Here is a 57,671-nt window from a genome sequence, read left to right as displayed (position 1 = left end):
CCACTCCACGGCTTCTTCGCCGCCGGTTTCGAAGATCAGCCACAGGCTGTCCTCTTCTGCGATGATCCGCACCCAGTGTTCGATGTGCCCCGTGGCCGACAGGATGAGCGTTTCGGTGTTCGCACCCGCCGGAAGGTTCTCCAGCGACTGTGTTGTCAGGGAGTGCAGCCAGCGCAGGCGGTCTTCGCCGGTGAGCGTGTAGACGCGGAAGCTGGAGAGGTCGGCAACGGCACGGCCTGCTGCGAGGTCGCGCTGCTCTTTGAGCGGCATGCCGAAGTGCTGGACTTCGTCTGCGCGTTCGTCGATGCCGTAGACGGCGGCAGAGCGGGGGTAGCGAAGCGAGTTCACGGATCTCCTGACTGTTCGACGAGGGAATATTCGACGAGAAATCTTGCGAGGTGGTCTGTTCTGCCGTCAACCGCACGGCGAACAGAGCTGCTAGGAGGTGGTAAACGACACAGCGGAATCGAAAGTGTCGTAGGCGTCGCCCAGCACTTTCTGCGACTCGTGCAGTGACGAGCGCACCGGGCTCCACGCACCGGAGTCGTCGACGGCATTGAGCGTATCCCGCGCGCTTTTGAGCTTCCGCATGGCCTCCGGCGTTTCGGCTGCGGCCGGACCGAAGTCCTTCAGCGCGCCGAGCCGCTCAGTCAGCGACTGGCCGTCCTCGCCTTTGAAAACTGAGGTTGACTGAGCGAGCGTGACTGCGGTGGGTGCGGCCTCGTCTACGACGATGATGAACTGGTCGAGAATTGTGGCGACGATGCTGACGTTCTTTTCGACGTCGGTGGCCTTGCGCAGAACCGGCATGGGGAACATGTCGATTTCCTCCCGTGCCGCGTGCAGTTCCTCTGAGGCCTTCTGCCGCGAGGAATCGGCGTTCTGCGGGTCCTCGCGCAGGTCTTCGGCGAACTGTTGGGCCGCTTCGATCGCACTGTCCGCGTGGGTGCGCAGATTCTGATAGCGCACAGTGGCCATTGCCCCGATTGCCACGAGGAATCCGGCAATGATCGCAAGCACTGTGAACACCGAAGCAAATGCGGCCAAGCGCCGCCGTCGGCACTGCCTGCGCTCTTCGCGGATCGGATCTTCTGCCCTGCGCACGGGGTACGCAGCGGTGGGTTCGATCGTCATGGACTGACCGGTCAGGCGACCTTCTTCAGCCGCGCCGAAGCGTGGCTGCCCAGCGGGTTGCCGAGTGCGGCCATGTCCCACGCCCACAGAAGATCACCTTCGACCAGCCCGTACATGCGGGTGGAAGACTTGTATTCCTTCGATGTGGTGGTGCGGGCAACGAGGTCGGTCGCCAGGTCGATGCGCGGGCCTTTGACGCGGCCGGTGTAGAGCTCCATGATTCCGTGCGGCTGCACGATCGAGACTTCGAGTTCGAAGGCGTCGTCGTCTCCGCGCAGCTTTTCTACGGATTCGGCCGTGGTGTACGGGCTCTGCGCGGTGGGCACCATGAGTCCGGGGCCCGCATCGTGGGCTTCGCGCTTGCGCACCAGCTGCCAGATGCCGGTTTCCATGGTCAGCGTTTTGTCGATCTTGCCGTCAGCGTCAAGCGTGTACGCCTGCGCCGTGTAGTGCAGGAACGGAGCGCCGACAGGTGCGACGAAGTCGATGCGCTGGCCGAACTGGGTGTCGGGAGCGTCAGCGTAGCCGACGACTCCCACACCCTCCCAGGACCCGATGACCCATGCCAGCGGCACGAGCTCAGGAGCGAGGTCCGTAGGGATTTCGGTGACCATCAGCGGCGGCTCTTGAACAGGTTGGTGATGACCTTGGCTGCTATGCCGAAGGTGGCGAGGCCCGCGAGGGCAACGAGAACGGTGAAGAAGGTTTCGAGAACCACTAAGTTATCCATGACTTCAGTGTACCCAGGACGGCTGAGGACAGAAGACGCGCCCGCCGCTTCTCAGAAGGCCCGGCCCTGCCCCGGTCAGATCATGGGGAAGAGCAGCGGAATCTGGTCGAAGATGTACACGACCACCCCGCCGAGTGCGATCGGCGTTCCGCCCAGGGTGAGGTTGACGCCGACTTCGCGGACTTTGCTTCGATTGGGGCTGCGGCGGGGGCTGCGCGCGTGGAAGCGACCTGCGGCAATCGGGGCGAGCGCGCGGTCGACGGCCGCGACAAGACCGCCCAGAAGGACGCCCATGATGGCCGCCGAGGCGAGGGTCTGGGTGGGATACCACCAGGCGGAGTAGCCGATGAGCGCTCCGACCAGTCCGGCGATGATCGCCAACGGCGAGGTGAAGCGGGCGGGAAACGGCAGGATCGAGGCGCACTGGGCCAAGAAGATGGCGGCCAGCCCGATGATGATTGCCGATTTGTCACCGGGCAGTCGGAAACTGGCCGCCCAGGAGCACGCGGCAAGGGTCACGACGACTCCGGCCACCTGCGCTGAGACATTGGCCACTGCGTTTGAGGCTTCAATGCCGCGAGCCAGGTTCTGCACAAACGCCCACAGCAGCGCCAAACCGGTCAGCAGCGGCAGCCATTCCAGGTGCGGCGGGTAGATGCTCATCCACGTGGTGCCCATGCCCGCTATGCCGAACACGAACAGCATGATCGACGTCAACCAGCGCTGTGGGGAGTCCGTCAGGCGCGGCCAGCCGAAGGCGAGGACGCCCACGAGCGCGGCTGTTGCCAGGGCCACGGGGATGACGGCAACGGCCTCGCCGGCCAGCGGGTAGCTTCCCAGGAGGGATGTTGCCCCCAAAGCGAGCGCTCCGAACAAGGCCACGAGGGCGCGAAACCATCTGTACACGGCCCTATCGTCTCAGAGGGGGTTGCGTCTGCCTAATGGCGGTGTGACCGCGGCGCGTCTGCAGGCGTCCGCGCCGATATACTGTGTGCCGCGAAGACGGAAACCCGATCGCCGCGAAAGGTGGCTGCTGCTGTGTCTTGGGATATTCACTCTCCCGCCCGCGTCGACGGAAGCGTCCGCGAGCTCCTCGCGCAAGCGCAGCGGGCAGACGGTGTTCCCCCGCTGTCAGACGGCGTTCTCGATGCGGCCGATGCCACCGACACGACCGCCGTCGCGCTGGCTGACGGTTCGACCGTCGTCGGCTTCGGCATTGCCACGGGGCTGGGTTCCCGAGGTGCCGTCGAGTTCACCATCCACCCCGACTTCCGGGGCCGGGGGCTGGGCAAGAGGCTGTGGACTGAGCTGCTGGAGCGCCTGCGGGCTGAGGGCAGTCCGCACACCACGTGGGCGTGGTCGCACGGAAACCACCCGGCGGCCGCAGCACTTGCCGCCGAATACGGTTACACGCCGCAGCGCACCCTTCTGCAGCTGCAGACCCCGCGCACTGAAGATCTCGAACTGCCGCCGCTGGATCTGCCGCCGGGTGTTTCGCTGCGCACTTTTGAAACCGCTGACGAACAGCCGTGGCGGGACATCAACAATGCCGCGTTCTCCTGGCACCCGGAGCAGGCCGACCAGACCCTTGACGACATCCGCAAGCGCACCCGCAGCGCCGATTTCGACCCGCGGGATGTCATCATCGCCGAACAGGACGGCCGCGTCATCGGCTTCCACGACACCAAAATGCACCACAATCACGCCTCGGGCCTGATTGTGGGCGAGGTCTACGTCATTGCGGTTGACCCGGAGGTGCACGCGAAGGGCATTGGAAATGCGCTCATGGTCGCCGGTATGCGCGACATGATCGACCGACGCGGCGCGCGAATGCTCGAACTGTACGTAGAAGACGACAACGACAAGGCCCTCGGCCTGTACGACCGTTTGGGCTTCACACACCGCATTGAGCACATCAGCTACGCCCCGCCGTCCGCTGAGGACTCTTCCGACAAGACGCAGGGAGAAGGCTGATGTACGACGTCGCCGCCAGCGGGAAGAAGCACGACCTCCCTGAGCCGCGCGATCGCTACCTCGACCGCGAACTGTCCTGGCTGGCGTTCAACGAGCGCGTGCTGAGCATGGCAGACGACGCTGAAACCCCGCTTCTGGAGCGGGTGAACTTCCTGTCGATATTTGCGTCCAACCTCGATGAGTTCTTCATGGTCCGCGTGGCCGGCCTCAAACGCCGCATTGCCACCGGCCTGGCCGTGCCGTCTGTCACCGGCGCCCAGCCGCGGGCTGTTATGCGCTCCGTCAACAAGCACTCACGGGCATTGGCCAAACGCCACACGCGACTTTTTCTCGACGACATCAAACCCAAACTGGCCGGCCAGGGCATTCACTTTGTGTCCATGGACGAACTCAGTGCGCGCGAACGCAAGCACATTGACCGCTTCTACCGCAAGCGGGTCTTCCCCGTCCTCACTCCCCTGGCAGTCGACCCAGCTCACCCATTCCCCTATATTTCGGGGCTGTCGCTCAACCTCGGCATTCTGCTGCGCAACCCCGCCACGGGATCAGAGAGCTTTGCCCGTCTCAAGGTTCCCGGCCTGCTTCCCCGGTTCATCAACGTGTCGGAATCCCCCGACGGCAACCGGCTGGTCTCTCAGGCACACCCCGCCCGCTTCGTCGCGATCGAAGACCTTATCGCCACAAAACTCGACACGCTTTTCGAAGGCATGGAGGTCATCGGCTATTCGCTTTTCCGCGTCACCCGCAACGAAGACATGGAGGTCGAAGAGGACGAAGCCGAAAACCTCCTGAAGGCCCTGGAAAAAGAACTCAGCCGCCGCCGCTTCGGCCCTCCGGTCCGCCTGGAAGTCACCCACGACATCCATCCGCGCGTGCGCGCCCTGCTGCAGGACGAACTCGACCTCGCCGATTCCGAAATCATCGAGCTCGACGGCCCACTCGACCTCACGGGACTGTCGGTCATTGCCGATATCCCCCGCGATGACCTGCACTTCCCCCGGGCAGTCCCGCGCATGAACCGCGACCTCGCACCCACGGAAACCGCCGACCAGGTCGACGTTTTCGAAGCGACCGCCGAACGCGAAATCCTCCTGCACCACCCCTACGATTCGTTTTCCACATCCGTGCAGGCCTTCATCGAACAGGCAGCCGCCGACCCTCACGTGCTGGCGATCAAGCAGACCCTGTACCGCACATCGGGAGACTCCCCGATCGTCGACGCACTCATAGAAGCCGCCCACGCGGGCAAACAGGTTCTGGCAGTCGTTGAGATCAAGGCCCGCTTCGACGAAGAGGCCAATATCTCCTGGGCGCGCAAACTCGAACGCGCCGGAGTGCACGTGGTCTACGGACTCGTGGGGCTGAAGACCCACGCCAAACTGTGCCTGGTGGTGCGGCAGGAATCCGACGGCCTGGTGCGCTACTCACACGTGGGCACAGGAAACTACCACCCCAAAACCGCTCGCGGCTACGAAGACTTCGGCCTGCTTTCACGCGATCCGGCTCTGGGCGAAGACCTCTCGAAGCTGTTCAACAAGCTCTCCGGCTATTCGCCCCGCTCGGACTACCAGCGGCTCGTGGTCGCCCCGCAGTCCGTGCGCACCAGCCTTCTGCACCTGATCAACCGCGAAACCGAAAACGCCCGTGCGGGCAAACCCGCCCGGATCCGCATCAAGGTCAATTCGATCGTCGACGAAGCAATCATCGACGCCCTCTACCTGGCCAGCCGGGCCGGTGTTCAATGCCAGATGTTCGTGCGCGGCATCTGCGCTATCCGACCCGGAATCAAAGGGCTGAGTGAAAACATCGAGGTGCGCTCCGTCCTCGGCCGCTACCTTGAGCACTCCAGGGTATTCTCGTTCCTCAACGAGGGGAACACCGAAATGTGGATCGGCTCGGCTGACCTCATGCACCGCAACCTCGACCGGCGCGTCGAAGCGCTCGTCGAGCTCAAGTCCCCCGAGCACATCAAAAAGATCGACGCCCTGTTCGTCCGGGCTTTCGACCCGGCAACGGAGTGCTTCGTCCTGGGGCCTGCGGGAGTGTGGAGGCACATCGACCGCTCACCCGACGGTGAGAAGCTCTCCAACTACCAGGAACTGACCATCGCCGACTACCGCCGTCGTCCAGGAGAGCGCCCGTGAGTCCCACTCCGGTAGCCAACGCGGGCGAATCCGCCAGGATCAGCGCCGATGTTTTTGCCGCAGGCGCGGTTCTGTGGCGCGACTTCACCGGCCAGCTGGAAGTCCTGCTCATTCACCGGCCCAAGCACAAAGACTGGTCCTTCCCCAAGGGGAAAGTCGACAAGGGCGAAACACTGCCCGAAGCCGCGGTGAGGGAAGTCCGAGAAGAGACAGGCTACATCGTCCATTTGGGCCTGCCGCTGCCAGACGCCCGCTACACGGTGGGCAAAAAGCTCACCAAGCACGTCAAGTACTGGTCCGCTGAAATCACGACCACCCAAATGCCGATGGCCGCCAACCCCAAAGAAGTCGACGAGGGCCGCTGGCTGCCCATAGACCAGGCCATCAAAAAAGTCTCCCGACACGCGGACCGCGAACAGCTCGAAAAGCTCAAACTCGCCTACTCGACCGGTTCGCTGCGAGCCTGGCAGTTCATCATCGTCCGCCACGCAAAGGCATTTCCCCGCTCCAAATGGCACGAAACCGAGGCGCTGCGGCCGCTGCTGGCCATCGGCACCCGTCAGTCGATGGCGCTGACGGGACTTCTGGGCGCTTGGAACATCCCCCGCCTGCTGTCCAGTCCGTGGAAGCGGTGCACCGCATCTCTCAAGCCGTTTTCCGCCGGGCGCGGACTGAAGATCGCAACCAACCGCTGGCTGTCGGAAAAAGCCAACACCCACAAGCCCGAGAAGACCGTCAAGGTGCTCAAGAAAGTGTTTGCGCGCGGCCAGACGACGGCTGTCTGCTCACACAGGCCGGTGCTGCCGACCTTCCTGGAAGTCGTTGCCGAATACTGCGTCCCCGGCCTGGCCGAGAAGCTTCCACAGAAAGACCCGTATCTCAGCCCGGGCGAAATCCTCGTGGCCTACGTGCGGCCGGGATCCATTCCGAAGATTGTCGACTTCGAGCGCTTCCGCCCGATCGACTCCTGAGAACGACTGTCCGACCGACCGGCTCGAACCGACCAAACAGCAGATGCAGACGGGCACAATAGTCGCTTGAAAGCCCTTATGTGGCGGGGAACACCGCGCCCGCACAGAGGTTCACCTTCCGTTAACCTTAAAAGTTCCTGGACGTTACACGAGGTGCCTAACTTTTGAAGAGCACTGAGGGAAAACCTACCCTGTGACCTCGAAAGAAAGGCACTCTTGTGAAGCTCACACGCCTCGCACCTGCCGCAGCCGCATTCGCCGCAGCTGCCATCACCCTGTCCGCCTGCGGCGGAGGCTCCGCCACTGGAGAATCCCAGAACAGCAACGAAGGCGGAGAACAGGTCTCCGGCGAACTCGTCGGCATCGGAGCATCCTCGCAGAAGGCTGCCATCCAGTCTTGGACCACTGACTTCACCGGACAGAACTCCGGCGCAACCGTCAACTACTCGCCCGACGGCTCCGGCGCAGGCCGCAAGCAGTTCCTGGCCGGCAAGGCTGACTTCGCCGGTTCGGACGCCTTCATGGACGACGAAGAAATCAAGCAGGCCGAAAAGGTCTGCGGTGACGGCGGAGCCTTCGAATTCCCCGTCTACATTTCGCCGATCGCCATTGCCTACAACCTCGAAGGCGTTGACGAACTCAACCTCGACGCTTCCACCGCTGCGAAGATCTTCGCAGGCAAGATCACCAAGTGGAACGACAAGGCCATCGCCGACCTCAACCCGGACGCAGACCTGCCTGACACCAAGATCACGGCCGTCCACCGCTCCGACGAATCGGGCACCACCAAGAACTTCACCGACTACCTCAACAAGGCAGCCGGCGATGACTGGAAGGACGAAGCAGCCGAAGAGTTCCCGAAGGAAGCCGGTGGCGAAGCCGCACAGGGCACCGACGGCGTTGTCTCGCTCGTGACTGAAACCGACGGCGCAATCGGCTACGCAGACGCTTCCGCTGTCTCCGACGACCTGGGCACCGCCAAGATCAAGGTCGGCGACGACTTCGTGGAATACACCCCCGAAGCAGCAGCCAAGGTTGTTGACGCATCCCCCGTCGCCGAAGGCCGCGGCGAAGGCGACATCGCCGTTGAACTCGAACGCGACACCGAAGAGGCCGGCGCCTACCCGATCGTCCTCGTGTCGTACCACATCGTGTGCTCGAGCTACGACAGCCAGGAGAAGGTCGACCTCGTCAAGGCGTGGGAAAGCTTCGTCGTCAGCGAAGAAGGCCAGAAGTCGGCAGCCGAGAGCGCAGGTTCGGCACCGATCTCGGCTGACATGCGCGACAAGGTCACCGAAGTCATCGAAAAGATCGAAGTCAAGAAGTGATCTCACGCCGGTCTGAGGCTTTCTCAGACTGAGCATCAGGGCTGTGCGGCTGTTCGGGACGGACTCCGAACAGCCGCACAGTCCCTTGAATTACCTACCCACACCACAGGAGCTCTCTTGTCTACTGCAGCAGACACACAAGCCTCTGCTCCGGAATCGAAGAAATCCCGCACGGTTGTGCGCCCCGGCGACCGCATCTTCTCGGCCGCAGCGCTCAGCGCTGGCGTCTTGATCCTTGCGATTCTCGCCGGAGTTGCGTTCTTCCTGCTTCTTCAGTCAACGGACACCATCAAAGCATCGTTCGACGACCCCTCGCAGATCAGCGGCGGGCGCGGCTTTTTGCCCTACGTCTTCCCGCTCATCATCGGCACACTCATCTCAGCCGTCATCTCGCTGATCCTCGCAACCCCCTTCGCAATCGGCATTGCGCTGTTCACCACGCACATGGCCCCGCGCAAACTCGCACCGTTCCTCGGCTACACGATTGACCTGCTGGCGGCCATTCCCTCCGTCGTCTACGGCCTGTGGGGCCTGGCACTGTCGGGCAACCTCGTAGGCCTCTACACCTGGCTTGCCAAGTACCTCGGATGGATTCCGATCTTCGCCCCCGACGCCGACGGCGCAATTTCCCAGACGGGCCGTACGCTTCTGACCGCAAGCTTCGTTCTGTCGATCATGATTCTTCCGATCATCACCTCGCTGGTCCGCGAAGTGTTCCTCCAGACCCCGCGTCTGCAGGAAGAAGCCGCACTGGCCCTGGGCGCAACCCGTTGGGAAATGATCCGCATGGCAGTTCTGCCCTTCGGCGTATCCGGCATCGTATCCGCCGTCATGCTGGGACTCGGCCGTGCACTCGGCGAAACAATGGCCGTTGCCATGGTCCTGTCGTCCGGTGGGCTGATCGTTTCGCTGCTCCTGTCGGGCAACCAGACGATCGCAGCCGAAATCGCCCACAACTTCCCAGAGGCCGCAGGTCTGCGACTCTCTGAACTCATCTCGATCGGGCTGGTCCTGTTCGCCATCACGCTGGTGGTCAACATGACGGCACGCTGGATCGTCGCTCGCACGACCGTGAAGGGGCAGTGATGAACACGCAAACACGAACCGCTGACAAGACCCGCGGTGCATCGCACCTGGTGACCAAGCGACTGCCCAAGCGCGCACCGCTGTACGTTGCCGCAGGCTCCATCATTCTGGCGATTGTTCTCACACTCGTCATCGCCCACGGCTTCAACATTCCGCTCGCCGCGTTTCTCGCCGGCGTCATCAACCTGGCCGTGATCGTCGGATGGTCGTGGTCGGTTGAAGGCCGCCGCAAAGCTGTAGACCGCGCCGCTACAACACTCGTGACCTCGTCCTTCGCGCTGGCCCTCATTCCGCTCATCTCGCTTCTGTGGATGTCGATTGAAAAAGGCGGACCGGTCATTGTCGAAAACTCCACCCTCCTGTCCCGCTCCATGGAAGGCATGAAGGGCGTCTACGACAAGGACTTCGCCGCAGGACAGGGCGACCTGCTGGGCGGCTTCTACCACGCCATCATCGGCACCCTGCTCATCACGCTGTTTGCGGCACTGATCTCGATTCCGATCGGCATCATGTGCGCCGTCTACCTGGTGGAATACTCAGGCGGCAAAAAGGCCGGTGCACTTGGCCGTTCGATCACGTTCTTCGTCGACGTCATGACGGGCATCCCGTCGATCGTCGCCGGTCTGTTCGCCTTCTCCCTGTTCTCGACCGTCATCGGACTCGTCGCACCCGACAGCCTCACAGCAGCGAAATCGGGTATAGCAGCGTCCGTGGCCCTGTCTGTGCTCATGATCCCGGTCGTCGTGCGCAACACCGAAGAGATCCTTCGCCTGGTCCCCCACGACCTTCGCGAAGCCTCCTACGCGCTCGGCGTTCCCAAGTGGAAGACAATCGTCAAGATCGTCCTGCCCACCGCGATTTCGGGCATCCTCTCCGGCATCACCATCGCCATTGCCCGCGTCATCGGCGAAACAGCACCGATCATGGTGACCGCCGGCTTCGCGGCGAGCGTCAACTGGAACGTGTTCTCCGGCTGGATGTCCACCCTGCCGACGTTCATCTACGACTCCGTGACCCGACCGACCGCACCGGGCAGCGCAGCAATCGCTTCGGTTGACCGCGCATGGGCGGCAGCCCTCGTGCTCATCATCATCGTGATGGTGCTCAACCTCGGCGCGCGCATCATGGCAAAGGTTCTGGCCCCCAAGGCCGGCCGCTGACCGACCAGCACAACAGACAAGACTTAAAGCCGGCTTCCACCTCGTGAGCTCAGTCGGCACCCCGCCTGCCGGGGAAACGGCACAAGCCGAAACAGATTTTTGGAGGAAACGTGTCCAAGCAGATCGACATCGAAGATCTCAACATCTTCTACGGCGACTTCCGCGCTGTCGAAGGCGTGTCCATGACCATCGAACCGAAGTCCGTCACCGCGTTCATCGGGCCTTCGGGCTGCGGTAAGTCCACCGTGCTGCGCACGCTGAACCGCATGCACGAAGTCATCCCCGGCGCCAGCGTGCAGGGCTCTGTCAAAATGGACGGCAAAGACATCTACGGCCCCGGCGTTGACCCCGTCAACGTGCGCCGCGAAGTCGGCATGGTGTTCCAGAAGGCCAACCCCTTCCCCACCATGTCGATCAAAGAAAACGTGCTCGCCGGAGTTCGCCTGAACAACAACAAGCTTTCGAAGTCCGAAGCCGACGACCTCGCCGAACGTGCGCTGCGCGGCTCGAACCTGTGGGAAGAAGTCAAAGACCGTCTGGATAAGCCCGGTTCGGGCCTTTCCGGTGGTCAGCAGCAGCGTCTGTGCATTGCACGCGCAATCGCCGTCGAACCGGAAGTCCTGCTGATGGACGAACCGTGTTCAGCTCTTGACCCGATCTCCACACTGGCCATTGAGGACCTCATCAACACCCTCAAGGACGAATTCACCGTCGTTATCGTCACCCACAACATGCAGCAGGCCGCCCGCGTTTCGGACAAGACCGCGTTCTTCAACATCGCGGGCACCGGCAAGCCCGGCAAGCTCATTGAGTTCAACCAAACATCGGATATCTTCTCCAACCCGGACAAGGAAGAAACGCAGAACTACATCTCCGGTCGGTTCGGATGATCTGCGGCTGAAACAGCCCGCCTGCTCCGCTTGTTGACGGTGCAGGCGGACGGCTTCTAGCAGGCCCACAGGGTCTGAACCACACAGTCTGAGGCGTTCACCGAGGAGTTTCTGGGTAGGTTCTCCCTTTGGACGGCTCATCTCCCGCGGGGGTGGAAGGATCTAGTCCTCCTTCCACCCCCGCATTCTTATTGTCTCCGGGCAGACAACGGGCCTATGCTCGGCCTTCAGGAAGCTGGTCGGGCCCGGAAGCGCGATCATTTCAGGTCGGAGGCGGTGAGCAGAGTTGGCGGCCCTCATTCTGACGCTTGCAGCGGTGTTCGGGCTCGTGATTGCGGCACATGCTGTTGGTGCCGGGACAGCAGTCTTTGCCTGCACTGTAACCCTCTTGGCGTTCGGTCTGGCGCCTTTCGCAGGAGGTTCTCTGCAGCGCCGCATTCCCGAGTCCGTGTGGGCTCGTCTGTCGCTTTCTCGCAGTGCCGCCCGACGCTGCGGGGTCGACGTGTTCAACACCGCTCTGTCTGCAATCCGGTGGAACAAGCACGTCATGGCGATGAGGAGAGGCAGTTCGGGGCTGTCAGCAGAACATCTGAATCCGCGGCACATACAAGCAGCTGCGGTCGGCCACGCGTGGGCCGCCACCGGTGATTTGAGCCTTACCGCCCCGCGGGATAAACTGATGAGGCGCATGTGCGCGGGCCTCTAGCTCAGTTGGTAGAGCAACGGACTTTTAATCCGTGGGTCGTGGGTTCGATCCCCACGGGGCCCACTTTTTTATGCCCGCACCGGGTCAGCACTTCTGCCGTCTAGGGGGATATAGAGCCGAAGACTGCGATTTTGCCTCTATATTCCCCTAGCGGGCAGAGTTCGCTTAAGACAGCGGCCTGCAGAAGGCCCCGGCGGACGGTGTCTTATTTCTTCGATCCCACGACCGCGAGCAGGCCGCCGATAATGGCCGCGTTCTTGTAGAACTGAGTCTTCTGATTGGCCCTCTGGCCTTCGTCTTCTTCCTTCCAGAAGGCGTGGCCTGCAACCGTTGTGGGAATCAGCGAGCCGGCGAGCAGCGCCGCCGAGGTCTTCGGCAAAAGCCCCAGACCCAGCGTCACACCGGCCGCAGCCTGGATACCGCCGTTGATGCGCACAGCAAGCTCATCGTCCTTAGGGATCAGCGGAATGTACTCCCGCATAACGTCGAGAGTCGGCCCTGCCATCTGGGGTCGGGGTCCCGGCTCCTTGACGGCAGCGATGCCGTTGACGACGAACAGCGGAGCGATGGCCAAACGGCCAGCGGTGCGCGCAAGAGCGTTGAACATGCGTCCTCTTTCAGTAGCGTGCAATCTGTTTGCAGCTTCAACCCTACGCTCGCGACGGCAAGTTCTGCCCCGTTTACACAAGCTTCCATTTGATGCGGGTGTTCGCTTTGCGCGGCGGCACGACCTTCACCGGCAGCGGTTTCGCAAGCTCGAACTCATAGCCGCCGTTGTCGATTGCCTGCCCTGCTCGCATTCGAGCCTCGTCATCGTCAATGTTGAAGTTGTTGTCCTCCAGCCACTTCTTCCAGCTGTACACCTGCCCGCGAATGGGGCCTGGCAGGTTCTTGGGACGGACGGGCTGATCCTCGTAGCGCTGCACACCGTGCGGAGTGTCGACATCAATGCACACAGAGTTCAAACGGCTGTCAGCGACATCGCCCACCGTGCGGAATCTGCGTGTATCCCGCCGCACACGAACTACGCGAACCACGCCGTCAACAGCATCGGAGCGCAAGCCGATCGGCGCTCTGCCGGGTGACAGGCGATACACGATGACTGCGCAGAGCACAAGCAGCGCCACAATCGCGAGGAAACCGCCCCCGGCAGACAGCAGGACCTGCATGAGATCACTGCTCATGGTGCTGCCTTCGTGACAGGCGATTCATGCGGTGCGAACGGCGCCTCATGCCGGGCGGAGCACGAAACGCTGCACCAGGTGCACAAGCAGCGCGCCGAGTGCCGCAGCGAGCACGAACACAGCACCGGTCGCAATGTCCATCAGCACTCCCGTCGACAGGTTCCACGGCGTGAACAGCGCGTAGTAGACCGACAGGAGAACGGGCACACCAAGAACGGCGACAGCGTGGCGGATCCACCCGCCTTCACCCGACCACAGGTGCACAGCAGCCGCGGCGACACCGGCTAGGAGGGGGCTGAGAAGGTTGAGGAACATCAGCGACCCGAACGGCAGAATCAAGCCCAAGACGAAGTCAATCGCAATAAAAACAGCTGCGCCGACGACCCACGCGCGGATTATGTCCATGGCTCACTTCCCCGGTTTGAGTTCAACCGAATCGGCAATTTCCTTCAGGAGGTCCTCGTCGAGCGTCTTTTCCTGGCCGGCGATTTCGATGGTCACAACCTTGTAGGTCTGCGGATCAGTCATGAGGATCCAGCGGCCGCGCATTGGCGAATCGCTGTCAGACACATAGGTGAAATCGGCAGTGAAACCTCGGAAGGCCCCGGGGATTTCAGCTTTCTGCCGCTTACCGCCCTTCCAGTCTGACCCATAGAAACCCCCGACCTGTGCGCGCGTGGCCAGCTCGGCCTCGACAACGTCCGGGTGAGGCGAGTCATTGATCTCAGGTGCCATGCGGACGCGGATCGTAGGGCTGTCAGCGGAATCGTCGTAGCCTTCGGTCCAGTCCCCGTCAAAGTCCTCTTCGGGGCTCTTCACCCAGCCTTCGGGAACTTTGAGGCTGACTTGACCGAGCATTACGTCCTGCATGCCGCCCTTATTCTGTCCCTGGATCTGAGAAGCACCGCCCGACTCCTGCTTCCCCTGTGGGGATTCTGAACTGCCGCAGGCGGCCATCGACAGCGTGAGAGCTGCTGCCGCGCAGGTCAGAGCGGTCTTCTTCAGTGCTGGTTTCAAGCCGGGTGTCCTTTCGGTTATTTCAGACAGTCCGCGTTGTCCTGGACATTGCGCTTGCCTTCCCGTATAGCCTCAGCATACTCGGATTTGACCAGGCGGTAGCCGGTTTCCTCGCCGCTGGCCTCTCCGCCGATCACACCGAAATCGAAGGAATCGCCGATGAGCTTCTTATCCACTTCGTAGACGTTCCGCGACAGTTGGCTGTTGTTGTAGATGGCGTTCTCGCCCTTGCCTTCGCCGGGCCCGTTCTTCATCATGTCTGCCAGGTTGACGGGCTTAGGGTTCTTGGTGATGCGGTCAAACGCAGCGTTTCTGTCCTCTTCGGTCATCTGCGAGAAGTCCATGTCCATGTCGTACCACTCTTCGGTGACTGCGTCGCCGCCGAGGCCGAAGCTGAAGTTGTCGTTCTCGTGCGAGTCTGTGGCACCACCTGACTCGTCGCTCTTGCCGTTCACTTTGAACTTGTTTCCACTGGTCTTCGCCTGGCGGACCTTGAGGCCGACCAGTTCGTGGTTCTCGTCGAACTTATAGGTGATGGACTGTTTGCGCTTGAGGTCATTGCGAGCTTCGCCCCCGACTGTCTTAGGCGTCTGGTCGTCCGGGAGCCCGGGCAGCGAGTTCGGTATGTCTGCCTTTACGTCAGCGTTTGCCCCGAATTCACGTCCGTAGCCGGTGTCCAGCGAAATGCTGTAGCTGCCGTCCTGGTTTGTCTCGACGCCGAACTGGCCGTTGAACCCGCTGCCGAACTGGCCGCCGATCTTGGTCTCCAGAGCTTCTGCAATATCAAAGCCCAGGTTCCCACTGACATTGGCATTGCCGCTGATTTCGCCCGTGTAGCTCTTGGAATCAGGATCCCGCGGCGGCGTCGGACCATTGGTCAGTCCGGCAAACAGTCGACCGCCGAAGCCGAACGTCGCGTCGTCAGCCATGTTGTAGTAGACCCAGTCACGCAGCTGCTCTTCCAGATCCCCGGCTTCAGCTTCGTTGTCAACCTCCCAGGTATCGCCCTGTTCGAAGCCGATGTTGATCTTGGCTTCAGCTTCGAGTGCGGCTTCTGCGTCCGTGCCCTTGATTTCCGTGCCGACGTCGACACCCTTGCCGGCACCGCCTTCTACTGCCGAGGTCAAAGTCATGGTGTGTTTGCCCTCGCTGTTGACGTCGTGCTGCAGCGCCCAGCCTCCGCCGAGCTCCCATACGCCGGCTTTGCCGGTAATGCTGCCGGACTGTGATGCACGGGATACCGTGCAGGCGGGCACAGCGTCATTGGGATTCTGCGCTTCAGGAGCTGATTCACCGCCCTCGCCGGAGCCTTCACCGCCGCATTCTCCGCCGAAGATATTGCAGATTCCGTCCTGGAATCCCTTGGTCACTGTCGGCTGCGACGAAACCGGCACAGCAACGAGCACCGAGATGATCGCAGAGGCGATCAGGGCAGTCGCCATGTACTCGACGGAGGCAATGCCGCGCTCGCTCCAGCTCTTCAGAGAACGGCACCGCTCGTCTGAAGAGCGGCGCGACAACGGTGAAAGGACTGTCATGGACGACACAATAGAGCAAGAGTCCCACAAGCAGAACGGCACAGGGGCCCACCGTGAGGCCCAGCTGGCTCACATAGAAGCACCAGCGAGCACGCAGACTAGGAGTGCTGCAACAAGCATCGACGGTCCGAAGGCAATATGCACGTTCTTGAACCTGCGTTTGGCCACCGCGACCACCAGACCGTGCACAACCCCGATTACAAGCGTGAGAACCAAGGTCAGAACCACCACGCGCCACCCGTACCAGCCGACAAGAAGCCCGATGGCCACCGCAAGTTTAACGTCGCCGAAGCCCAAGGACGCTGGCGCAAAAACGAACATTGCGAAGAAAACGGCGCTCAGCAGAACTGCCCCGAGACACGCCTGAATCATCCGGTCGCCCGTACTGTCCATGACCGCAGCGACGCAGCTGGCAGCGAACACCACCAGCGCAAGGGGAATGACAACAACATCGGGCAGTCGACGCTCCACAAGATCCACCCAGATCAAAAGCGGAACAGCCAGAGCGAACAGCACCACGGCCAGCCGGTGCCAGCCGTCGCCCGAGCCCACGCACAGCCACATCACAGCTGAAAGCACTGCTGTTGCGACCGCACACAGCACCCAACCGCGGGGTGTTGAGTGCGCTGGATCGGCAAACAGTCGGCGGGTCGAGAGCCAGCGGCTGAAGGCCCCGGGACGAGATTCGGTCATCGACGTGTCCTCCTGCGCTGATGGAAGCCCGCTGCCCTGCGGTCGAGCCTGTACTCGACCCTAGGCCACACAGCTGCAAGAGCCATGCCGCAGAGCACGGACAGCACCGACCAACCGAACATAAAGGCAGCTTGCACATAGATGGAATGTTCAGCCTCGACCGCCCAGCGCGAACTGGCTGCATAAGCCAGCCCAGTGCCGATGAGCACGATCACCACATGAGCCGCCAAGAGATTGACCGCGCACGTGAGACGCGAAGCTGACAGCCTGCGGATCGCAACTGTGAATGCGCCGTCAATGCACGCGTGCAGAACCAGCGAACAGATGAGCACGAGTGCCGATGCCGCACCAGCCCCCAGCAGGGCAGAGACCGTCGGAACAGTCATGAGGCTGAGGGCAAGAGCCGCGAGCAGGCCGACCAGATGAAAGGCTGCGGCGAAAATGACAATAGACGGAAATAGGCGCAATGCCGTCACTTCGCTTCGTCGACAGACCCGTCGTCGGGCTCACAGTTCACAAAGGGCTCGATGCTGTCTTCGGGGCGCTTCAAATCCATCGCCTGTCCCTTCTTGAGGCGCGGATTGAACTTTTCGGCACCGGCCTGCGTCGGCACTCCCGTGGCCAGCACGAGGGTGTCCTGCACCGTCAGCGGACCTCCCCCCGGGTTGTTGTATTCGGTTTCGACGAGCACGGCCTCTGACCGCAACTGGCGCGCAAGCAGGTCCGTGGCGAAGCGTGGGCGGTCCTTGCGTGCTGACTCAGCCGCACGGTATTCGCGGTTCGGAAGCGCACGGAAACGCTGCCCGCCAACGCTGCGCACGCCCGGCATCGCGGCCTCGAACGCGCGAACATTCTTCTCTACAGTCAGATCGAGCGTGTACGAGCGCATCGCGAATCTGCGCCCGTCAATGCCTTCCGCATTCATCTTGCCCACCGAGGGGCTGGTGCCGGTGAGGACTCGCAGGTCCCATCCTTCCCGGGCAGGCCCGTACAGGGTCAGGCTGACCGGAGCGCCGTCTTCCCCGTAGCCGGTGCTGATGACAACGTGGTGATCGATTCCCACCCACTGGGCGAGCCCAGTCAATCGCGCACCTGCGGCGTGCGGGAATTCGACAGCCTGCACAGCGGTATAGCCGCCGTCGCGCCTTTCGCTGACCACAACGTTTCCGTCATCTGATCGAGCCACGTCCGAGGTGTCGCTCGACTGAGTCTGGGAACCGAGACCCACTTTGTCGAGGGCTTGGAATACTGCATGCGTCGGGCCTGACACACCTGGGCCCCACACGCGGTCCGCAGCCTGTAGTTCAGCCTGATTGCGGCCGACAAGCCAACGCAGAGCACCGCGGGCTGTGGAGAACCGGTGCAGCTGCAGGCCGTCGCCGCTGTCTCCGGTGACCGCCGCAGTGCCGTCGGCAAAATACCGCAGACCCTTGCCGCCGGTCTGCTCGTAGTAGACCGGCGTGCTGGTCTGGCCGCTGACGATGGCGTTCGTGTTAACAGCACACGCGTTCGTCATAGCTTCAGATGTACGACACGAGCCGAGCGTTTCACACGCCGCGGCCTGCGCACCGAAGCCAAGCTGCGGGGCAACAGGGATGATTGCTCCGCTCGCAATTCCGATGACTGCCAGAGCCGCAATCACTGCGGGCTGCAGCCTGCCGAACAGCCTCATTCCTGCTCGCCGCGAAGAATGTCTTCGATCGGCAGCGGCCACGTGCCGCTGTTGGCAATGCGCAGAGTCAGGTTCTTACGGTTGAGAACCTCGGCCGGGAACATTGAATACATCGGCGCAGGCTCCGCGAAGAGTCGATCCACTGTGGCCACACCTTCGGTGCACAGGCAATCGGCATCTCCGCCGGTGACCGGCAGGAACTGCTCACCGGTGTCTTCGTCAATCAAAGACACATTGCTGCCGGAAGGCGCACCACCATAGCCGTAGGCGTTGAGACCGAAATGCAGGGATTTGTTCACCATGCTGTTCCCGATGAACAGAGCGGGCGCGGATTTCGGATCGCCCTCTGCCGGCGCGAAGGCGTAGTCAAGGCGCGCATACCGGCCGTCTGCCTCCAGCCCGCGAACGTCGATGCGCAGGTCAGTGCCCGGGTCCCTGTTCGGCTGCTTCAGAAGCGCCGAGGCTTCAGCGCCATCGGCTGTTTCGGTTTCTTTCATCCTGGGGGCGTTGGGAAGCTTCTGCCCGGCATCGATTTTCGCATCGGCTCCGTCACTTGGCTTGTAGTCAAAGGACACCCGGCGGTTCTGCTTGCGGTTCTCCTCAATCGGATCGCCCTCGGCAGTTCTGTTCGGAACCAGCGGCTGCTTTTCGCCCCGTCCTTCTGTCTTCAAGGTGATGTCCGCACCGTCAAGCTGCTTCCCGATGGCCTTTTCGACTGATTCGGCTCGCTCTTCGGACAGCTTCTGATTGTAGTCTTCTTCGCCTTGGTCATCTGTGTGCCCGACAATCGTCACCGTCTGGCCCGCGGCACTTTCGCGCAGCGTCTTCGCTGCTTCGCCGAGGACCTTGTCGCCCTCTGCGGTGATTTTGCTGGAATCGAAGTCAAACAGAACATCTGAAGTCACGGACAGCTGAAGCTGATCACCTTCGTGCGTCTGCCGAGATCCCGTGACGTTCTTGATGGTCTCCTGCAAAGGCAGCACAGCCCGCTGCGCATCCTCGCTGCCGTACTGCTCAGGTGGAGCTTCTTTGAATTCGGCTTTGTCAGGGACCGGGTTGGCAAAGGGAGTGCCCGAGCTGATCGGAAGGGCTGTTGTCGGCAACGCGTGTTCGCCCATCATCACGCGAACCTCTTTGGACTCGGGGGCGGGAAAATCAACCCAGAACAGTTCGATTGCGTCTTCCCGCGGCTCGAAGTGGGTTCTGCTCATGGTGCGAGAACACAGGCACGCGTCTTTGCGATCGTAGGATCCCGGTTCAACATCGGCTTCCTGCAGCGGCTCGTAGAGCTTGCCGCCTTCTTCATCCACCAGGCGAATCCAGGGCGACTGAATAAAGGGCTTCCGCCCGGCCGCCAGAATCTCAGAACCTGCGGAAGGTCCGTCGGATGACCGCAGCCACGCTCCGACTAGCCGGACAGTGTCCCCGTCTTTGTCGAGGGACAGAATACGGGCGCGCGACTTCGTCATGATATCGCCGTCGGCACCGCCGTGCGGGACTGAGAAGTCAACCGAGGCGATGCCCGCAAGCTGCGGATCGCTGAAATAGCCGCTGTCGTCAACTGGCTGCTGTGAAGACTTCGGCCTGTCGGCCCTGTGCCCGTCTGCACCATCCTCTGAGTCACCCCCGAGTGAGCAGCCTGACAGTACCAGCAGTGATGCCAAACAAACAGAAGCCGCGATCCTCAAACGCATCAGAGACTCTCCTTACCCGCTTCCAGGCCGAACAACAGGCCTTTGCGCAACGGCTCGGACACTCTCAAAGCTACCATCATTTACTCCGCCTGCCGTAGTTGTTCCTGCGCTGCTCACACTCAGCGAGGTCAGATGGACAGCCCTGAACCCCCTGGGACCCCCAGCTCTATTTCAGGCCCATTTGGACTCAAGCGGGACCTGGGCGCCGCAAGTGGACCAGAAGTGCTCACCCAAGCGGGTTTGCCGGGGAAGTCTCACTCTGAGTGAACACCGTCCACTTCCTTCTAACAGCCCGTGAAACCCCGCTTCTGCGCCCGCGGGTCCGGCCCACCGGGTCCAGCCCCCTGGGTCTTGAAGCGCCGAGTACTGCACCTTAGACTCAGGTTCGTGATTTTTCGGTGACTACTGTGTCCCGTATCACCGCTCAACAGCTTTCAGCTAATGTCCTTAACTTCGACATACGTCAGCATTTCAAAAAGAGGGAGATGTTCCGTGACTGATCACCGGGTCCTGCTTCCTGAAAACGTCTGGAGTTTTGACGGGACTATTGAAAGCGCTGCTGCCGCAATCAAGCGCGCAGGCGCAAACCTGCCGCTGTTCATCCTCGACGCCAGTGATCGAAGCGGAGAACTGCTCATCGGCCAGGCGCGTGCAGCCCGCGCCGATTCCGAGCTGATCGCAGTTTCCAGCGGCCTGGGTCCCCTGGGCCGCGCGTGCTTGGCAGATTTCGCGCGTCAGCTGGCACCGGCACACGATCCGGGCCTCATAGTGGCCGTGCTCCGGGAAATTGAGCGCGCCGCTCGGAACTTCGTCATCACGGGCAAACCGGGCGGCCTCAAACGCCCCAACCCCAATATTTGGCAGCATCTCGCGGGGATCCTCCCCTCCCGGACCGCCATCGCAGAGCTGAACGGCAGCGTAAAAACCTTCGGCCGCAAGGGAATCCCCTCAAGCGCAGCAGGCGGCTTCGCCCTGCACAACATGGCACTTCATTCGACGGTGCCGCAGGATGAGGCCGGCGCGTGCCGAACACTTCTCGACGAATTCTGTCGAATCGCGGCACCGGCACAGTACGCGGCCCACCCTCAGCTGACAGAAGCCCAATCGGAATGGTGGGGCCCGCACGACGCTGTCGAAATCGTCGCGGTGCCCGCGGACATCTCACCGGTCATCGCCGCGGTGAAGCAGAAAGCGCGCACCTGCCCCTGGTGTCAGCTTTCGACACTCAGCGATGTCTGCAGCTACTGCTCTGCACCGGGAACCGCCGCCCATCCCATCCCGCGCTCCACCCTCAAAGGACAGTTCGCATGAATCCTCGCCAGCGTCGCGGCGTCATCACCCTCGTCATCGCCGCCATCGGCGCAATCGCTGTTTTCCTCGGCGTAGTCGCCTACGTCGGATCCGTCAACGCCGAGGTCGGGCCCCGCGTAACTGTTTACAAAGCGGCCGCCGACATCGACACCTACCAGACGATCAACCCTGAGGAAGACGTCGAAAAGATCGAGATGCCGGAAAAGTACGTGACCTCGCTCATGGTCACCTCGCTTGACCAGCTGGCGGGACAGAAAGCGCGAACCGACATCACAAAGGGCTCGATCCTGCAGACAGACTCACTGACTCCTGTTTCGGCACTCGAAGACGGGGAGCGCGAAGTCACCATCAGCTTTGACGCCGCAGCCGGCATCAACGGCCGCGTCCAGCCCGGCGATGTCGTCGATGTCGTCGCCGCCTTTGCCCGTGAACGCGACGACGAGCCCGGCGGCCAGGACTACCGCAGGGCCGATATCCCCTACAACGTTGCCGGTGTTCTCGTCTCCAACGCCGAAGTCGTAGCGGTGGGCAAAGCTGCACCCGACATCGACGTCCAGGGCAACCAGGGTGCTGGTGAGGCCGCGATCGAAGGTGTTGCCGAGAAAGTTGCTGTGACCTTTGCCGTGCCCGTCAAGGATGCCGCTCGGCTGTCCTACGGAGAAAGCTTCGCGGTGTCCATGCGACTGCTCCGTTCGGGCAACAACGAGACGGGGTCCAAGACCAAATCCCGCGACAAGTCGTTTGAAGACCCGGATCTGCCGCCGGCTCTTGGATCGACGCGCAGCAAGTGACCGGTGCGGAAGCACACAGGAGGAATCACACAATGACCACCGCGCTCATCGTCAGTGCCGATGAACAGCGAGCCTGGCAGATCCGGGAGGCCCTCAGCGCCGCCGATGTCGAAATCGGCCAGATCTTTGCGACCTCTCACGCTCTGCTTCATCGTCTGGCCCAACCACGCGAGGGCTCTATTGATCTCCTGGTGATCGACGAGAACTCGACCCCCATGAATCAGTGGGACCTCATTCGCGAACTCGGTGTTCGCCAGCCGACAAGCGCGATTCTGGCTGTCGTAACTGATCCCCAGCCCGAGGACTACACGGCGGCGCTGTCCAACGGCGCTCGCGGTGTGGTGCGGTTCCCGCTGTCCTATGAAGAGATTGCCAGTCTTGTCGAAAGCGCTGTCGGGTGGTCGACGGTTCTGCGCGACGTCGTGTCTACCCATACTGACAGCAGCCTGGATCGCGGGGGCCGGATTCTCGTTACCGCCGGTGCCAAGGGCGGCACTGGGACGACGACTCTGGCACTGCACCTTGCACTGCAGGCGGCCGAGCATCGGCCCAACGACCGAATCGTCTTCGTCGACTTGGACCTGCAGAAGCCCGATGCGTCGATTCTGCTCGACGTTCCCCGCAGCCGACAGCTCATTGACCTCTTGGGGGTCATCGAAGAGCTGACTCCCCGCCATCTTGACGATGTTCTCTTCCGGCACCCGAGCGGTCTGCAGATTCTCTTCGGCCCAGAGCGCGGTGAAGAAGGCGAGCTCGTCACCGAATTCGCGGCTCGTCAGATACTCAGCATGCTCGCGGCTCGAACCGACCTCGTCATCATCGACATCGGGTCCGTCATCGGAGAAGCCGGTGCGACTGCACTCGAAATGGCCGACACCATCCTCAGTGTGTCGACCCTCGACGTGCTCAGCCTGCGCGGTGTTCACCGACAGACAGAGCTCTGGGACAGGCTGAACGTCCAAACGGGCGGGACCGTTCGGATTGTTCTGAACAAGGTGACGAAGAACAGCAGCCTCGGGCCCAGTGCCGCAAAGCGGATTCTGAACTACCCACTGCTCAATGCCGTCGTCCACGACGACACCAGAGGCCTCGAATCAGCTGTCAACCAACGCGATCCCGAACTCACGTCGCCGTCATGGAAACAAGACATCGACGGCATACTTCACGAGCTGGGAATCATCGCCCCGCCGTCCATTCAGGACAAACGCCAGCGCCAGCGCTTCGGCGGCCGTGCGGACAAGAAGAAGGCCAGCCACTCCGACGAAGCTGTTCCAGAACCCGTGCGCAACAGCGGTCAAGCTGCGCAAGCCCAGGCTGACAACAACCAGTTTCCGCCTCGACCGAATCACCCTCCGGAAGTCGGCAGCCAGCCCACCGGCGCTTTCCAGCGTGCGGAAGCCCCGCGGCTGCGTTCACTGCCGAGCACAGACGCAGAGACTTCAGCCCAGCATTCTGCACCAAGAAGAGAAGCAGAAGCCCCGAAGGTGCGTTCACTGCAGGGCAAAGCGACGCTGCATTCAGCATCGGTCAGCAGGGCTTCGGAAGCACCGCTGCTGCGTTCGCTGGCAAGCAGAGACGCAAAAGCACCGACCCTGCACCCAACTGCGAGCAGAGATGCAGAAGCTCCGATTCTGCACTCAGCTCCAAGCAGGCAGGCAGAAACGCCCACTCCGCACACACCGCCGAACCGCGATGCGGAAGCCCCGACCGTCCACACACCACCAAACAGGGACACAGAAGCACCGACCGCGCACACTCCCTCCGACAGCGGCTCACAAGCTGCAGCCCTGCAGGCAATGCTGAACAGCAGCAGTGCTGAACCAGAGCTCAAACGGCCACGGCCGCGCAGCCGCTATCGCAGGGCAGCCAGGTCTGATGCTGAACGCGGAGCGGTCAGCATCGAAGCGCTTGCCATCACGGGCCTTTTCGGCCTGTTCACCGCAATCGCATTCCAGATGGTGCTGGTCGGCCTCACGTTCGTGTTCGCCTCCCACGCAGCCGACGAAGGTGCGCGCGCCGCCGCAGTCGGAGCCAATCCCACCACGGCGGCTGTCAGCGCAACTCCCGACGGCTGGGCTGACGACATGACCGTCAGCACCTCAGGTGGCCGCGTCACCGTCCGCATGGCCACCCCGACCCTCGTGCCCAAATCTGTTGACTTTGCACTGGAAATTCCTGCCAGCGCTGGAATCGTGAAGGAGCCGTCGTGATCGGTCTTCGCGGAATCAAACAGCGGCTGCGCTCTTCGGCCAACGGCGAGCGCGGCGTCGTCAGCATTGAGTTCCTCGGCAGCGCATCCCTGCTGCTGGTGGCCGGGCTCATCGGCATTCAGATCATGCTCGCAATGCATGCACTGTCTCAGGCCAATCACGCAGCCCGCAACGGCGCTCGGGCCGAAGCGATCGCAGTAGGCACCGGAACGCCGGCCGCCTACGCCGCAGTCAGCGAATCCCTTCGGAGCGGAACCCGCGCGACCTGCGGCGGCTATAAGGAAATCAACTGCACAGTGCAGATCGACATGCCGTACCTCGGAATGTCGTGGGTGTCCGATGTGGTTCCCCCGATGACGGTCACCCGGACTGCACACTTCGTACGGACGGAGCCCCTCTGATGTCGCTTCTCAACCGTGTGCGCAACAAACACAGCGGTGAACTCGAATTCGCCAACTCCGGTCAGCTCAGCGCAGAACAGCAGGCCATCCGCTCATACCGGCAGATGCTGCTGGAAGAAGTCGACCTCGACGAACTGAGCAAATACGACGCCACACAGCGTCGTATCCGACTCGAGCGTGTACTCAGCCACCTCATCTCGCAGTCCGGCCCGGTTATGTCGGCCTCCGCCCGGCAGTCACTCATCCGCCGCGTCGTCGACGAAGCGCTTGGCCTGGGCGTTCTGGAACCTCTTCTGGCTGACCCTTCCGTCACCGAAATCATGGTCAACGGACCTAACGACGTCTACGTTGAACGGCGAGGCCGCATTCAGAAGCTCGACATGGGCTTTTCGAACGACGCGCAGCTCATGCAGACCATCGACAGGATCGTCGCAGCCGTCAACCGCCGCGTTGACGAGTCCTCCCCCATGGTCGACGCACGCCTGCCGACCGGTGAGCGAGTCAACGTCATCGTGCCGCCGCTGGCACTTGACGGGCCCACTATGACGATTCGCCGCTTCCCCACCCCGTTCACCCTTGATGATCTCATTCGCAAGGGATCGCTCGACCCGGTCGCCCGCGACTTTCTCACAGCCTGCGTGCGCGCACGCTTCAACATTGTGGTCTCCGGCGGTACGGGTACGGGCAAGACGACAATGCTCAACGCGCTCTCGGGTCTGATCTCCGATGCTGACCGCATCGTCACGATTGAAGACTCGGCGGAGCTTCAGCTCCAGCAGCCCCACGTGGTTCGGCTGGAGTCGCGCCCGGCCAACATCGAAGGAAAGGGTCAGGTCACCATCCGCGACCTGGTCCGCAACAGCCTCCGTATGCGCCCAGACCGCATCATCGTCGGTGAGGTTCGCGGCGGTGAGACCCTCGACATGCTGCAGGCAATGAACACCGGTCACGACGGCTCGCTGGTGACCGTCCACGCCAATAACGCCGCTGATGCGGTATCGCGTTTGGAAACGCTGGCTTCTATGAGCGAACTGTCGATTCCCTACGCGGCTCTGCGCGACCAGATCAACTCCGCTGTCGACCTCATCGTCCAGCTCAACCGCGGTGTTGACGGTTCGCGCCGCATTTCAGAGATCGCCGCGGTGACATCGCAAAGCCGTGAGGAATTCACACTGGCTCCGATCATGGACTTCGTAGCAGACCCCATCACGGAACAGCGGACTGTGACGGGACGCTTTGTCTTCCACCCGCTGCCCGAAGCCATTTCCCACCGCATGTGGCTTGCCGGCGAATCGCTTCCCGTCGAAATCTTGGAGGCTCGCGGAACAGCACGTCCCAGCAGAACGCCGGGGGCACGGCCATGAGCGCAGCAGTTCTTGTGCTCATCGCCGGGGTGGTCATCGTTCTCGGCGCGATCGGCCTCGCTGCCTTTGCGATGGGCACCCTGGACCAACAGGCGATCATCCAACGCGAACGCTCCCTCATCCGCCACGCCGGATTCCGTGCTGCCGTCTTCAATCCACTCGATCGCCTGCTGCTGCGAGCAGCGCCCGTGCGCAAGCTTCAGCAGCTCATGAAAGAAGCCGATGTGCGGCGCATTCGCGTCAGCGAATTCATCCTTGGAATGACGGTCATATCGCTCCTTGTGGCCTACGTGCTTGACAAGATCATGGCCGTGCACTGGGCTCTTCTTCTGGGTGCCGGAGTCTTCGCCTGCTCGATCTACGTGCTGACGATTCTCCATCGCCGGCAATACGAAAAGATCGTCGCGCAGCTGCCCGAGTTCGCTCGAATTCTGGCGTCGACAACCGGCGCCGGGCTATCGATTCACACGGCCCTCCACATTGCCGGCAGCGAACTGCCCGACCCCGCCGGGCGTGAAATCCGCATCCTGTCACGCGAACTCGACATGGGCACACCGCTGGACGTCGCCTTCGAACGGCTGCGTGATCGGGTTCCAGGCCGTGACCTGGGCGTACTCGTATCCACCCTGGTCATTTCCCACCGTTCGGGCGGTTCACTCATCAGCGCTCTGCGCGACCTGTCGTTCACATTGGAGACGCGCAAGGAAACCAGCCGCGAGGTCCGCACAATCGTCGCCGAATCGAGCTACACCGGCTACATGGTCGCCGGCATGGGCATCACGCTGCTCGCGCTGCTCACCATGTTCAACAACCGGGTGCTCCACGACATGACAAGCTCCATTGTCGGACAGATCGTCCTTGTTGCCGTCTGCGGCGCCTATGTTCTTGGAATCGTTCTGATCAACCGCCTGACGAGGGTCAAACTGTGATTGCGCTCGTCTTCGGGCTCTGTGCCCTTCTCGTCTTCCTCGTCGCCTACCGCGGTCTGAGCATGATGCGCTCTGACCCTCTGGACTCACTGTCAGAACAGGATCGCGCCCTTGTTCGCGGGCCGATTCAACAGCAGAAAGCCGACAACGGCCCCATCAGCCGCCTGGCCGTTGCCATCAGCGGCGAATTCGAGAAGATTCTGGGGTCCGGTTACCGAAACTTCATGACCCGCAAGATCGTGGAGTCCGGCAAGGACGACTACGCGAGCTTCTCCCAGTTCATAACGACCAAGACCCGCCTGCTGCTGCTGGGTACGGCACCTGCTCTTCTTGTCGGAGGGTACTTCGGCTACTGGCTGTTGGCGCTGGGAATTCTGCTCGCACTGTTCTTCATCCCGGACATTGCCCTGTGGTCGAAAGCTGCCGAGCGCCAGGAGAAGATTGAAGACGATCTTCCCGACTTTCTCGATGTTCTGGCTGTGACGGTGTCCGCTGGGCTGTCATTCCGCGGAGCGCTCGAACGTGTTATCGAAAGGTCTGAGGGTCCGCTTGCTGAGGAAATGCAGCTGGTTCTTCGCCAAATGGACGTGGGTCAGTCCCGCGCCGAGGCTTTCGCGGATCTGCGTGCGCGCACGTCGTCGAACTCCCTTGATTCTTTTGTCGTCGCTCTCATGCAGTCAGAAGAACTCGGATCACCTCTGACAGAGGCCCTCAATCAGATCGCGCTCGACATGCGCCAGGTGACAGCTCAGCGCGCACGTCAGAAGGCGTCGAAGGCCAATCCGAAGATCTCTGCTGTTGTATCGCTCATTATGGTGCCGGCCACAATGCTGCTCATCGGCGTAGCCATGTTCTACTCGGTTGACTTCGCCGACATCTTCGGAAAGCTGCGACAATGAAGCCTTCGTGGTCACGCTCCGAATGGCAGGCTGGACAGGTTCTCATCCAGGCGGCCAAACTGGTGCTGTTCATGCGCCTGCTGGCCAACCTGCCGATGGTCCTCACCTGGCGTGACGAACCTCCCACACCATTCGCGGTTGTCTTTGCCGCACTGACGACGGCAACCACCCTCACGCTCATCCTCACCTGGTCAGTCGTTGTGCCGTTCATTGTCAAGCACCCCGCAACCGTTCTGCTCGACGTCACCTTGTCTACGGTCCTCGCCGCAGTATCGAACTCTTCGATCGTCTACACCGCCTATCTGGCGTGCGGCGCGTTCCTCGTGGGAATGCTCTTCGAAGCGTCGTACCGCCACCTCATCACGATTCTCATCATCGTGGTGTACGCAACGGTCATCATCCTCAACCCCGACGGCGCACACTCACCTCCGCTGATAGTCTCGGTACCCGTCTGGGCGACCATCATTACGCTGCTGGTCTGCGTCCACATGGGCGCGACACTGCGCACGCTTCAGTGGCGGATCGACGCTGCACTCGAACAGTCAGCGCAGAGCGCCCACGACGCAGCACTGGGAGAAGAGCGTTCGCGCCTGGCGCGCGAACTCCACGATTCTCTGACGAAGACTCTGGTGGGCATCGGTCTGCAGGCAACTGCACTGCGAATGAAGCACCCAGAATGCGCCGAGACCGCCAAAACCATTTCACACGCTGCCAATGAAGCAGTCAAAGAGTCCCGAAAAATCCTCACCGACCTGCGGGACGGGGCACAGACCCCGGCACAAGAATCGCTTCAGCAGGCACTGGAGGAACTCGGCACTCTCTACGACATAACAGTCAACACAGAACTCGAACTTCGCCACCTGCGCTCATCCGACCCCGCGGCCTACGTGGTCCGCAAAATCGTCGAAGAGGCCGTCATCAACGCCGCTAAGCACAGTGGGGCGGACCAGGTCGACGTCGTCATCCGATCGCTGCCCGGAGGCATCACAGCGATCGTCAGCGACAGGGGAACCGGCATGCGCCGCGGAACCTTCGACAGCAGCGTCGGGCACTACGGCCTGACCGGTATGCGCGAGCGCGCAGCGTCCATCGGCGGCCGAGTCGACATCGACTCCAAACCCGGGACCGGAACGACCATCAGCATCAATGCACCGCTGAAAGGACAGGAACATGACACAAAAGCTTCGCATTCTCATAGCTGACGATAATTCTGTTGTGCGGGTGGGCCTTGAGCACATCATCACAGCTCTTGAGGATTTCGAACTCGTCGCCGTTGCCGCCGACGGGGCCGAAGCCATTGAGAAGGGACGCGAAACCCAGCCGGACATCTGCCTGCTCGACGTTCGCATGCCCGGCACCGACGGAATCGCGGCGGCGGCTGAGCTGTCAGAGTTCAGCACCGTCGTCATGCTGTCGCACAGCGAAGAAACCGAAATCATCAAAGCCGCTCTCCAAGCGGGTGCGCGCGGGTACGTGGTCTATACGGAGTTCGACCCTGACAGCTTTGCCCACAGCCTCCGGTCCGTCGCCGCGGGTTCGTTCCTCATTTCCGAAACGGCAGCCGGAGCGTTTTTTCCACCCGGGGGTGCAGAGGCAGCGGCGTTGGCCGCCGGCGACGACAAAGCTGGCGACAAAGCAGCCGCGGAAGCGGCAGCTCGACAGGCTGCCAGGACTCCGGCCGCCGGCGGATCCGCACCGTTCAACCTCTCGCAGAGAGAGCGCGAAGTCATGGAGCTCATTGCCGACGGCCTGACAAACCGCGTTATAGCCGAAACCCTGTTCCTGAGTGAAAAGACCGTCAAAAACCACGTCAACCACATCTTCGCTAAGCTCAGCGTTTCAAGCCGTGCGGAAGCCGTCAGCGTGTGGCTGCGCACAGTGGCGATCCCCAACTGACCAGTGCCGGGCGGAAGAAACAGGCGACCGAGAAAGGAAGCTCCGATGAGCGTTCAATCAGACACGGCTGATGTTCCCGTGGCCGCGCACCGTCTGCAGCCTGGTAGTCAGCGTGCCGGTGGAGAATCCGGCCAGGTTTCGATTTCCGTTCTCCTCACGTCCCTGGCGGTCATCGGCGCGGCACTGGCCTTTATGGTCTTCGCAGAGGCGGTCGATGTGCGTTCAAGCACGCAGAAGAGTGCTGACGCTGCCGCTACGGCGGCGGCAGAAGATGCTCGTGAAAAGTGGATCGAGGCGTGGCTGCGCGCACAGAACAGCCCGAAGGGCAGCGACAGGCCCAGCCACGGCGGCGGCATCCTCCCTGAGACCGGAGGGACCGACAAAAAGGAGTCCTCCCTCAAATTCACCTACAAGCCGCCGGAGCCCTTCTGGGCTGCGGCCGCAGCTAGCGCATATCCAACCGCCATCAGCTATGCGCGGAAGAACGACGGGGGCACCGTGACGTCGTACATGCCCGGTGGCGGCAATCGCATCAGCGTCGACGTCTACCGGGCAAAGCAGAGCGAAAGCCCGCAGGGCAAGAAGTTCGTACCGACGGTCGGCGGAAAGTCATCTGCGACAGCCCAGGTCGTAGCCCCCAGGGGCCTGGCGTGTGCACCTTTGCCGAATGGCACAGTACAAGCCTGGACTCTGCAGTGTGTCAGCGCCAAGGGCACAGCAACGGCACAGTATGCTGAGGGTGTTCTTGTGACCTGGGACAAACGCGCGTTCAAAAAGATGTACACCATCCGCCTGGACCGCTGACTGCTCCTGCCGCACATGGGCCCAAAGGAAAACCGAAGCCAGTGGGCACAACTAACGGTCCCAGGGCCCTGGGAATATTCACAGAAATCCGAGATAGTAGAAAACGTACACACAGTGGAAACCCGGAAGGTAACCCAATGACTACTCTTCTCAAGATGAGCAACAGCATCCAGGACCGCGTCGAAGCACTCCAGGCCCGCGCAGGGGAAAAGGGCGCCGTCTCCATTGAATACCTGGCAATCGCACTTGTCGTCGTTGTCGTTCTCACCATCGCCATCGCTGCGGCAAACGGCGCCAGCGGTACGCTGGGCGACAAGTTCAAGGAAGCTGTCGAGAACATCTTCTCGGCCGGGTGATCTGACCCACTTGGCTCTTCGGGGCTCGGAAGCGCACGCTTCCGAGCCCCATTTGCTTTTCCACATGCTTTTCCTCCCGCTCTCTTCCAACTCACAGCTGGAACTTCTACAGTGGAGTCATGACTCTCACACCAGAGCTCGAAGCAAAGTTCAACGAACAGATCACCCTCGAATTCGAAGCCAACATGGTCTACCGCCAGCTGGCAATTGAAGCTGACAAGCAGGACCTTTCGGGTTTCGCCACCTGGCTGCGAGCGCAGGCTGACGAAGAAATCGAGCACGCCAATAAGTTCATCAACCACCTGCTGGCCCGCGGTGGTGCGCCTGTGATCGGCTCCCTGTCAGCACCGAACGTGGCTGCTGACCCGTCGGCGCTGACCATCTTCAAGGCTGCGCTCGACCACGAAAAGAAGGTTTCAGAAGCTATCCGTGAGCTCTACCGCGCGGCTGAAGCAGCAGGCGACATCGACGCTCGCCCGATTCTCAACTGGTTCGTCGACGAACAGCTGGAAGAAGAAGACACCGTCGGTGAAATCGTCGGCCAGCTCGAACTGATCGACGGCGACGGCTCCGGTCTGCTTCGCTTGGACGGCGAACTGGGCTCACGCACCAGCACGGGCACCGAAGACGACGACTGAACCGAGTCCCTCCTGAGGTTCGGCCCTCAAACCAGACTGAAATGTCACAGGCCGACCGCTGCACCGGCAGCCGGTCGGCCTGTGACATTTTCACCCCCTGATGGACGCGCGGCGTGGTTGTGTTGGGTCAAGATACAGAACACACCGAACCAAAGGAGACCATGTGCAACCCTGGATCACTCGGCTGACCCCGCTGTCGTTCCTCGAACGCTCTGCCGAAGTGTTCCCGGACAGTCCGGCCATTGACTACAAGGACACAGTCTGGACTTTTGCCGAGCTCAAAGAAGCCGCGGAGGCGCGCGCACGCATGTTCCTTGACCTGGGAATCCAGCCGGGTGACCGCGTGGCCTACATGCTTCCGAACGTGCCGGAGATGCTGGCCGCCCACTATGCCGTGCCGCTCATCGACGGTGTGCTCGTAGCCATCAACACCCGCCTGGCGCAGGAGGAAGTCCGCTACATCCTCGATCACTCCGGGGCAAAGGCACTCATCATCGACGCCGAGTTCCTGCCGACCATCGCAGACATCGCAGATGAACTGGCGAGTGTCACCACCATCGGCGTTGTGACAGACCCGCACGCTGACAGCCCGGGAAGCGGTCCGGCAGACAACCCGGCCGGCACCTCGGCCCCACAGGTCGGCACACCGTTCGAAGACCTGCTGGCTGCCAGCAATTCCAACGCAGCGACAGCCGACACCGCCTTGGACTGGAGTGTCGATGACGAGAACCGGCACATCTGCCTCAACTACACATCCGGCACCACGGGCAAGCCCAAGGGTGTTCTCTACACGCACCGCGGCAGCTACCTCAACGCCGTCAACCAGGTGACCCACCTGGGACTGAATCACGACAGCCGCTACCTGTGGACGCTGCCGATGTTCCACTGCAACGGCTGGACGAACCCGTGGGCTCTTGTTGCCGCCGGCAGCCTCCAGGTGGGTCTGCGGGCTGTGCGCAGCGACGAGGTGTGGCGACTGATCCAACACCACCGTCTCACCCACCTGTGCGCAGCACCCACTGTCATCCGCACCATCACCCACGCCCCTGAGGCGCATCAGCTGGCGCACCCGCTGACGATCACCTCGGCGGCGGCACCGCTGAGCCCCACCACGCTGTCGGAAGTCGAGGAACTCGGATTCACCGTTCTGCACGTGTACGGACTGACTGAAACCTACGGGCCGTACACGGTGTGCGAACCGCAGACCGAATGGGCGCAGCTGCCCACCCCGCACCGCGCCCGATTCCAGGCTCGGCAGGGTGTGGCCCAAGTGCTCTCCGACCCCATTCGCGTGGTCGAGGCCTCCCCTGACGCTGACGGTCACCTGATCGATGTTCCGCGCGACGGAGTGACGGTCGGTGAGATCGTCATGCGCGGCAACACCGTCATGGCCGGCTACTACCGCGACGAAGCAGCAACAGCGAAGGCCTTTGCCGGCGGGTGGTTCCACTCCGGTGACCTCGCTGTGTGGCACGAGGACGGCTATGTCGAAATCCGCGACCGCGCCAAGGACGTCGTCATTTCCGGCGGGGAGAACATTTCGACCATCGAAGTTGAACACGCTGTGGGCTCTCACCCTGCGGTGAGCGAGGTCGCAGTCATCGGCATTCCCGACAAGGACTGGGGTGAGCGCCCCGCCGCGTTCGTCGTTCTGCGCCCTGGGACTAAGGCGCAGCCGCAGGAGATCATCGAGCACGTGCGCACACACATTGCCCGATACAAAGTGCCGAAAGTCATCGAAATCGTCGACGAACTGCCCAAAACCTCCACCGGCAAAATCCAGAAGTTCCAGCTGCGCGACGCCGCCTGGCAGGGGCATACCAGCAGCGTCCAGGGCTGAACAGCGGACATCACCCCCCGAGGTGCCTGTCCCCCGAAAAACCGGCGGCACCTCGGAAGGGGGTCATCTGAACAGCTGTGCCCGGGTGGGGAGCCCTTTCCCACCCGGGCACAGCTGGCTATGCGGCTAGCTCAGCCTTCGTATTCTTTGAGTTTGTAGCGCTGTGTTTTGCCCGAAGGGGTTTTCGGCAGTTCGTCCACAAAGTGGAAGCGGCGCGGATAGGCGTGGGCGGAGTAGCCTTCGCGGACTGCCTGCTGGAGTTCTTTTGCCAGTTCGTCGCTGCCGGTCCAGCCTGGGCGCAGAACGATGAACGCTTCGGCGATCTCGCCGCGCACACCGTCGGGGTCGGGGCGGCCGACAACAGCGACATCCGCAACGGAGTCGTGTTCGACGAGCACTGATTCAACATCGAAGGGGCTGATGCGGTAACCGGCCATGAGGATGAGGTCGTCATCGCGGCTGGCGAAGAACACATCGCCGTCTTCGTCAATGCGACCGAGGTCGCCGGTCAGGTACCAGCGGCCATCATCGGAGTAGCGCACCGCGGTGCGTTCTGGTTCGTTGTGGTAGCCCATGAACCAGAAGTTCGGGCTGTTGTGGGTGTCGATAGCGATGACGCCTTCGACAACATCGGCTGAAATGCCGGGCATGGGTCGGCCCATGGAGCCCTTTTTGACCGGCTGGCGGTAGCCGTCGGCCCAGTGGCTGCAGATGACCATGCCCAGTTCGGTCTGGCCGTACTGGTCGCGGACTTCGCAGCCCAGAGCGTCTGGCGACCACGCGAGGATATCGGCAGTCAGCGGCTCACCGGCTGACGACGCCCTGCGGAGATTGGCCTTCTGATCGGTATCTGCTTTGGCCAAGGTGCGGTAGAGCGTCGGGGCGCCGGCGAAGTTCGTCACGCCCAGTTCAGTGAGGACGCGCAGGGTGTCCTCGGGGCCTGCTTTGCCGGTGTAGAGGATGTTGGGCACCCCGATGGCGAGAGGCCCGACAACGCCGTAGTACAGGCCGTACGCCCAACCGGGGTCGGCAGCGTTCCAGAAGACGTCGTCATCGCGGACGTCGAGGCTGATCTTCATGTACGTCTTAAAGGCCGCGAGCGCTCGCACGGGGACCGGCACGCCCTTGGGCGCACCCGTAGTGCCCGAAGTGTACAGCTGCAGGAACGGGTGGTCCGGTGCGGCAAGGTAGTTTTCCGTGACGGGTTCAGCGGTTTCGAGCGCGCGCTGGTATTCATCGCCTGCCATGAACACCGGCAGGCCCAGCGGTTCGACTTTGAACAGCTGTGAGTCCTCAGTGACGACGAGCTTCGCATCGGATGCCTTCATCCGCATTTCAACAGCGGGGGTGGCAAAAGCGGTGAACAGCGGAATGTAGACCGCGCCCAAGCGGACGAGGGCCACGAGGGTCACCACGAGCTCTTCGCGCTTGGTCAGCAGAACACCCACGCGGTCGCCCTCACCGATGCCCATGGACTTGAAGTGGCCGGCGAGCTTACGGCTGCGCTCCCCCAGCTGCCCATACGTCAGCTTCTCAACGTTGAGGTCATGGTCAACGAAGGTGAAAGCGACGGCATCCTTCGGGTGGCTGTCGCACAGCTTCGCGGCGACATCGACTTCACCGGCCTGCACTTCTGCCAACCACGCGTCGACCGTTTTCTGATCAATTGTCACGGTGACTCCAATCTCTGTGTGTGAGTCAGATCATCGTATCGAGCAGGAACGGCAGACCGTGCCGCAGTCTGTTCTGTAAGACGCCGCAGCAGCAGGATACGTTCATGCTGGCAGCAGGAAGGCTCAGTGGAAATCAATCAACCGGGGATACCCGGATAAGAGTGCCATCGGGATCGGCGACGACAAATGTTCGGCCAAATACGTCGTCATATGGTTCCTCCACAACCTGGGCTCCTTTTGCGACCCAGTTCATAAACATTTCGTCTATTGCGGCAGGCGTTCCCGGCACCATAAGTCCGACCTCAGACGTTCGAGGTGTGCTCGGATTCGCCAGCTCGCTTCGCCCAGACCACAGCGCAAACAAGACCCCGGGAGCAACTTCAAAGGCAACATAACGGGGACTGGTGAATGTCGGTTCTATCTCAAACAGTCTGCTGTAGAAGGCCGTGGCATCTACAGTGTCGCGAACGTAGATCAGGAATAGGTTGGGTGCGGGCATAGAACACAGTCCTCACATTGTCGGTTTTTGCCTACTGCTTCATTTGACCAACTAATCACGACACAACCTGTCATCTATTCTGCGAAAATCGGTCGGTATGAAAGCTTCCAGGTTGTTGCACCTTCTCCTGCTGCTGCAGACACGTCACCGCGTCACCACTGCCGAACTCGCGGATCGTTTGGAGGTATCAAGGCGGACCGTACTGCGAGACGTCGAAGCGCTGTCGGCAGCAGGCGTACCTGTGTACGCTGAGCGCGGGAGGAACGGCGGGATCGTATTGCTTTCCAATGCACGACTCAACGCATCTCATCTTGAGCCCCGTGAACTGGAGGCCCTCTCGGTCGCAGGTTTGGACAACGAACATCTAGAGAGTCTGAGGCTGTCGGCAGTGCATGCTTCAGCCGCACTCAAGATTGCTGCCCGTCAAAACGCAGCACCCGGGCTTTCGAGCCATCCCCTCCTGTCGGAACTGGTCCTCGTGGACAGCAGCGCTTGGCTTGCTGATTCGAGCCCGAGGTTGAACGTGGCTGATCTGATATCAGCGCTGCGACTCAAGCACCGAATGCGCATCGAGTACCGCCGCAGTTCCGAAGAACAGGCGTCTTCGCTGGTAGTCGACCCGTACGGGATCGTTGCCAAGTCGGGCCGCTGGTACCTCATCGCCGATGAGCAGGGAACCGGCCGATTATTCTCTCTGGAACGGCTCTCGGCATTCGAGGCTCTTGACACGCCGGTGGTTCTCCGCCCAGATGAAACCCTCCACAGCGTGTGGGCAACACTGAAAGAACGCACTGAGTCGCCAGGTCGGCTAAGCGTAATCGCCCATCTTAGAAAAAGCCGACTCGATCTGGCGCGGCGCATCCTCGGCACCCGGATCCGGGAAGTCTCATGCGGAGAAAGCGAGTGGTGCACCGTTGTCATCCACTACCCCGACATCGAGTCCGTGCGTCAGCTCCTGCAGTTCGGCAACCACATCGAAGTACTCGCCCCTGCAGCAGCAGCCCGGGAACGCATCTGTCAGCTCGCCCAGGATGTGGTCGAACGGCACTCAGCTCCCGCCCAGTGACTGGTACGCACCCAACCCCACCGTTCACTGTCCCCGCACGTAGACCCAGGCGACCAGCCCTCGCCTGGATGGCCCCAGAACCTCCCTAATCCGCTGTTCATGTCCCGGTGTTTGAATGAACTCATGAGCAAACTCTTTGAACACGAAACCGAAGAAACCATGACACGCGAAGAAGCTGCGGAGCGCCTGCGTGAACTTGCCGACGCGCTCGCCCGCCAGAACAAGGTCCGCGTCACCGACGGCGAACACGATGTCACCGTCGATGTTCCCGACACCGTCACCTACGAATACGAAATCGAAGTCGAAGAGGGAGGCAAATCAGAAATCGAAATCTCCATCACCTGGAAGTGAGAACCTTTCAGGAGCCCCGCCTCGTCAGCCCCGCTTCATCAGATTCACCCTCTATTTGACCGAGATGATCCCGGGGAACCACGTGGCGATCTCCGGTATGAAGATCATGATGACCATGAGCGCCACTTCGATGATGAGGTAGGGCACGGCACCTCGGATGATGTCCCGAATGTCCAGCTGCGGCATGACGGACTTCATGGCGTAGAGGTTCAGCCCCACCGGCGGGGTGATGACCGCGGTTTCCAGCACCACCACCAGGATGATGCCCAGCCACAGCGGATCGTAGCCCAGAGCTGTGAAGATCGGCAGCAGAATCGGCGTGGTCACCAGCAGAAGCGAAGCCGCATCGATCAGGCATCCAAGCGCCATGACAACCAGCAGCAGAAGCACCGCAATAACCCACGACGGGATAGTGAGCGCACCCGCCCACGCCGTGACGTGTTCGGCAAAGCGGACCAGCACGAGCATCTGTGAGAACACAAAAGCCGCGCCTACGATGATGAGCAGGCCCGCAGAGATCTGCGTGGTCTCACCAAGGATTTTCTTGATGTTCGCCCACGACAGCTGGCGTTCGAAAACGCCCACAACCACAATCGCGCCGATGACGCCGACCGCAGCAGCTTCCGTAGCCGTGGCAATGCCGGTGTAGATAGAGCCCAACACCAGCACGATGAGCACAAGCGAGGGCAGAACTTTCTTCGTTGCCTCAAGCTTCTCCCCCAGCTGAACCTTGGCTTCTGTGCGCGGGGCGATGTCCGGGCGCACCAGGGCGGTGATCATGACGTACAGCGCCATGAGGGCAGCCAGGAGAATACCGGGCACAAGACCGCCGGCAAACAGCTCGCCGATGCTCACACCGGAAATCGACGAATACAGGATGAACATGAGGCTGGGCGGAATGAGCATCGCCAGCGCACCGGAGGCAACAACCGAACCCGTCGCAAAAGACGGCCGGTAGCCGCGATCAAGCATCTCCGGCACCGCCATGCGGCCGACAACGGCAACTGATGACAGGGACACCCCCGACATCGCGCCGAAAACCGTCGACGAACCCACCGAAGCCACACCCAGACCACCCGGCAGTCTGCCCAGCCACGCATTGGCAAAGCGGAAGAACGCCCGACCCAAACCGCCGACAGCCAGAATCTCGCCCATGAGGATGTACATGGGAGCCGCAACCAGCGAATAGCTTTCCAGCTGGGACACAAAGGCGATCGGCACCTGCTCCAGACCGCGCGGGCCCTCCAGCAGAACCAGGCCGATGATTCCCGAGGCTGCCAGGGCAACGAAGATCGGGGCGCGCAGTGCAATGAGCACTGCCAAGACCAGCAGCGCAAAGCCGACGATGACAGCGTTCACCGGTCCTCCACCTCGCGCATCTGCAGGACGTACTGGAGAGGAATCGTGACGGCCGACGTGAGGAAGCCGAACGCCACGAGGAAATAGTGGATCCACACCGGGATGTTGAAATTCCCGGCGGTGTGAATCTGCGCGCCGAAGAACGCAGCGAACGTGTTCAGCGACACCAGGCCCGCGGTCAGGCACACGGCGAAAACGGCAGCGGCGACGATCCCGTCGGCTATCCGCTGCAGGCGCGGACTGAACTGCCGGTAGAAAAGATCCATTGCAATGTGCTCACCGCGCAGCGAAACATCCGGAATCGCCAACATGATGATCGCAATGAGCCCCACGGAGCTGATGGTGATCGACCAGTCCAAAGGCAGAGCGAAAACATAGCGCATGACGACGTCGTAGCCGGTGATGAGCACCAGCACCACGACGATGACACCGGACAGCATGCGCAGCGCGTGGGCGATCTGCGACAGTGCTTTCACGGGTTCCTCGCCTGCTTCAGCGCTCGCGTGGCGAGTTCGTCATCGCCGACCTTGTTCTCCCACCATTCCTCAACCCATTTGGTCGCGTTGCGGAACTGGCGGGTCTGGCTCTTATCAAGCTCGATCAGCTCAATGCCGGAGTTCTCAAACACAGGCATGTATTCGTCATCCTGAACGTCCTTGGCAAGCTTCGTGCCGTCGACTGAGAACACCCGGCCGGAATCGTGCACCGCCTCGCGCACCTCCCGCGGTATGCGGTTGAACCAGTCGAGGTTGACGTAGGTGTCATAGGTGTAGGCACCGAAATGGCCGATCGTGGCATAGCGCAGAACTTCCTGCAGCGAGCGCGACACCACAGTGCCGGGATAGGACACCATCCCGTCCACTGTGCCGCGCTCCAGCGCCTCGTAGACTTCGGCTGACGACAGCGCAACCGGTGCTGCGCCGAGAGCTTTGAGCATTGCGCCCTCAACGTGACCGGATACCCGGATGCGCAGACCCCGCACATCTTCCGGCCTCGTCACCGGACGGTTGACGGTGTAGATCCACTCGGTGGGACACATGATGGTGCCCACGCTCATGATGCCCTTCTTCGCAAACTCCACGTTGAACGTCTTGCGCAGATCCGAACCTGGGCTCATGGCCTCGCGCAGGGTGGGATAGTCCGCACCGCTGAAAGGCAGCTCAATCGCCCCGAGAATGGGGAAGCTCGTCGATACGTAGCTTGATGTCTGCATGGCAACATCCGCCACGGCACGCAGCAGACCCGTGACCGTCTGCTCGGAGTTCAGCAGCGTGCCGGCACCGTACACATCGACGGTTCCTTCGCCTAAGCGCGCGTCGACGTTCTTCGCGAACTGCGCAATGGAGGGCTCCAGGTCCGTGTAGCTGGGTGTGAGGTAGTGCGACACTCGCACGGTGCCGTCGGCCCGCAGACCACCGGTGTTCATCATCGGGCCACAGCCGCTGAGGCCGCTCATGCCCAAAGCCGCGAGCGCACCGGCGCCGAGGACAGCCCTTCGGCTGACAGCTGGTCTTTCCACCGGCACCTTCCATTCACTTCGCGCCTGGCTGTGCCCAATTGCAGGCGCACAGTCAGCAGACCCGATATTCGCGCATTAACTATACGGTTCCCGTCCTGTGAATGCGCCTGCGCCTGCAATCGAGCGCAACAATTCGCTACAGTGACACCACCCACAGACTTTCAGGAGTGATTATGAGCGAAGTGCTGACCGCCGTCGACGCCGGGGTGCTGACCATCACCATCAACCGCGAAGACAAAAAGAACGCGCTGACCAACGACATGTACACCGCCCTTGCTGACGCCCTTGAGGCCGCGCGGGATGACAACGATGTCCGAGCTGTTGTCATTCAGGGCAGCCAGCGTGTGTTCAGTGCGGGCAACGACCTCGGCGATTTTCAGAGCACGCCCGCCGACGCGGGCCTTTCACGGCCGGTATTCCGGTTCCTCCACTCACTCGCAGTGTTCCCCAAGCCGCTGGTCGCCGCCGTGTGCGGTCCGGCGGTCGGCATCGGCACCACCATGCTCCTGCACTGCGATTTGGTGTATGTCGGCACCAACGCAAAGCTCAGCCTGCCGTTTGTCAACCTGGGGCTGTGCCCTGAGGCTGCTTCTTCTCTGCTGCTGCCGAAGATCGCCGGGCACGCGCGCGCTGCCGAACTGCTCATGCTGGGCGAGCCCTTCTCTCCACAGCTGGCTTACGAGGCGGGGTTGGTCAACGCGGTCCTCGAACCCGAGGAGGTCCTCGCCAAAGCACAGCAGACTGCGGTCAAGCTTGCTGCCAAACCGCAGAAGTCCCTGCGTGTGACGAAGGAGCTGCTGCGGCCGGAAGCACTGCGCAAGCAGATCCTTGAGCGCATTGACGACGAAGCTCAGACTTTCAGCGCCATGCTCCACGAACCGGCTGCGCGCGAGGCTTTTGCCGCATTCATGGAAAAGCGCCGCTCGGACTTCAGCGGTATGTGAACTGACACCTAAGCGGCTGCGGCCTTCGGCTGCCGTAGCCGCTGCAGCTTCCCGCTGCACCCAGCCGCCTCGGCCAACCGCTGCACCCAGCCGTCCCGCCCAGCCGCGGTAATGCAGATTCACGCTTTAATGCGCCGCATCAGCGCGTGGATCCGCATTACCGCGCAAACCTGCGACGGTTGGACGAGGCTGCGACGCTGGAACCGCCCCACACAGCACTGGGACCTCGCCGTGACCATATGCCGCGCTCAGTCGGCCACGATTTGTCGGCCGGTGCCGCCCAGCACAAAGGCATCACGCGCGGCCAACACAGAAACCGCGAACAGCACGGCGAACACGCACAGCAAAGCAATGATCGGCACGGTCCAACCACCGCTCAGCGAGTGCAGTGCACCCATCCCAATCGGCCCGGCAGCTGCCAGAATGTAGCCGAAGCCCTGCGCCATCGTCGACACTTTCGCGGTCAGAAGCACTGACGGGGAGCGCCACACAATGAAGCTCAGGCACAGCGCCAACAGCGCACCTTGGGCGAATCCCATGAGCGTCATCCACACGTACGGGGCGGCCAGGGGTGCAAACAGCAGGCCCGTGAAGCTGCTCATGCCCAGTCCGACCGCAATCAGCATCGGCAGCCAGGTGGGCCGAACCCGCTGGGCGAATATGGGCGCCAGCAGCGATGTGACGGTTGACGGAAACACGGTGAATGCCACCATCCAGCCGGCCTGCTGTGCTGGCATACCGGCGGCCATGAAGATCGAGGGAACCCAGGTCAGCGACGCGTAGTACGTCATGGACTGGATGCCCATGGTGAGGGTCACCGCGATCGCCACCGGGTCTGCCAGCAGCTGCCGCATGCCTGCGCCCGTATCGCCGCCGCGGGCTGCTGGACCGGTCTCGCCCGGGCCCGCTTCCCCCGCCGAGGTGCCGCTCGGTTTGCCGCTGCCGCCTCGTCGGAGAAGCTGGGGAACCCAGGCCAGCAGCGCGAACACGGCCAGGCCGGCCCACGCGGCCAGCGCCCAGCGCCAGCTGCCGCCGAAGCTCTCCCGCAGCGGCACCGTCAGACCGGAGCCAAGCGAGGCGCCGATGCCGATGAACGCGGAGTACAGGCCCATCATGAGGCCGGATTTCGCAGCGAAATCGCTTTTGATGACTGCGGGGATGACCACGTTGCCCACTGCAATGGCGGCACCGACGAGGCACGTGCCGAGGAACAGCATCTGGAGTCCTGGCACGCTGCGCAGAAGAATGCCCGCGGCCAGGACAAGCAGCACGAGTCCCAGGAGTCGGCGCATCCCCAAACGCTGTGAGAGCCCCGGCGCCGCAAAGGCGAAGATGCCGAAGGCAACAACCGGGATTGTCGTCAGCAGGGATGCTGCGGCTGCCGAAAAGCCCAGATCAGCGCGGATGTCGCCAATCACCGGCCCAATCGAGGACACGGCGGCGCGCAGGTTCAGCGAAATCGCCAGCAGTCCGGCGGCGGTTATCCATGCCGCAGCGACGCCTGAAGTCCTGGGTCCGGTCATGGAGCGACTGTATCCGATACGACGGAGGCAGCCTGTCGTCGCCGGTGGCCCCGCCGCCAACCGCGGCCCGACGATGCCGCAGCCCGTCGACGCCAGACTCACGCTGTAATGCAGCTTTGCGCTGTAATGCAGCGCATTAACGCGTGAATCTGCACTACAGCGCACATCCGGACCATCCCGAACGCACAATCAGACGCCGCCGGAAGCAGCGCGCAGCCAGGCTTCAGGAACGATGCGTGCGCGGGCCGTCTTCAGCCGCACCAGGTGCTGCGTCCGCACCTTCAACTTCCGCGGCCTCTTCAATCGCCGCAATGTCATCAATCATGCTCGGCTCAGCAGAAGCGTCGTCAGCAGTTTTTCTGCGCCGACCGATGAGCGCGCCGATTTTCTTCAGCGAGCTCAGGCTCTTCCGGTCTTCGCGCAGACTGGTTATACGCGGATCGGTTTCGGCGATGAAGTCTCCCGGCATGGGGCCAAAAGCACCTGCTGCGCTTTTGATGACGACGTTGGCCATTGAGCGGTTGACCATGATGCCGACGGCAGCGCCCAGCCCGAATGGCAGAATCCGGCCGACTGTGGAGCCGACGGTTTTGGTGCCGTAGCGTTTGATCATTTCGTCGCGCATCTTTTTGATGAGCGAGTTCAGCAGGTTTGACGGGATGGTCTGTGTGACCGTCGACGCCCAGGCCCGCCCGGTGCGTTCGACGTTTGTCTGGCCTGCGACCCCGGTGTCTTCGGAGAATTGACGCACCAGCTTCCGTCCGGCTTTGCCCAGCATGAGGCCCAGCACCAGGGCGTTGGCGCGGGGGCGGTCGACAATCGTCATGCCGTGCAGTTCGGCCATGGCCTGCGCGTACAGTGCGGAGGCTTCGAGGAATCCGGCGGTTTCGGCGGCTGAGACTCCCAGGGCGGCGGTTGTGCCCAGTCCGGGGAAGACGGCGACGGCGCCGACTGCAGCACCGGAGCCCATGGCCACGTTGCGGTAGTGCTTGCCGATGATGTCGGCAAGTTCCTGTGGCGAAGCGCTGGGGTTGCGCCTGCGCATGGTTCGCAGATAGGCCAGCACCATGGGCCGCTGCACGCTGAGCAGTTTGCTCAGCGAAACCTCGACGGCCGGCTGAAGGGTGCCATCGCGGCGCACGGCGAACCCTGCGGCTTTCTGTGCGCCCTGGAGCGCTTTGCTTGTCTTAGACACGGGCCCCACTGTAGTGGTCGGTTCTGAACGGCTCCTTAGACTGGCCGTCATGAGCTCAGAACGCCGGTTCCACAAACCTGTGAGACGTCCCAACCTCGACGGCAGCGATTCGCGCCCCGGCCCGGCTGAACAGTCCGAGCTTGCCCACGAACTTGCCGGGATGGTCATCAGCGACCGCTCCCGCAAGCGGGATTCGGCCAGCACTGAGCGTTTTGTCCGTTTGGCTGACGAGCACGGCTTGGAGCAGATTGCGCAGCTGTGGGCGCGGTCTCCCGCGGTTTCGCTGCCGGGTGCGCTGTGGCGCCTGTACGCGCTGCGCACCTGGATCCGCCGCCGAGGCGCCGAAGCCTCCCGCTGGTACCGCACCGGTCTTGCCGACGGGGCTGCCGCTGTGTCGGAGGCGATAGCGGGTGCTCCGCCAATGCCCACTCCGGATGAGCTTGCCGATGTTGTCGATGAGATTATGCGCGGAGCTTTCCGCGGGGATTTCGCAATCGCCCTTGAACGGGCTTCTGCTTTTGTTTCGATTGTCACACGTGGGCGAGCTGACGATGATGCCGACGACAGCAGCCTTCGGTCTTTTGCGCAGATGAGCGAGGACTTGCGAATCTGTGCTGGCCAGTTCCGCGAGGGCCGCTTGGTTTAGCGGGACAGCACAACTGGTCTTCGTCCCACTGGGCGCATACAGTGGAGGTGTGCTCTTCGGAGCACGGGTGTCGGGCCGCTAGATGCCCCGGGCTCCAACATTTGCCGCTTCGAGCGGCCTTCCGCCGAGAGGCGCACTCGGCCCGACACCACCCCTCAGGTATTGAATAGACGAGGACAGGACATGGCCCGAAAGTCCGCGAGTGCGGTTTTCTTCGATCTGCTGGCCCAGCTGTCCTTCGCCATGCAGGAAGCCAACCTCGTCTTAGCCGAACTGTCCGGCATCGAAGCCGAACACCGGCGCAAAGCACAGGCGCAGCTGGAAGTCATCGCCGCCAACGCCGATGACCACTTCGACGCTCTGACGCGCTCCCTGCGCGAGTCCTATCTGACTCCGATCGACCGCACGCTGCTGTATCGGCTGGCCGCAGCTATGCGCGACTGCTGCTATGAGCTGCGCTCGGTCGGCTTTGCTCTGACCTCATCGGCTTTTGACGAACTTCCCGCCGGTGCGCTGGAAATGCTCGCACTGCTGTCGAACTACGCGGACAACACCAAGCGCATGACGCAGCGGCTGCCCGCCAAGTTCGACCAGTGGGAGTACACGGCTTCCGTGCACACTCTGTCCAAGCGCGCCCTCGCCCTGCGCCAGCAGCTCTCAGACACTGTGCCGGCTTCCCGCAAGGGTTCCGTGTACCTCAGTGCGGCAATTCAGCTGAGCATGACATTCCGAGACGCGTGCAACTCTTTTCAGGAGGTCGGACGCATCGTGGCAGAGATTGCTCTGACGGAATCCTGACGTGGACCCGCTGCTTGTGGCGGCCGGCCTTCTGTGCTTGGCCTACGGTGTCTCCAATGGCTTCCACGATGCCGGTGTGCAGGTGGGCAACGCAGTGGCCACGCGCACCCTGCGAAGGCGCCAAGCGCTCTTCCTCTGTGCTGGGTTCAACTTCATCGGCGCGCTCTTGGGCCAGGGACTCCTGCTGGCTCTCACCGGCCATCTGCTCACCGCGGAGACCCTGGGGCATGACCTTCTGCTCATCCTGATTCCGGGGCTGTTCGCAGCGCTTGTCATCAACACCTCAACGTATTTTCTTGCAGTCCCGATTTCGGCAACGCACTGCCTTTTCGGCGGTCTGCTGGGAGCAGGTTTCGTCTACGGAGCTCAGCCGCTCAACACAGACCTGGTCACCGACTCCCTCTTCCGCCTGGCCATCAGCCCGATCGTCGCACTGCTGGTGGCGTGGCTTGCCCTCACCGCGGTCGTTCCACTTCTGCTCAACCGCGCACCGAAACCCGTATTCCGCGTGTTCCGCCAGGGCACCGCAGTGGGCACGGCCGCCCTGTCAGCCGCCCACGGTTCACAAGACGCACAGAAAATCGGTGCGGTGTTCATAGCCGCGTGGCTTTCTTCACGCGGCAACACCAGCATGGACCAGCTGCCGGGCTATGTCCTGTGGATCATCATTGTCACGATTGCCCTGGCAATTGCAGGAGGCACCCTCCTGTCAGGGTGGCGCGTTGCCGACACGGTGTCGAGGCGACTGTCCACCCTCGACCCCGTGGGGGCAGGCACCTCGACCATGGTGGCCGCGGTCTTGTCCTATCTGGCCGCTTTCGTCTTCCGCGTGCCGATCTCAATGAGCTTCCTGGTGGTCGGCACAAACATCGGCGCCGGACTCGCCTCACCCCACAGCCGGATCGGCTGGCGCAGCCGAAACCGGCTGCGGACCCTGGTGTTCGTGCTGTCTGTGTGGCTGATGGGCATGCCCGCCAGCGCCCTGCTGGGTGCGGCATCCGCTGGGGTTTTCCGCGCAATAGCCGCCTGACATCTTTCCCGCCGACACCAGGCAACACACAAAGGAGAAGTAGTGCAAAGGGGCGCGCAGACCTTAGCCAGCACGCCCCTTCGGATCTCAGCGGACTCAGCCGTCAAGCAGCCAATCATTGGGTGCGAACAGCTCGAAGTGGACGGCATCATCTGTGAAGCCTGCCTCGCGCAGCTGACTGCGCGCATCTTCGAGGAATCCGGTGCCGCCGCACACGTAGACCTGAGCGTCCTTCGGCAGACCGAGCTTGTCGATTGACAAACGCTCAGCACCGTCAGAGTAGACGCTTTCTGCCCGGGCGTTCTCAAGATCGTCAACGAGCGCGCTGCGCTCAGCTGCGAAGACATCGGCCTTTTCGTTCGCTTCGCAATGGGCGACGACTATCTCTCGCTTCGAGCCGTGGGCGTGCAGTGCTGCGAGGATGCCCATCATCGGCGTCGTGCCGATGCCCGCTGACAGCAGAGCCACAGGCTCGGTCCCGTCGATGTCGACCACAAGGTCGCCGAAGGGAATCGTGGCGTCCAGCTGCATGCCGACCTCAGCGTTATCGCCCAGCCAGTTCGAAACCTCGCCTGCGGGAGCATCGCCTTCAGCCAGCACCCGCTTGACGACGAAACTCAGCGTGCCTTCCTCGGCGGCCACCAGCGAGTACTGGCGCAGCTGGCGGGCGCCGTCAGGCAGTTTGACGCCGACGGAGGTGTACTGGCCTGCACGTCCGGCAGGCAGCGCCGTCCCGTCGACGGGCTTGACGGTGAAGCGGACGATCGTGTCGGAAAGATCTTCGCGTTTGTCGACGACAACGCGGCGGAAGACGTCTCCGGCTTCAACTCCGGCGGAACTGTAGAGGTCCTTTTCAAAGTCGACGAGAACGCGGGCCATGATCCAGTAGACGGCATCCCAGGCTTCAGCGACTTCTGGTGTGACAGTGTCTTCCCCGAGAACCTCGACGATCGCCTCGAAAAGGTTGTCATGGACGATCTGGTACTGGTCTTCGGTGATCCCCAGCGATGCGTGCTTATGCCCGATCCGCTCAAGAAGATCGCGCGGATCCGCAGCGTCAGGGTTGACCAGCATGGACGCGAAGGTGGCGATGGAGGCAGCGAGTGCTCGCTGCTGCGCGCCGAGCTTCTGGTTGCCCCGGTTGAAGGTGTCGGCGATCAGCTCGGGGTGCTTGGCGAACATCTTTGAGTAGAACAGGGGTGTGATCTCGTCGATCTTCGAGCCGACCAGCGGCAGGGTTGCGCGGATGACGTCGGCGTGTTCTTCGGAGAGCTCGGTGCGGTCGATATCGGCCAGGTGGGGCAGCGGCTGGGTGGTCATCAGGTCTCCTTCGAGGTGGAAGAGGACGGTGTGCTCGGGGCCAGAAGGTCCAGAGCGGATGATCGGCGGACGAGTCCGCCGATCTGAACGCCGTCGAGGTGGCTGAGGAACGCCTCTTGCGCTGCGGCGAACTCGCTTCGCAGCGCACATCCGGACAGAAGCGGGCATGGAGTCGGGGTCGTGCAGCCGACGACATCGCCATCGCCTTCGAGTTCGCGGACGACAGCGCCGACCGTGGTTTCGAGAGCTCCGGGTGCCAACAGCAGTCCCCCGCCACGTCCGCGGCGCGAATCGATGAGCCCCATTCCGGCAAGCCGCGCGACGACTTTGGCCATGTGGGCCTCGGGCGCTCCTATGAGCTCGGCAATGTGCACAGTCGAGACCCGCTCGTTCGCACGGGCTAGGACCATGAGCGTGCGGAGGCTCAGATCTGTGAATCGCTCAAGCTTCATGAATCCCACGCTACATAATCTGACTTATAGACTCCAATTAAAAACCGCGGCCCCTCGCAGAGCCAGCCGGTGTTTCAGTATCCGGTGTAGCGGCCGGGCCTGTGGTTGGTGGCAAGCACCACATTGAGCACAACAACGCCGATGACGGACACCAGCACCGTCTGCCACGGACTGACAAAGAACGATGCCACCACGATGACCCCGTCGAGCACCATGAGAACAGCGCCGGCGTTCAGCCCCGCCCGCTCCTGCAGGATAAGAGCCAGGATATTGAATCCGCCCAAAGATGCTCCGTGGCGGAACAGAATGAGAATGCCGACTCCAGAAATCAGACTGCCGGTGGGAACCCCGTAGAGAATCGGGAGATCGTGAAGGCCGAGCATTGCCTCGTTGAAATCGGCCAGCGCACCCACGACCGACACTGCCAGCAGGGTCCGCAAGGTGAACCCCCAGCCCTTCTTCCAGATGGCCAAAGCGAAGAAGGGCAGATTGACCAGCGGAAACAGCAGCCCGATGGGCAGATCGACAACATAGCTGACAAGCAGCGCCAGCCCGGCTGTCCCACCTGTGACAGCTTCAGCCGAATGCAGAAGAGCCAAGCCGATGGACGTCAGATAGCTGCCGGTGATGAATCCCAACAAGTTTTCGTACCAGCGGTGGCGCACCGGGGCGGGAAATACCGGCGGCGGCACTGGGTTTTCAGCAGTTTTCGGCACTGGGCAATAATAGCCACCATGCCGCAGCAGCATTCGCGTGGAAGAACCCTTGCCGCCATCACCGCTCTCGCAGCCGGCACTTTCGGCATAGGCACAACGGAGTTCGCCACCATGGGCCTGCTTCCGAACATTGCGGAAGCGTTTTCAGCTTCCCTCACCGAAGCCGGGTCTGCGGTGACCTTCTACGCTCTCGGCGTTGTCATCGGCGCCCCGGTCATCACTGCGTTCGGCGCGAAGCTCAATCGCAAAATGCTGCTGGTCATTCTGGCCTGCATTTTCACCGTCGGCAATATTGCCGTGGCCGCAGCACCCACCCTTCCAGTTCTGCTGGCGGCCCGCTTTTTCACGGGTCTGCCGCACGGAGCCTATTTCGGGTTGGCGGCGGTGGCTGCCGCCGGAATCGTCCAGGAGGGAAGACGCGCCCGCGCCATGGCCGCCGTCGGCTTGGGGCTCACGGTTGCCGCGATCCTCGGCGTTCCCGCGGCAACCGCCGTCGGATCCCACCTCGATTGGAGGCTCGCCTATCTGCTGATCGCCGCAATCGGGGCCGTCACCGTCGTGGCCATCCTCATCCTCGTTCCCCGTGTCCAGCCGACGACCCCGCCGTCAGTGCGCGGTGAGGTTCGCTCACTGGCCAATCCGCAGGTCATCCTCACCTTGCTTGCCGGAGCGGTCGGCTTCGGCGGCATGTTCGCCGTCTACACCTACATCGCCCCCGTCGTCACCGACTTGGCTCACCTTCCCGGAGCAGCCGTGCCGTGGATCCTCGTCACCTACGGGGCCGGCATGACGGTGGGCCAGATGATTGCAGGCCCGCTGGCAGACGCCTCCATCGAACGAGGCGCCATCACCGGGGCTTCCCTCATGGGGTCCGCTCTGGTCGTCTTCGCCTTCACGGCTCACCTTCCGGTCCTGCTGTTTCTGTGCGTGTTCACACTGGGGATCTCTGGCTCTGTTTTCGTCACCGCCCTGCAGATGCGCCTGCTGCGCGATTCACATGATGCCCCGAATCTGTCAGCAGCAATGAACCATGCGGCATTCAACACCGCGAATGCGGCAGGAGCGTGGCTTGGCGGAATCGTCTTGGCCGCCGGCTACGGCCTGCGGGCTCCCGCAATTGCCGGCATCGGGCTCAACGCGGTCGGCCTGGGGCTTCTTCTGACCGCTGTTGCCCTGCATCGCAGATCACGTGCTTCGCGACAGATTCTGCCGCTGTGATTCCGCTACTCTGAAACTGTGAGCAGTGCCGTGCCGCGCACTGCCGAACACGAGAGGAGCAGCCATGCGGATTGCCCTGTTCGCCACGTGCATTGTCGACGCAATGTATCCCGAAACGGCGAAAGCAACCGTCGCGATCCTGGAACGTTTGGGCCACACCGTGATCTTTCCCCGCAAGCAGGCCTGCTGCGGGCAGATGCACATCAACTCCGGTGCTTTCGCCCAGGCCTACCCGGTCGTGAAGAACCACGTCGAAGCCTTTGAATCAGAAGAGTGGGACTGGGCGGTCGCCCCGTCGGGTTCCTGTGTGGCCTCACTGGGCCACCAGCATGGGATGATCGCCGAGTCGCAGAACGACGAGTCTCTGAAGTCGCGCGCAGATGACATCGCCGGGCGCACCCTTGAACTCGCCCAGTTCCTTACGGACGTCGCCGGGGTGAAGAACTCGGCTGATGACCTCGGCTCGTACTTCCCGCACACCATCGCCTACCACCCGTCGTGCCACGGCATGCGCCTGCTGCGTTTGGGCGACCGCCAGGAGCGGCTGCTCTCAACCGTCGAGGGTGCAACCGTCATCGCACCGCAGAACCAGGATTCCTGCTGCGGTTTCGGCGGCACGTTCTCGGTGAAGAACCCACAGGTGTCCTCCGCGATGTTGCAGGACAAAGTCGAAGCTCTCGTCTCGACCGGAGCGTCAGTGTGCTCCGGCGGTGACGCCAGCTGCCTTATGCACATCGGCGGCGGCCTGCAGCGCCAAGAGGAGCTCATGCCGGTCATGGGCGAAACTCCCGCAACCGTCCACATGGCCCGCATTCTTGCATCGACAAAAGACAATCCGCTTGTTCTCGACCGCACCAAGGTCACAGGAGGTGCTCTGCGATGAGCCAGACATTCCTCGGCATTCCGTCCGTTCCACCGCCGGGCAAGGGCTTCCTCACGGAAGCCACCCCGTTTCCGCAGGTGGCAGAACACGAACTGACCAATGCGCAGCTGCGCGCTTCATTGACCAACGCCACCGGGACCATCCGCCACAAGCGAAACCTTCGGATCAGCGAAATGCCGGACTGGGAGGCTCTGCGCGCTGCCGGTGCGGCGACAAAGGCTCATGTCATGGCGAACCTGCCGGAGCTGCTGCAGCAGTTCGAGGAGGCCTTCACCGCCGCTGGCGGCACGGTCCACTGGGCCCGTGATGCCGACGAAGCCAACAGGATCGTCGAAGAGCTCGTCGTCGAAAACGCCCCCGTGCTCGCAGACGGCCGCCGTGAGGTCATCAAGGTCAAGTCGATGGCCACGCAGGAAATCGGCCTCAACGAATACCTCGCCGAGCACGACATCGACGCCCTTGAAACCGACCTGGCCGAACTCATCGTCCAGTTGGGCGATGACCGTCCCAGCCACATCCTGGTGCCTGCCATCCACCGCAACCGCAATGAGATCCGCGAAATCTTCAAGCGCGGCATGCCGGATGTTCCCGAAGACCTGTCGAACAACCCGGAAGACCTCGCGGAAGCCGCGCGAAAGCACCTGCGCCGCAAATTCCTCGAAACCAAGGTCGCGGTCTCCGGAGCGAACTTCGGCATTGCCGAAACCGGCACGCTCTCAGTGGTCGAATCCGAAGGCAACGGCCGCATGTGCCTGACCCTGCCGGAAACCCTGATCACGGTCATGGGAATCGAAAAGCTCCTGCCGAGCTTTGACGATCTCAGCGTGTTCATGCAGCTGCTGCCCCGGTCCTCCACCGGTGAGCGCATGAATCCCTATTCCTCGCTGTGGACAGGCCGGGCCGATGGCGACGGCCCGCAGAACGTCCACGTGATTCTGCTGGACAACGGACGTTCGCGCGTACTGGCCGACGAGGCCAGCCGCGAAGCGCTTCACTGCATTCGCTGTTCGGCGTGCATGAACGTCTGCCCCGTCTACGAACGCACCGGCGGCCACGCCTACGGTTCGGTCTACCCCGGCCCGATCGGCGCGATCCTCACTCCGCTGCTGACGGGAGTCGAAGAGGCCGCCAACGGCTCCCTGCCATACGCATCGAGCCTGTGCGGGGCCTGCTACGACGCCTGCCCCGTGAAGATCAACATTCCCGAGCACCTGGTGCGGCTGCGCAACCAGGATGTCGAAGCAAAGGAAAAGAAGAAGCCCGTCAAGGTGCCCACAAACCAGCTCGACGCTGCGCTGAGCGCGGCCAGCTGGCTGATGAGCGACGGTGACCGCTTCGGCAAAGCACAGAAGGCCCTGCCCCTGGCCAACCTCGTGTCACCTAAGACCGGGGTGAAGGCCCTGCCCGGTGTTGGCGGCAAGTGGACGCATTCGCGCACACTGCCCACCCCGCCGAAACAGTCGTTCCGCGAATGGTGGAAGAAAGAGCGAGGAGACAACGCATGACCGCCAAGCACGCAATCCTCGACCGTCTGGCCTCAGCGCTGGGCCGGCCCGTCACGGAGGGCAGCACCGAACCCGTCAGCACCGAAGCGATTCCTCGGGACTACCGCGTGAGCGCAGAAACGGGTGAAGCTGAGCGGATCGAACTTCTCACCGATCGCCTGCTCGACTATGACGCCGGCGTCTACGAGGTGCCTGCTGAGCAGGTGCCGAAGAAGGTCGCCGAACTGCTAGGCGACGCCTCCAGCATCGTCGTTCCGCACGACCTCGACTTCGGCTGGACTGAGAAGACCGGCGCGGAAGTGCTGAAGGACTCGGGTGATGAGCCCCTGTCGATTGACACGCTCGATTCGGTTGACGCCGTTGTCACGGGTGCGACAGTCGCAATTGCCGACACCGGCACCATCTGCCTGGCCGGCGAGCGCACGGGACGGCGGGCTATCACGCTCGTACCGGACCACCACATCATCGTGCTGCAGAAGAAGGACGTCTGCACGATCGTTCCCGAAGGCATCGGAGTGCTTGAAGAGCGCGGGCTGACCACCACTCCGCAGACGTGGGTGTCCGGCCCCTCAGCCAGTGTCGACATCGAGTTCCAACGCGTTGCCGGTGTGCACGGGCCGCGCACACTCGATGTCATCATCACCGACTGACGCAGGCGTCTCAGCAGGTCAGGGCTTCAGAACGAACTTGTTCTGAAGCCCTGATCTGTGTACGGACTCCAGTGCACGGCGGGCCTGCCTGAACGCGGCGGGTGAACTTTGCGAGAAGAAGCTGGGAGTTTAGGCTGAGGAGTCAATCTGACGTCCGCGCCACAGCCGGCGCAGCACAACCGGGAGGCTCTGTGAGCACCACTCAGCCGTCAGGCGGCAATGCGCATATCGCCGCCATTTCCTCAATGTCACCGGAAGACCAGGCGAGAACCGCTCGCCGGGCCGCAACCGCCGCCCTTGTCGGCACCGCAATGGAGTGGTACGACTTCTTCCTGTTCTCCACGGCTGCGGCCATTGTCTTCAACATCCACTTCTTCGCATCTGACGACAAGGTCACCGCACTGCTGGCCTCCTTCGGAACCATGGCCGTCGGCTTCGTCGCCCGGCCCATCGGCGGAATCATCTTCGGGCACCTGGCTGACAAGGCCGGGCGCAAGCTCGTCCTCATTGTCACCGTCACCGCCATCGGCATAGCCACCGGGCTCATCGGCATCCTGCCGACATTCGCCACAATCGGCGTGTGGGCACCGACCCTGCTGATTGTGCTGCGCATTGTGCAGGGGCTTGCCGTGGGCGGTGAATGGGGTTCGGCCGTCACGGCGGCCGTCGAATCCGCCCCACCGGAGAAGCGTGCACGCTACGCGGTCATGCCGCAGGTCGGCTCTCCCATCGGAACCATTCTGTCCTCCGGCGCGTTCTTCATCATCGGAGTGCTCCTGCCGCCTGAAAGCTTCGAAGCCTGGGGCTGGCGCATCCCGTTCCTCGCCGCCATTCCGCTGCTGCTGATTGCACTGTTCATCCGCAAGCACCTGGATGAAACCCCCGAATTCCAAAAGCTCATTGCAGAAGGCGAAAAGGAATCAGTCCCGTTCTTCAAGCTGCTGGTGGAAGCTCCCCTGGGAATCATCGTGGGCTTTATGACCACACTGCTGGGCGTGGCAGGCTTCTTCGTCGTGACGACCTTCGCCGTGTCCTACGGCAAGAACTTCCTTGGGCTGCCTGCCAACCTCATGCTCGCGGCGACCATGGTCGGCGCGGCCATGCAGATCGTCGTGATGATCCTCTATGGTCGCGTCGGCGAAAAGATCGGCTCGGCCCGCGCCTCGATGATCGGCGGCCTGCTCACCATCGCGTTCGCGTTCCCCATGTTCTGGATGATCGAAACCAAGTCCGCGGTGCTCGTCATCTGCGGTGTCGCAGCCGGCATCACGATCGTGTCACTGTCCTACTCCGTCAACGGCTCACTCATCACGGCCTTGTTCAAGCCCGAATACCGAACCTCGGGTGTTTCACTGTGTTCGAACCTCGCCGCCATCGTGGCAGGCTTCATGCCGATGCTCGCCACCCTGTTCCTCGGCGTAGTCGACGGCGCCTGGTGGCCTGCGCCCCTCATGCTCATGACACTGGCTGCGATCACCGCAGTCGGTTCAGCACTTGCCCCAAAGGTCAGCCTGCAGATTGAGGGGTACCGCCACTGAGGCGAATTTTCATACACCCCGTCAGCTGCAGCTGACAGAACAGAAGCCGGGCCCCGCATTGCCGAGGGCCCGGCTTCTTCGGTTCCCGGCACCTCGCGCCCTTCCCGTCCGGCACGAGAATTCTCACGGGGGTGCAACCGACCCCTCATCAGTATTGAGTTATTATACTGTCTAATGCATATTCATTAATCTGTAGGTGAGGGGCCGATCCCTACCTACAGCGGCAGCCGCTGCCGCACACCACTAGGAGCAACCGTGAAAAAAGCCCTCGCAGCACTGACTGCCGCAACCGCACTGACCCTCACAGCCTGTGGAGGCGGCGAAGCCGACGACAGCGGCCTGGTGCAAAGCGGCAAGCTCACCGTCTGCTCCACCGTGCCCTACGAGCCGTTTGAGTTCGTCAAGGACGGCGAAACCGTCGGCTTTGACATCGACCTTGCAGACAAGCTCGCTGAACGCCTCGATGTCGAAACCGAAGTGCTGAGCACCCCGTTCGAGGGCATTCAGTCGGGCACTTCGCTCGACACCGGCAAGTGCGACATCGCCATCTCCGGCATTTCGATCACCGATGAGCGCAAAACCAAGATGGACTTCACCGACCCCTACCTCAACGACAACCTCGGCATGGCCGCAGCGAAGTCGGACGGCTTTGCGAGCCTGAAAGACGTCAAGGACAAGAAGGTCGGTGTGCAGGCTGCAACCTCTGGCGAAAAGCACGCACAGGACGAAGGCATCACAACGGTGCAGTACGAAAACGGCGGCATGCTCACTCAGGCGCTCATGGCAGGCAAGGTCGATGCCGCTGTCGGCAACATCTCCGTCATCTCCGCAGCAACCAAAGCCGATGACAAACTCGAACTCGTAGAAACCTACGAAACCGGCGAACAGCTCGGTGCTGCCGCCAAAAAGGGCAACACTAAGCTGACCGAAGAATTCAACGCCATGCTCAAGGAGATGACCGACAACGGCGAATACAGCAAACTCGTCGAGCAGTGGTTCGGCGACGAAGTCTCCGAAAGCCTCAGCGTGGCCAAGAACTCCTAAGCGGCTCCGGCGCGGCAGGCAACAATTTCTGCACCCGGATGAATTAGGCCCAGGAACACCCCAAATGTGACCCGCAGCACTGTATGGTTTTTTCTCATGAGGCGGCACGAATGGGCCTGCCGCGCTATCAAGGAGACATCGTGAAGAAAGCACTCTCGATCGCCGCTTTCGCTGCGGCAGCATCCTTCGTCCTCGTCGGCTGCGGCAGTGGAGGGGGCGACAGCTCCGCGGAAAGCAACGGAATCGAACTGATTCAGAACGGCAAGCTGATCGTCTGCTCCGACATCCCCTATGAGCCGTTTGAGTTCGTCAAGGACGGCAAGACCGTCGGCTTCGACATCGACCTTGCAGACAAGCTCGCCGAGCGTCTGGGTGTTGAAGCTGAAGTCGTCACGACTCCATTCGAAGGCATCCAGTCGGGCACCTCACTCGACACCGGCAAGTGCGACATCGCGCTTTCGGGCATTTCGATCACCGACGAGCGCAAGACGAAAATGGAGTTCACCGACCCCTACCTCAACGACAACCTCGGCATGGCCGCAGCGAAGTCGGACGGCTTCAAGAACCTCGACGACGTCAAGTCCAAGAAGGTTGGTGTGCAGGCAGCGACAACCGGCGAAACCTACGCCAAGGACAAGGGAATTTCACCAGTGCAATACGAAACCGGCGGCATGATGACCCAGGCGCTCATGGCTGGCAAGGTCGATGCCGCTGTCGGCAACATCTCCGTCATCTCCGCAGCAACCAAAGCCGATGACAAACTCGAACTCGTCGAAACCTACGAAACCGGCGAACAGCTCGGCGCGGCTGCCAAAAAGGGCAACACCAAGCTGACCGAAGAATTCAACGCCATGTTCAAGGAAATGCTGGACAACGGCGAATACAGCAAACTCGTTCAGCAGTGGTTCGGCGACGAAGTCTCCGACAGCCTCAGCGTGACCGAAGACGCCAAGGGCTGACACTTCGCCCCACGGGGTGCCGCTCACCGCGGGTGGGCGGCACCCTTTCCCGAGCAGACTCCCCCATTCCCACCCCTGACCAGGAGGCACCGTGGCTCTGAGCATGAAGCAGCGCCGGCGCACATCCCTGACGATCCAGTACGCAATCTTCTTCATCGTCATCATCATTCTGGCCGTCACAATCGACTGGCCGAACATCGTCGACAAGTTCTTCAACTTCCGGATCATGGCCCAGCAATTCCCGGCCGTGATCACCACAGCACTGAAGAACACGATCATCTACACGGCCCTGGGCTTTGTGTTCGCCATGGCACTGGGCATTCTGCTGGCGCTCATGAAGCTGTCTTCGGTGGGCCCGTACCGGTGGATCGCAACGGCGTACATCGAATTCTTCCGAGGCGTCCCGGCACTGCTGGTGTTCCTCGCCTTCGGGTTCGGCATCCCCACCGCATTCCAGGTCAACCTGAACAACTACCTCACCGTCATGCTCGCGCTGGGAATCGTCGGCTCTGCGTACATTGCAGAAACTCTGCGCGCCGGCCTGCAGGCCGTGCCGAAAGGCCAGTACGAAGCGGCCCGCTCGCTGGGCATGAGCCACTCCAGGGCAATGATTTCGGTGGTTATCCCGCAGGCATTCAAAATCATCCTGCCGCCGCTGACCAACGAAATCATCATCATGACGAAGGACTCTTCGCTCATCTACCTGCTGGGTCTGCTGCCCAGCCAGTTCGAGCTCGCACTGTTCGGCAAGAACGCAATCGCCGCTCCGGAAGCCGGCCTGACGCCGCTTGTGATCGCAGGTGCCTGCTACCTCGTCATCACACTGCCCCTGGGCTGGCTGGCCCGCAAGTTCGAATCCCGCCAGCAGAAAGCGAATGGAGCCTGACATGACTGCCGAACAGACCACAGCCGTCAAACCGGCTGTCAAAATCACCGACCTGCACAAGTCCTACGGCGACGTCGAAGTCCTCAAGGGCATCAACGTCGAGGTCCTTCCCGGCGAAGTCGTCTGCCTCATCGGCCCATCGGGTTCAGGCAAATCGACCCTTCTGCGCTGCATCAACGTGCTCGAACAGTCCAACAGCGGAACAATCGAAGTCGCAGGATTCACCGCCACAGATCCCGACACCGACCTCAATGTCATGCGGCAGCACGTGGGCATGGTGTTCCAGAGCTTCAACCTCTTCTCCCACAAAACGGTTCTGGAGAACTGCACGATCGCACAGATCAGAGTTGCCAAGCGCGCCCCTGCCGAAGCGCAGAAGATCGCCCTGGAAAACCTCAAGGTCGTCGGTCTCGACCACTTGGCAGACCGCTACCCCGACCAGCTCTCCGGCGGTCAGCAGCAGCGCGTGGCGATCGCCCGAGCCCTGTGCATGAACCCCGAACTCATGCTGTTCGACGAACCGACCTCAGCTCTCGA

58 protein-coding genes, 1 tRNA gene and 1 pseudogene (2 of these 60 running past the window's edge) are annotated in these 57,671 nt (G+C 62.0%); 37 read left to right on the top strand and 23 right to left on the bottom strand.

The features are described 5' to 3' along the window. From GC119_RS06695 to GC119_RS06680, 4 genes are all read right to left on the bottom strand, one after another. Positions 1-348: the 5' end (the start) of a YgfZ/GcvT domain-containing protein gene (locus GC119_RS06695; protein ID WP_070574877.1), read on the bottom strand. It extends 771 nt beyond the left edge of the window; the window shows 348 of its 1,119 coding nt (coding positions 1-348); the start codon lies at positions 346-348; the stop codon falls past the left edge of the window. Positions 349-438: 90 nt separating this feature from the next. Then, positions 439-1,134 carry a hypothetical protein gene (locus GC119_RS06690; protein WP_151952764.1) on the bottom strand — a complete coding sequence of 232 codons (696 nt, stop codon included), beginning with the start codon at positions 1,132-1,134 and terminating at the stop codon, positions 439-441. Between the two features lie 11 nt (positions 1,135-1,145). Further along, complete coding sequence (locus GC119_RS06685; protein ID WP_070574882.1) at positions 1,146-1,748, bottom strand: FABP family protein; 603 nt, start codon at positions 1,746-1,748, stop codon at positions 1,146-1,148. Positions 1,749-1,939: 191 nt separating this feature from the next. Next, positions 1,940-2,770, bottom strand: a complete 831-nt coding sequence (locus GC119_RS06680) for an ammonia permease (protein ID WP_226829330.1) — start codon at positions 2,768-2,770, stop codon at positions 1,940-1,942. Positions 2,771-2,902: 132 nt separating this feature from the next. Here GC119_RS06680 and mshD point away from each other — a divergent pair, with 132 nt between their 5' ends. From mshD to GC119_RS06640, 8 genes are all read left to right on the top strand, one after another. Next, positions 2,903-3,838, top strand: a complete 936-nt coding sequence (mshD, locus tag GC119_RS06675) for a mycothiol synthase (RefSeq protein ID WP_176745910.1) — start codon at positions 2,903-2,905, stop codon at positions 3,836-3,838. After that, complete coding sequence (locus GC119_RS06670; protein ID WP_070574891.1) at positions 3,838-5,982, top strand: RNA degradosome polyphosphate kinase; 2,145 nt, start codon at positions 3,838-3,840, stop codon at positions 5,980-5,982. Before mshD ends, GC119_RS06670 begins: the two co-directional genes overlap by 1 nt. Beyond that, the gene (locus GC119_RS06665) at positions 5,979-6,953 is read left to right on the top strand and encodes an NUDIX hydrolase (protein ID WP_070574894.1); all 975 of its coding nucleotides are present in this window, start codon (positions 5,979-5,981) and stop codon (positions 6,951-6,953) included. The genes GC119_RS06670 and GC119_RS06665 overlap by 4 nt, the downstream gene beginning before the upstream one ends. Positions 6,954-7,171: 218 nt before the next feature. After that, positions 7,172-8,281, top strand: coding sequence for a phosphate ABC transporter substrate-binding protein PstS (gene pstS / locus GC119_RS06660; protein WP_070574896.1), 1,110 nt, complete (start codon positions 7,172-7,174; stop codon positions 8,279-8,281). A gap of 117 nt (positions 8,282-8,398) precedes the next feature. Next, positions 8,399-9,367, top strand: coding sequence for a phosphate ABC transporter permease subunit PstC (gene pstC / locus GC119_RS06655; RefSeq protein WP_070574899.1), 969 nt, complete (start codon positions 8,399-8,401; stop codon positions 9,365-9,367). Next, complete coding sequence (pstA, locus tag GC119_RS06650) at positions 9,367-10,527, top strand: phosphate ABC transporter permease PstA (protein WP_070574901.1); 1,161 nt, start codon at positions 9,367-9,369, stop codon at positions 10,525-10,527. Before pstC ends, pstA begins: the two co-directional genes overlap by 1 nt. A 110-nt stretch (positions 10,528-10,637) precedes the next feature. Beyond that, complete coding sequence (pstB, locus tag GC119_RS06645; RefSeq protein WP_070574904.1) at positions 10,638-11,417, top strand: phosphate ABC transporter ATP-binding protein PstB; 780 nt, start codon at positions 10,638-10,640, stop codon at positions 11,415-11,417. 696 nt (positions 11,418-12,113) lie between these two features. Then, positions 12,114-12,186, top strand: a tRNA-Lys gene (locus tag GC119_RS06640). Between the two features lie 142 nt (positions 12,187-12,328). Here the strand turns inward: GC119_RS06640 and GC119_RS06635 are convergent. The 9 genes from GC119_RS06635 to GC119_RS06595 all read right to left on the bottom strand — a co-directional run bounded on the left by GC119_RS06635 (position 12,329) and on the right by GC119_RS06595 (position 19,921). Further along, a complete protein-coding gene (locus GC119_RS06635; RefSeq protein ID WP_070777560.1) occupies positions 12,329-12,730 on the bottom strand; it encodes a DoxX family protein in 402 nt (133 codons plus the stop codon). Between the two features lie 73 nt (positions 12,731-12,803). After that, complete coding sequence (locus GC119_RS06630) at positions 12,804-13,307, bottom strand: hypothetical protein (protein ID WP_070777561.1); 504 nt, start codon at positions 13,305-13,307, stop codon at positions 12,804-12,806. A 45-nt stretch (positions 13,308-13,352) separates the two neighbouring features. Next, positions 13,353-13,712: a hypothetical protein gene (locus GC119_RS06625; protein WP_070777562.1), complete on the bottom strand. Its 360-nt coding sequence runs from the start codon at positions 13,710-13,712 to the stop codon at positions 13,353-13,355. 3 nt (positions 13,713-13,715) lie between these two features. After that, the gene (locus tag GC119_RS06620; RefSeq protein WP_070777563.1) at positions 13,716-14,324 is read right to left on the bottom strand and encodes a hypothetical protein; all 609 of its coding nucleotides are present in this window, start codon (positions 14,322-14,324) and stop codon (positions 13,716-13,718) included. Between the two features lie 17 nt (positions 14,325-14,341). Next, positions 14,342-15,862, bottom strand: a complete 1,521-nt coding sequence (locus GC119_RS06615) for a hypothetical protein (RefSeq protein ID WP_141759567.1) — start codon at positions 15,860-15,862, stop codon at positions 14,342-14,344. A gap of 69 nt (positions 15,863-15,931) precedes the next feature. After that, positions 15,932-16,555 (bottom strand): prepilin peptidase, encoded by a 624-nt coding sequence (locus GC119_RS06610; protein ID WP_070574926.1) that lies wholly within the window; start codon positions 16,553-16,555, stop codon positions 15,932-15,934. Next, positions 16,552-16,941, bottom strand: coding sequence for a hypothetical protein (locus GC119_RS06605; protein WP_141750222.1), 390 nt, complete (start codon positions 16,939-16,941; stop codon positions 16,552-16,554). Before GC119_RS06605 ends, GC119_RS06610 begins: the two co-directional genes overlap by 4 nt. Positions 16,942-17,027: 86 nt before the next feature. Beyond that, entirely contained in the window at positions 17,028-18,227 is a 1,200-nt protein-coding gene (locus GC119_RS06600; protein ID WP_070777565.1) for a hypothetical protein, read from the bottom strand. Then, entirely contained in the window at positions 18,224-19,921 is a 1,698-nt protein-coding gene (locus GC119_RS06595; protein WP_151952763.1) for an OmpA family protein, read from the bottom strand. The genes GC119_RS06600 and GC119_RS06595 overlap by 4 nt, the downstream gene beginning before the upstream one ends. 492 nt (positions 19,922-20,413) lie before the next feature. Here GC119_RS06595 and GC119_RS06590 point away from each other — a divergent pair, with 492 nt between their 5' ends. The 13 genes from GC119_RS06590 (at position 20,414) to GC119_RS06530 (ending at position 33,360) form a co-directional block, all read left to right on the top strand. Then, positions 20,414-21,232 carry a hypothetical protein gene (locus GC119_RS06590; protein ID WP_070574940.1) on the top strand — a complete coding sequence of 273 codons (819 nt, stop codon included), beginning with the start codon at positions 20,414-20,416 and terminating at the stop codon, positions 21,230-21,232. Then, positions 21,229-22,023, top strand: a complete 795-nt coding sequence (cpaB, locus tag GC119_RS06585) for a Flp pilus assembly protein CpaB (RefSeq protein ID WP_070574943.1) — start codon at positions 21,229-21,231, stop codon at positions 22,021-22,023. Before GC119_RS06590 ends, cpaB begins: the two co-directional genes overlap by 4 nt. A 32-nt stretch (positions 22,024-22,055) precedes the next feature. Next, positions 22,056-24,233: an AAA family ATPase gene (locus GC119_RS06580; protein WP_151952762.1), complete on the top strand. Its 2,178-nt coding sequence runs from the start codon at positions 22,056-22,058 to the stop codon at positions 24,231-24,233. Beyond that, the gene (locus tag GC119_RS06575) at positions 24,230-24,634 is read left to right on the top strand and encodes a TadE/TadG family type IV pilus assembly protein (RefSeq protein ID WP_070574949.1); all 405 of its coding nucleotides are present in this window, start codon (positions 24,230-24,232) and stop codon (positions 24,632-24,634) included. The genes GC119_RS06580 and GC119_RS06575 overlap by 4 nt, the downstream gene beginning before the upstream one ends. Then, positions 24,634-25,998 (top strand): CpaF family protein, encoded by a 1,365-nt coding sequence (locus GC119_RS06570; protein WP_070574952.1) that lies wholly within the window; start codon positions 24,634-24,636, stop codon positions 25,996-25,998. Before GC119_RS06575 ends, GC119_RS06570 begins: the two co-directional genes overlap by 1 nt. Next, positions 25,995-26,927 (top strand): type II secretion system F family protein, encoded by a 933-nt coding sequence (locus GC119_RS06565; protein ID WP_070574955.1) that lies wholly within the window; start codon positions 25,995-25,997, stop codon positions 26,925-26,927. Before GC119_RS06570 ends, GC119_RS06565 begins: the two co-directional genes overlap by 4 nt. Then, a complete protein-coding gene (locus GC119_RS06560) occupies positions 26,924-27,826 on the top strand; it encodes a type II secretion system F family protein (protein WP_070574958.1) in 903 nt (300 codons plus the stop codon). The genes GC119_RS06565 and GC119_RS06560 overlap by 4 nt, the downstream gene beginning before the upstream one ends. Next, entirely contained in the window at positions 27,823-29,028 is a 1,206-nt protein-coding gene (locus tag GC119_RS06555) for a sensor histidine kinase (protein WP_070777567.1), read from the top strand. The genes GC119_RS06560 and GC119_RS06555 overlap by 4 nt, the downstream gene beginning before the upstream one ends. After that, the gene (locus GC119_RS06550; RefSeq protein ID WP_070574963.1) at positions 28,997-29,722 is read left to right on the top strand and encodes a LuxR C-terminal-related transcriptional regulator; all 726 of its coding nucleotides are present in this window, start codon (positions 28,997-28,999) and stop codon (positions 29,720-29,722) included. The genes GC119_RS06555 and GC119_RS06550 overlap by 32 nt, the downstream gene beginning before the upstream one ends. 45 nt (positions 29,723-29,767) lie before the next feature. Next, a complete protein-coding gene (locus tag GC119_RS06545; RefSeq protein WP_070574967.1) occupies positions 29,768-30,526 on the top strand; it encodes a hypothetical protein in 759 nt (252 codons plus the stop codon). 137 nt (positions 30,527-30,663) lie between these two features. Beyond that, positions 30,664-30,882, top strand: coding sequence for a hypothetical protein (locus GC119_RS06540; RefSeq protein ID WP_070574970.1), 219 nt, complete (start codon positions 30,664-30,666; stop codon positions 30,880-30,882). A 119-nt stretch (positions 30,883-31,001) separates the two neighbouring features. Further along, the gene (locus tag GC119_RS06535) at positions 31,002-31,520 is read left to right on the top strand and encodes a ferritin (RefSeq protein ID WP_070574973.1); all 519 of its coding nucleotides are present in this window, start codon (positions 31,002-31,004) and stop codon (positions 31,518-31,520) included. A gap of 163 nt (positions 31,521-31,683) precedes the next feature. Then, complete coding sequence (locus GC119_RS06530; RefSeq protein ID WP_151952761.1) at positions 31,684-33,360, top strand: long-chain-fatty-acid--CoA ligase; 1,677 nt, start codon at positions 31,684-31,686, stop codon at positions 33,358-33,360. 131 nt (positions 33,361-33,491) lie between these two features. On the opposite strand, the gene GC119_RS06525 is transcribed toward GC119_RS06530, so the two are convergent. Both GC119_RS06525 and GC119_RS06520 read right to left on the bottom strand, forming a co-directional pair. Next, positions 33,492-35,033 carry an AMP-binding protein gene (locus tag GC119_RS06525; RefSeq protein WP_226829328.1) on the bottom strand — a complete coding sequence of 514 codons (1,542 nt, stop codon included), beginning with the start codon at positions 35,031-35,033 and terminating at the stop codon, positions 33,492-33,494. 133 nt (positions 35,034-35,166) lie between these two features. Continuing rightward, complete coding sequence (locus GC119_RS06520; RefSeq protein ID WP_070574982.1) at positions 35,167-35,532, bottom strand: VOC family protein; 366 nt, start codon at positions 35,530-35,532, stop codon at positions 35,167-35,169. Positions 35,533-35,629: 97 nt separating this feature from the next. Here GC119_RS06520 and GC119_RS11070 point away from each other — a divergent pair. The 3 genes and pseudogenes from GC119_RS11070 to GC119_RS06510 form a co-directional block, all read left to right on the top strand. Next, a pseudogene (locus GC119_RS11070) lies at positions 35,630-35,743 on the top strand (HTH domain-containing protein); the annotation flags it as partial. Between the two features lie 312 nt (positions 35,744-36,055). After that, positions 36,056-36,598, top strand: a complete 543-nt coding sequence (locus GC119_RS11065; protein ID WP_226829342.1) for a WYL domain-containing protein — start codon at positions 36,056-36,058, stop codon at positions 36,596-36,598. Between the two features lie 123 nt (positions 36,599-36,721). After that, entirely contained in the window at positions 36,722-36,949 is a 228-nt protein-coding gene (locus GC119_RS06510) for an amphi-Trp domain-containing protein (protein WP_151952758.1), read from the top strand. Positions 36,950-37,000: 51 nt separating this feature from the next. Here the strand turns inward: GC119_RS06510 and GC119_RS06505 are convergent, their stop codons facing one another. Genes GC119_RS06505 through GC119_RS06495 form a run of 3 tightly spaced genes read right to left on the bottom strand, consistent with a single transcriptional unit; the run spans position 37,001 to position 39,827 of the window. Beyond that, positions 37,001-38,308 carry a TRAP transporter large permease gene (locus tag GC119_RS06505; protein WP_151952757.1) on the bottom strand — a complete coding sequence of 436 codons (1,308 nt, stop codon included), beginning with the start codon at positions 38,306-38,308 and terminating at the stop codon, positions 37,001-37,003. After that, positions 38,305-38,784 (bottom strand): TRAP transporter small permease, encoded by a 480-nt coding sequence (locus GC119_RS06500; protein WP_141750223.1) that lies wholly within the window; start codon positions 38,782-38,784, stop codon positions 38,305-38,307. Before GC119_RS06500 ends, GC119_RS06505 begins: the two co-directional genes overlap by 4 nt. After that, complete coding sequence (locus tag GC119_RS06495; protein ID WP_070574990.1) at positions 38,781-39,827, bottom strand: TRAP transporter substrate-binding protein; 1,047 nt, start codon at positions 39,825-39,827, stop codon at positions 38,781-38,783. The genes GC119_RS06500 and GC119_RS06495 overlap by 4 nt, the downstream gene beginning before the upstream one ends. Positions 39,828-40,000: 173 nt before the next feature. Between GC119_RS06495 and GC119_RS06490 the strand changes: the two genes are divergently transcribed. Next, entirely contained in the window at positions 40,001-40,771 is a 771-nt protein-coding gene (locus GC119_RS06490) for an enoyl-CoA hydratase (RefSeq protein ID WP_070574993.1), read from the top strand. A gap of 248 nt (positions 40,772-41,019) precedes the next feature. On the opposite strand, the gene GC119_RS06485 is transcribed toward GC119_RS06490, so the two are convergent. Next, positions 41,020-42,294: an MFS transporter gene (locus GC119_RS06485; protein ID WP_226829326.1), complete on the bottom strand. Its 1,275-nt coding sequence runs from the start codon at positions 42,292-42,294 to the stop codon at positions 41,020-41,022. Positions 42,295-42,517: 223 nt separating this feature from the next. Further along, positions 42,518-43,489: a hypothetical protein gene (locus GC119_RS06480; protein WP_070574996.1), complete on the bottom strand. Its 972-nt coding sequence runs from the start codon at positions 43,487-43,489 to the stop codon at positions 42,518-42,520. Between the two features lie 49 nt (positions 43,490-43,538). Between GC119_RS06480 and GC119_RS06475 the strand changes: the two genes are divergently transcribed. From GC119_RS06475 to GC119_RS06465, 3 genes are all read left to right on the top strand, one after another. Then, positions 43,539-44,135, top strand: coding sequence for a hypothetical protein (locus GC119_RS06475; protein ID WP_226829324.1), 597 nt, complete (start codon positions 43,539-43,541; stop codon positions 44,133-44,135). A gap of 183 nt (positions 44,136-44,318) precedes the next feature. Continuing rightward, positions 44,319-44,933 carry a DUF47 domain-containing protein gene (locus GC119_RS06470; protein WP_070574999.1) on the top strand — a complete coding sequence of 205 codons (615 nt, stop codon included), beginning with the start codon at positions 44,319-44,321 and terminating at the stop codon, positions 44,931-44,933. 1 nt (position 44,934) lies between these two features. Next, positions 44,935-45,963, top strand: coding sequence for an inorganic phosphate transporter (locus tag GC119_RS06465; RefSeq protein ID WP_070575002.1), 1,029 nt, complete (start codon positions 44,935-44,937; stop codon positions 45,961-45,963). A 96-nt stretch (positions 45,964-46,059) separates the two neighbouring features. Here GC119_RS06465 and GC119_RS06460 read toward each other — a convergent pair whose 3' ends face one another. The 3 genes from GC119_RS06460 to GC119_RS06450 form a co-directional block, all read right to left on the bottom strand. Then, positions 46,060-47,283 (bottom strand): globin domain-containing protein, encoded by a 1,224-nt coding sequence (locus tag GC119_RS06460; RefSeq protein ID WP_070575005.1) that lies wholly within the window; start codon positions 47,281-47,283, stop codon positions 46,060-46,062. Continuing rightward, on the bottom strand, positions 47,283-47,735 hold the full coding sequence (locus tag GC119_RS06455) for an RrF2 family transcriptional regulator (RefSeq protein WP_070575009.1): 453 nt from the start codon (positions 47,733-47,735) through the stop codon (positions 47,283-47,285). The genes GC119_RS06460 and GC119_RS06455 overlap by 1 nt, the downstream gene beginning before the upstream one ends. A 74-nt stretch (positions 47,736-47,809) precedes the next feature. Beyond that, positions 47,810-48,451, bottom strand: coding sequence for a YitT family protein (locus GC119_RS06450; RefSeq protein ID WP_141750224.1), 642 nt, complete (start codon positions 48,449-48,451; stop codon positions 47,810-47,812). A gap of 18 nt (positions 48,452-48,469) precedes the next feature. On the opposite strand from GC119_RS06450, the gene GC119_RS06445 reads away from it, so the two are divergent. The 9 genes from GC119_RS06445 to GC119_RS06405 form a co-directional block, all read left to right on the top strand. Continuing rightward, the gene (locus GC119_RS06445; protein ID WP_070575016.1) at positions 48,470-49,669 is read left to right on the top strand and encodes an MFS transporter; all 1,200 of its coding nucleotides are present in this window, start codon (positions 48,470-48,472) and stop codon (positions 49,667-49,669) included. A 64-nt stretch (positions 49,670-49,733) separates the two neighbouring features. Continuing rightward, on the top strand, positions 49,734-50,552 hold the full coding sequence (locus GC119_RS06440; protein ID WP_151952756.1) for a (Fe-S)-binding protein: 819 nt from the start codon (positions 49,734-49,736) through the stop codon (positions 50,550-50,552). Then, on the top strand, positions 50,549-52,057 hold the full coding sequence (locus GC119_RS06435; protein WP_070575023.1) for a lactate utilization protein B: 1,509 nt from the start codon (positions 50,549-50,551) through the stop codon (positions 52,055-52,057). Before GC119_RS06440 ends, GC119_RS06435 begins: the two co-directional genes overlap by 4 nt. Next, positions 52,054-52,707: a LutC/YkgG family protein gene (locus GC119_RS06430; protein ID WP_070575026.1), complete on the top strand. Its 654-nt coding sequence runs from the start codon at positions 52,054-52,056 to the stop codon at positions 52,705-52,707. Before GC119_RS06435 ends, GC119_RS06430 begins: the two co-directional genes overlap by 4 nt. 191 nt (positions 52,708-52,898) lie before the next feature. Next, positions 52,899-54,245: an MFS transporter gene (locus GC119_RS06425; protein WP_226829322.1), complete on the top strand. Its 1,347-nt coding sequence runs from the start codon at positions 52,899-52,901 to the stop codon at positions 54,243-54,245. Between the two features lie 255 nt (positions 54,246-54,500). Then, positions 54,501-55,289, top strand: a complete 789-nt coding sequence (locus GC119_RS06420) for an ABC transporter substrate-binding protein (RefSeq protein ID WP_151952755.1) — start codon at positions 54,501-54,503, stop codon at positions 55,287-55,289. Positions 55,290-55,429: 140 nt separating this feature from the next. Continuing rightward, positions 55,430-56,248, top strand: coding sequence for an ABC transporter substrate-binding protein (locus GC119_RS06415; protein ID WP_151952754.1), 819 nt, complete (start codon positions 55,430-55,432; stop codon positions 56,246-56,248). A gap of 91 nt (positions 56,249-56,339) precedes the next feature. Continuing rightward, positions 56,340-57,134 (top strand): amino acid ABC transporter permease, encoded by a 795-nt coding sequence (locus GC119_RS06410; RefSeq protein WP_070575036.1) that lies wholly within the window; start codon positions 56,340-56,342, stop codon positions 57,132-57,134. Between the two features lies 1 nt (position 57,135). Then, positions 57,136-57,671 carry the 5' portion of an amino acid ABC transporter ATP-binding protein gene (locus GC119_RS06405; RefSeq protein WP_070575039.1) on the top strand. It continues 250 nt past the right edge of the window, so the window shows 536 of its 786 coding nt (coding positions 1-536); its start codon is at positions 57,136-57,138; the stop codon falls past the right edge of the window.

The organism is Brevibacterium sp. Marseille-P9724 (assembly GCF_902500275.1).
Taxonomy (GTDB): Bacteria; Actinomycetota; Actinomycetes; order Actinomycetales; family Brevibacteriaceae; genus Brevibacterium.
Note: the sequence above shows the minus strand (reverse complement) of the source record. Positions and strands in the feature narration are given on the sequence as shown.

Excerpts from the sequence above, each read along its gene's own strand:
- GC119_RS06685 (WP_070574882.1), bottom strand. The coding sequence starts at position 1,748 with ATGGTCACCGAAATCCCTACGGACCTCGCTCCTGAGCTCGTGCCGCTG.
- GC119_RS06690 (WP_151952764.1), bottom strand. The coding sequence starts at position 1,134 with ATGACGATCGAACCCACCGCTGCGTACCCCGTGCGCAGGGCAGAAGAT.
- GC119_RS06435 (WP_070575023.1), top strand. The coding sequence starts at position 50,549 with ATGAGCCAGACATTCCTCGGCATTCCGTCCGTTCCACCGCCGGGCAAG.
- pstA (WP_070574901.1), top strand. The coding sequence starts at position 9,367 with ATGAACACGCAAACACGAACCGCTGACAAGACCCGCGGTGCATCGCAC.
- GC119_RS06550 (WP_070574963.1), top strand. The coding sequence starts at position 28,997 with ATGACACAAAAGCTTCGCATTCTCATAGCTGACGATAATTCTGTTGTG.
- GC119_RS06510 (WP_151952758.1), top strand. The coding sequence starts at position 36,722 with ATGAGCAAACTCTTTGAACACGAAACCGAAGAAACCATGACACGCGAA.
- GC119_RS06440 (WP_151952756.1), top strand. The coding sequence starts at position 49,734 with ATGCGGATTGCCCTGTTCGCCACGTGCATTGTCGACGCAATGTATCCC.
- GC119_RS06535 (WP_070574973.1), top strand. The coding sequence starts at position 31,002 with ATGACTCTCACACCAGAGCTCGAAGCAAAGTTCAACGAACAGATCACC.
- GC119_RS06460 (WP_070575005.1), bottom strand. The coding sequence starts at position 47,283 with ATGACCACCCAGCCGCTGCCCCACCTGGCCGATATCGACCGCACCGAG.
- GC119_RS06520 (WP_070574982.1), bottom strand. The coding sequence starts at position 35,532 with ATGCCCGCACCCAACCTATTCCTGATCTACGTTCGCGACACTGTAGAT.
- GC119_RS06595 (WP_151952763.1), bottom strand. The coding sequence starts at position 19,921 with ATGCGTTTGAGGATCGCGGCTTCTGTTTGTTTGGCATCACTGCTGGTA.
- GC119_RS06635 (WP_070777560.1), bottom strand. The coding sequence starts at position 12,730 with ATGTTCAACGCTCTTGCGCGCACCGCTGGCCGTTTGGCCATCGCTCCG.
- GC119_RS06570 (WP_070574952.1), top strand. The coding sequence starts at position 24,634 with ATGTCGCTTCTCAACCGTGTGCGCAACAAACACAGCGGTGAACTCGAA.
- GC119_RS06630 (WP_070777561.1), bottom strand. The coding sequence starts at position 13,307 with ATGAGCAGTGATCTCATGCAGGTCCTGCTGTCTGCCGGGGGCGGTTTC.
- GC119_RS06470 (WP_070574999.1), top strand. The coding sequence starts at position 44,319 with ATGGCCCGAAAGTCCGCGAGTGCGGTTTTCTTCGATCTGCTGGCCCAG.
- GC119_RS06670 (WP_070574891.1), top strand. The coding sequence starts at position 3,838 with ATGTACGACGTCGCCGCCAGCGGGAAGAAGCACGACCTCCCTGAGCCG.
- GC119_RS06555 (WP_070777567.1), top strand. The coding sequence starts at position 27,823 with ATGAAGCCTTCGTGGTCACGCTCCGAATGGCAGGCTGGACAGGTTCTC.
- GC119_RS06580 (WP_151952762.1), top strand. The coding sequence starts at position 22,056 with ATGACCACCGCGCTCATCGTCAGTGCCGATGAACAGCGAGCCTGGCAG.
- GC119_RS06540 (WP_070574970.1), top strand. The coding sequence starts at position 30,664 with ATGACTACTCTTCTCAAGATGAGCAACAGCATCCAGGACCGCGTCGAA.
- GC119_RS06605 (WP_141750222.1), bottom strand. The coding sequence starts at position 16,941 with ATGACTGTTCCGACGGTCTCTGCCCTGCTGGGGGCTGGTGCGGCATCG.
- GC119_RS06565 (WP_070574955.1), top strand. The coding sequence starts at position 25,995 with ATGAGCGCAGCAGTTCTTGTGCTCATCGCCGGGGTGGTCATCGTTCTC.
- GC119_RS06475 (WP_226829324.1), top strand. The coding sequence starts at position 43,539 with ATGAGCTCAGAACGCCGGTTCCACAAACCTGTGAGACGTCCCAACCTC.
- cpaB (WP_070574943.1), top strand. The coding sequence starts at position 21,229 with ATGAATCCTCGCCAGCGTCGCGGCGTCATCACCCTCGTCATCGCCGCC.
- GC119_RS06455 (WP_070575009.1), bottom strand. The coding sequence starts at position 47,735 with ATGAAGCTTGAGCGATTCACAGATCTGAGCCTCCGCACGCTCATGGTC.
- GC119_RS06545 (WP_070574967.1), top strand. The coding sequence starts at position 29,768 with ATGAGCGTTCAATCAGACACGGCTGATGTTCCCGTGGCCGCGCACCGT.
- GC119_RS06445 (WP_070575016.1), top strand. The coding sequence starts at position 48,470 with ATGCCGCAGCAGCATTCGCGTGGAAGAACCCTTGCCGCCATCACCGCT.
- GC119_RS06485 (WP_226829326.1), bottom strand. The coding sequence starts at position 42,294 with ATGACCGGACCCAGGACTTCAGGCGTCGCTGCGGCATGGATAACCGCC.
- GC119_RS06430 (WP_070575026.1), top strand. The coding sequence starts at position 52,054 with ATGACCGCCAAGCACGCAATCCTCGACCGTCTGGCCTCAGCGCTGGGC.
- GC119_RS06615 (WP_141759567.1), bottom strand. The coding sequence starts at position 15,862 with ATGACAGTCCTTTCACCGTTGTCGCGCCGCTCTTCAGACGAGCGGTGC.
- GC119_RS06625 (WP_070777562.1), bottom strand. The coding sequence starts at position 13,712 with ATGGACATAATCCGCGCGTGGGTCGTCGGCGCAGCTGTTTTTATTGCG.
- GC119_RS06600 (WP_070777565.1), bottom strand. The coding sequence starts at position 18,227 with ATGAGGCTGTTCGGCAGGCTGCAGCCCGCAGTGATTGCGGCTCTGGCA.
- GC119_RS06490 (WP_070574993.1), top strand. The coding sequence starts at position 40,001 with ATGAGCGAAGTGCTGACCGCCGTCGACGCCGGGGTGCTGACCATCACC.
- GC119_RS06610 (WP_070574926.1), bottom strand. The coding sequence starts at position 16,555 with ATGACCGAATCTCGTCCCGGGGCCTTCAGCCGCTGGCTCTCGACCCGC.